This is a genomic window from Actinoplanes aureus (genome assembly GCF_015704865.1).
In the GTDB taxonomy this organism is placed as follows: Bacteria; Actinomycetota; Actinomycetes; order Mycobacteriales; family Micromonosporaceae; genus Actinoplanes; species Actinoplanes aureus.
In genome coordinates this window covers 1-56,546 of sequence record NZ_JADQTO010000014.1, presented here as the reverse complement: position 1 = coordinate 56,546, position 56,546 = coordinate 1, and the positions used below count along the sequence as shown (strand labels likewise).

The 56,546-nt window shown below is 70.2% G+C and carries 57 protein-coding genes and 2 riboswitches (1 of these 59 running past the window's edge); of the genes, 37 read left to right on the top strand and 20 right to left on the bottom strand.

The genetic code is table 11. The features are described from left to right. On the top strand, positions 1-645 hold the end of the coding sequence (locus I4J89_RS27400) for an MFS transporter (RefSeq protein WP_196416967.1). It extends 732 nt beyond the left edge of the window; 645 of the gene's 1,377 nt are visible here — the last part of the coding sequence; the start codon falls outside the window, past its left edge; its stop codon occupies positions 643-645. Positions 646-738: 93 nt separating this feature from the next. Next, positions 739-1,206 carry a hypothetical protein gene (locus I4J89_RS27395; RefSeq protein ID WP_196416966.1) on the top strand — a complete coding sequence of 156 codons (468 nt, stop codon included), beginning with the start codon at positions 739-741 and terminating at the stop codon, positions 1,204-1,206. Here the strand turns inward: I4J89_RS27395 and I4J89_RS27390 are convergent. After that, positions 1,158-1,520, bottom strand: a complete 363-nt coding sequence (locus I4J89_RS27390; RefSeq protein WP_196416965.1) for a hypothetical protein — start codon at positions 1,518-1,520, stop codon at positions 1,158-1,160. The genes I4J89_RS27395 and I4J89_RS27390 overlap by 49 nt on opposite strands. Positions 1,521-1,572: 52 nt before the next feature. Between I4J89_RS27390 and I4J89_RS27385 the strand changes: the two genes are divergently transcribed. Next, a complete protein-coding gene (locus I4J89_RS27385) occupies positions 1,573-2,175 on the top strand; it encodes a TetR/AcrR family transcriptional regulator (protein WP_196416964.1) in 603 nt (200 codons plus the stop codon). Here I4J89_RS27385 and thpR read toward each other — a convergent pair. The 4 genes from thpR to I4J89_RS27365 form a co-directional block, all read right to left on the bottom strand. Beyond that, on the bottom strand, positions 2,172-2,663 hold the full coding sequence (gene thpR, locus I4J89_RS27380) for an RNA 2',3'-cyclic phosphodiesterase (protein WP_196416963.1): 492 nt from the start codon (positions 2,661-2,663) through the stop codon (positions 2,172-2,174). The two genes, I4J89_RS27385 and thpR, sit on opposite strands and share 4 nt — an antisense overlap. 8 nt (positions 2,664-2,671) lie before the next feature. Then, entirely contained in the window at positions 2,672-3,730 is a 1,059-nt protein-coding gene (gene sepH, locus I4J89_RS27375) for a septation protein SepH (protein ID WP_196416962.1), read from the bottom strand. 385 nt (positions 3,731-4,115) lie between these two features. Then, positions 4,116-5,234, bottom strand: a complete 1,119-nt coding sequence (gene serC / locus I4J89_RS27370; protein WP_196416961.1) for a phosphoserine transaminase — start codon at positions 5,232-5,234, stop codon at positions 4,116-4,118. A 2-nt stretch (positions 5,235-5,236) separates the two neighbouring features. Further along, on the bottom strand, positions 5,237-6,343 hold the full coding sequence (locus tag I4J89_RS27365) for a citrate synthase 2 (RefSeq protein WP_196416960.1): 1,107 nt from the start codon (positions 6,341-6,343) through the stop codon (positions 5,237-5,239). Between the two features lie 232 nt (positions 6,344-6,575). Between I4J89_RS27365 and pdxH the strand changes: the two genes are divergently transcribed. From pdxH to I4J89_RS27330, 7 genes are all read left to right on the top strand, one after another. Beyond that, positions 6,576-7,202 carry a pyridoxamine 5'-phosphate oxidase gene (pdxH, locus tag I4J89_RS27360; RefSeq protein WP_196417148.1) on the top strand — a complete coding sequence of 209 codons (627 nt, stop codon included), beginning with the start codon at positions 6,576-6,578 and terminating at the stop codon, positions 7,200-7,202. Positions 7,203-7,234: 32 nt separating this feature from the next. After that, positions 7,235-8,485: an MFS transporter gene (locus I4J89_RS27355; protein ID WP_196417147.1), complete on the top strand. Its 1,251-nt coding sequence runs from the start codon at positions 7,235-7,237 to the stop codon at positions 8,483-8,485. A gap of 10 nt (positions 8,486-8,495) precedes the next feature. Beyond that, positions 8,496-9,416, top strand: a complete 921-nt coding sequence (locus I4J89_RS27350; RefSeq protein ID WP_196416959.1) for an aldose 1-epimerase family protein — start codon at positions 8,496-8,498, stop codon at positions 9,414-9,416. Then, the gene (locus I4J89_RS27345) at positions 9,416-10,033 is read left to right on the top strand and encodes a nitroreductase family protein (RefSeq protein WP_196416958.1); all 618 of its coding nucleotides are present in this window, start codon (positions 9,416-9,418) and stop codon (positions 10,031-10,033) included. The genes I4J89_RS27350 and I4J89_RS27345 overlap by 1 nt, the downstream gene beginning before the upstream one ends. 57 nt (positions 10,034-10,090) lie before the next feature. Next, on the top strand, positions 10,091-10,387 hold the full coding sequence (locus I4J89_RS27340) for a type II toxin-antitoxin system VapB family antitoxin (RefSeq protein WP_014687530.1): 297 nt from the start codon (positions 10,091-10,093) through the stop codon (positions 10,385-10,387). 35 nt (positions 10,388-10,422) lie between these two features. Next, positions 10,423-11,598 carry an acyl-CoA dehydrogenase family protein gene (locus I4J89_RS27335; RefSeq protein ID WP_196416957.1) on the top strand — a complete coding sequence of 392 codons (1,176 nt, stop codon included), beginning with the start codon at positions 10,423-10,425 and terminating at the stop codon, positions 11,596-11,598. A gap of 177 nt (positions 11,599-11,775) precedes the next feature. After that, a complete protein-coding gene (locus tag I4J89_RS27330; protein WP_196416956.1) occupies positions 11,776-12,492 on the top strand; it encodes a DUF4230 domain-containing protein in 717 nt (238 codons plus the stop codon). Here the strand turns inward: I4J89_RS27330 and I4J89_RS27325 are convergent, their stop codons facing one another. Then, positions 12,493-12,699: a PspC domain-containing protein gene (locus tag I4J89_RS27325; protein WP_196416955.1), complete on the bottom strand. Its 207-nt coding sequence runs from the start codon at positions 12,697-12,699 to the stop codon at positions 12,493-12,495. Positions 12,700-12,965: 266 nt separating this feature from the next. Between I4J89_RS27325 and I4J89_RS27320 the strand changes: the two genes are divergently transcribed. The 5 genes from I4J89_RS27320 (at position 12,966) to I4J89_RS27300 (ending at position 20,120) form a co-directional block, all read left to right on the top strand. Then, positions 12,966-14,819, top strand: coding sequence for a DUF5941 domain-containing protein (locus I4J89_RS27320; RefSeq protein ID WP_309238501.1), 1,854 nt, complete (start codon positions 12,966-12,968; stop codon positions 14,817-14,819). A 205-nt stretch (positions 14,820-15,024) separates the two neighbouring features. After that, positions 15,025-16,326: an ABC transporter ATP-binding protein gene (locus tag I4J89_RS27315; RefSeq protein ID WP_196416954.1), complete on the top strand. Its 1,302-nt coding sequence runs from the start codon at positions 15,025-15,027 to the stop codon at positions 16,324-16,326. A gap of 81 nt (positions 16,327-16,407) precedes the next feature. Further along, the gene (locus I4J89_RS27310; RefSeq protein WP_196416953.1) at positions 16,408-16,890 is read left to right on the top strand and encodes an ATP-binding protein; all 483 of its coding nucleotides are present in this window, start codon (positions 16,408-16,410) and stop codon (positions 16,888-16,890) included. A 91-nt stretch (positions 16,891-16,981) separates the two neighbouring features. Further along, complete coding sequence (locus I4J89_RS27305) at positions 16,982-17,722, top strand: HAD family hydrolase (protein WP_196416952.1); 741 nt, start codon at positions 16,982-16,984, stop codon at positions 17,720-17,722. Positions 17,723-17,756: 34 nt separating this feature from the next. Then, the gene (locus I4J89_RS27300; protein WP_196416951.1) at positions 17,757-20,120 is read left to right on the top strand and encodes a glycoside hydrolase family 65 protein; all 2,364 of its coding nucleotides are present in this window, start codon (positions 17,757-17,759) and stop codon (positions 20,118-20,120) included. A 62-nt stretch (positions 20,121-20,182) separates the two neighbouring features. On the opposite strand, the gene I4J89_RS27295 is transcribed toward I4J89_RS27300, so the two are convergent. Further along, positions 20,183-21,211: a coiled-coil domain-containing protein gene (locus I4J89_RS27295; RefSeq protein ID WP_196416950.1), complete on the bottom strand. Its 1,029-nt coding sequence runs from the start codon at positions 21,209-21,211 to the stop codon at positions 20,183-20,185. Positions 21,212-21,220: 9 nt separating this feature from the next. Then, positions 21,221-21,352, bottom strand: a riboswitch (cyclic di-AMP (ydaO/yuaA leader). Between the two features lie 208 nt (positions 21,353-21,560). Continuing rightward, a riboswitch (cyclic di-AMP (ydaO/yuaA leader) is annotated at positions 21,561-21,696 on the top strand. 40 nt (positions 21,697-21,736) lie between these two features. Between I4J89_RS27295 and I4J89_RS27290 the strand changes: the two genes are divergently transcribed. Further along, complete coding sequence (locus tag I4J89_RS27290) at positions 21,737-22,747, top strand: coiled-coil domain-containing protein (protein ID WP_230859682.1); 1,011 nt, start codon at positions 21,737-21,739, stop codon at positions 22,745-22,747. Between the two features lie 24 nt (positions 22,748-22,771). Here the strand turns inward: I4J89_RS27290 and I4J89_RS27285 are convergent, their stop codons facing one another. Both I4J89_RS27285 and I4J89_RS27280 read right to left on the bottom strand, forming a co-directional pair. Next, positions 22,772-23,545, bottom strand: a complete 774-nt coding sequence (locus tag I4J89_RS27285; protein ID WP_196416948.1) for an ABC transporter ATP-binding protein — start codon at positions 23,543-23,545, stop codon at positions 22,772-22,774. After that, positions 23,538-24,434, bottom strand: a complete 897-nt coding sequence (locus I4J89_RS27280) for an ABC transporter permease (RefSeq protein ID WP_196416947.1) — start codon at positions 24,432-24,434, stop codon at positions 23,538-23,540. The genes I4J89_RS27285 and I4J89_RS27280 overlap by 8 nt, the downstream gene beginning before the upstream one ends. Before the next feature lie 188 nt (positions 24,435-24,622). On the opposite strand from I4J89_RS27280, the gene I4J89_RS27275 reads away from it, so the two are divergent. The 3 genes from I4J89_RS27275 to I4J89_RS27265 all read left to right on the top strand — a co-directional run bounded on the left by I4J89_RS27275 (position 24,623) and on the right by I4J89_RS27265 (position 26,318). Continuing rightward, entirely contained in the window at positions 24,623-25,225 is a 603-nt protein-coding gene (locus tag I4J89_RS27275) for a TetR/AcrR family transcriptional regulator (RefSeq protein ID WP_373688162.1), read from the top strand. A 117-nt stretch (positions 25,226-25,342) separates the two neighbouring features. Further along, positions 25,343-25,723 carry an Atu4866 domain-containing protein gene (locus tag I4J89_RS27270; protein ID WP_196416946.1) on the top strand — a complete coding sequence of 127 codons (381 nt, stop codon included), beginning with the start codon at positions 25,343-25,345 and terminating at the stop codon, positions 25,721-25,723. Between the two features lie 31 nt (positions 25,724-25,754). Next, positions 25,755-26,318 (top strand): hypothetical protein, encoded by a 564-nt coding sequence (locus I4J89_RS27265; protein ID WP_196416945.1) that lies wholly within the window; start codon positions 25,755-25,757, stop codon positions 26,316-26,318. Here I4J89_RS27265 and I4J89_RS27260 read toward each other — a convergent pair. Next, entirely contained in the window at positions 26,315-26,722 is a 408-nt protein-coding gene (locus I4J89_RS27260) for a rhodanese-like domain-containing protein (protein WP_196416944.1), read from the bottom strand. The genes I4J89_RS27265 and I4J89_RS27260 overlap by 4 nt on opposite strands. Beyond that, positions 26,719-27,192 (bottom strand): cysteine dioxygenase, encoded by a 474-nt coding sequence (locus I4J89_RS27255; protein ID WP_196416943.1) that lies wholly within the window; start codon positions 27,190-27,192, stop codon positions 26,719-26,721. The genes I4J89_RS27260 and I4J89_RS27255 overlap by 4 nt, the downstream gene beginning before the upstream one ends. A 371-nt stretch (positions 27,193-27,563) precedes the next feature. Here I4J89_RS27255 and I4J89_RS27250 point away from each other — a divergent pair, with 371 nt between their 5' ends. The 4 genes from I4J89_RS27250 (at position 27,564) to I4J89_RS27235 (ending at position 31,052) form a co-directional block, all read left to right on the top strand. Next, positions 27,564-28,631 carry a neprosin family prolyl endopeptidase gene (locus I4J89_RS27250; RefSeq protein ID WP_309238500.1) on the top strand — a complete coding sequence of 356 codons (1,068 nt, stop codon included), beginning with the start codon at positions 27,564-27,566 and terminating at the stop codon, positions 28,629-28,631. A gap of 143 nt (positions 28,632-28,774) precedes the next feature. Beyond that, positions 28,775-29,296 (top strand): sigma-70 family RNA polymerase sigma factor, encoded by a 522-nt coding sequence (locus I4J89_RS27245; RefSeq protein ID WP_196416942.1) that lies wholly within the window; start codon positions 28,775-28,777, stop codon positions 29,294-29,296. Further along, on the top strand, positions 29,293-30,015 hold the full coding sequence (locus I4J89_RS27240; RefSeq protein ID WP_196416941.1) for a zf-HC2 domain-containing protein: 723 nt from the start codon (positions 29,293-29,295) through the stop codon (positions 30,013-30,015). The genes I4J89_RS27245 and I4J89_RS27240 overlap by 4 nt, the downstream gene beginning before the upstream one ends. Then, positions 30,012-31,052: a S66 family peptidase gene (locus I4J89_RS27235; protein WP_196416940.1), complete on the top strand. Its 1,041-nt coding sequence runs from the start codon at positions 30,012-30,014 to the stop codon at positions 31,050-31,052. The genes I4J89_RS27240 and I4J89_RS27235 overlap by 4 nt, the downstream gene beginning before the upstream one ends. 4 nt (positions 31,053-31,056) lie before the next feature. Here I4J89_RS27235 and I4J89_RS27230 read toward each other — a convergent pair whose 3' ends face one another. Continuing rightward, positions 31,057-31,548, bottom strand: a complete 492-nt coding sequence (locus tag I4J89_RS27230; RefSeq protein ID WP_196416939.1) for a response regulator transcription factor — start codon at positions 31,546-31,548, stop codon at positions 31,057-31,059. Positions 31,549-31,663: 115 nt separating this feature from the next. On the opposite strand from I4J89_RS27230, the gene I4J89_RS27225 reads away from it, so the two are divergent. The 5 genes from I4J89_RS27225 to I4J89_RS27205 all read left to right on the top strand — a co-directional run bounded on the left by I4J89_RS27225 (position 31,664) and on the right by I4J89_RS27205 (position 37,508). Then, positions 31,664-32,179 (top strand): GNAT family N-acetyltransferase, encoded by a 516-nt coding sequence (locus I4J89_RS27225; RefSeq protein ID WP_196416938.1) that lies wholly within the window; start codon positions 31,664-31,666, stop codon positions 32,177-32,179. 9 nt (positions 32,180-32,188) lie between these two features. Further along, positions 32,189-33,199, top strand: coding sequence for an NADPH:quinone reductase (locus I4J89_RS27220; protein ID WP_196416937.1), 1,011 nt, complete (start codon positions 32,189-32,191; stop codon positions 33,197-33,199). 77 nt (positions 33,200-33,276) lie between these two features. After that, entirely contained in the window at positions 33,277-34,581 is a 1,305-nt protein-coding gene (locus I4J89_RS27215; protein ID WP_196416936.1) for a sensor histidine kinase, read from the top strand. A gap of 12 nt (positions 34,582-34,593) precedes the next feature. Beyond that, positions 34,594-35,238 carry a response regulator gene (locus I4J89_RS27210; RefSeq protein WP_196416935.1) on the top strand — a complete coding sequence of 215 codons (645 nt, stop codon included), beginning with the start codon at positions 34,594-34,596 and terminating at the stop codon, positions 35,236-35,238. Positions 35,239-35,309: 71 nt separating this feature from the next. Further along, positions 35,310-37,508: an MMPL family transporter gene (locus tag I4J89_RS27205; RefSeq protein WP_196416934.1), complete on the top strand. Its 2,199-nt coding sequence runs from the start codon at positions 35,310-35,312 to the stop codon at positions 37,506-37,508. Here I4J89_RS27205 and I4J89_RS27200 read toward each other — a convergent pair. From I4J89_RS27200 to I4J89_RS27185, 4 genes are all read right to left on the bottom strand, one after another. Continuing rightward, a complete protein-coding gene (locus I4J89_RS27200) occupies positions 37,501-37,860 on the bottom strand; it encodes a fluoride efflux transporter FluC (protein WP_196416933.1) in 360 nt (119 codons plus the stop codon). The two genes, I4J89_RS27205 and I4J89_RS27200, sit on opposite strands and share 8 nt — an antisense overlap. After that, a complete protein-coding gene (locus I4J89_RS27195) occupies positions 37,857-38,201 on the bottom strand; it encodes a fluoride efflux transporter FluC (RefSeq protein WP_196416932.1) in 345 nt (114 codons plus the stop codon). The genes I4J89_RS27200 and I4J89_RS27195 overlap by 4 nt, the downstream gene beginning before the upstream one ends. A 201-nt stretch (positions 38,202-38,402) precedes the next feature. Continuing rightward, complete coding sequence (locus I4J89_RS27190) at positions 38,403-39,467, bottom strand: glycosyltransferase family 2 protein (protein WP_196416931.1); 1,065 nt, start codon at positions 39,465-39,467, stop codon at positions 38,403-38,405. Between the two features lie 47 nt (positions 39,468-39,514). Continuing rightward, positions 39,515-41,767: a putative bifunctional diguanylate cyclase/phosphodiesterase gene (locus I4J89_RS27185; RefSeq protein ID WP_309238499.1), complete on the bottom strand. Its 2,253-nt coding sequence runs from the start codon at positions 41,765-41,767 to the stop codon at positions 39,515-39,517. A gap of 121 nt (positions 41,768-41,888) precedes the next feature. Here I4J89_RS27185 and I4J89_RS27180 point away from each other — a divergent pair, with 121 nt between their 5' ends. Then, positions 41,889-43,472 (top strand): APC family permease, encoded by a 1,584-nt coding sequence (locus I4J89_RS27180; protein WP_196416930.1) that lies wholly within the window; start codon positions 41,889-41,891, stop codon positions 43,470-43,472. Here the strand turns inward: I4J89_RS27180 and I4J89_RS27175 are convergent. Continuing rightward, the gene (locus tag I4J89_RS27175) at positions 43,444-43,947 is read right to left on the bottom strand and encodes a hypothetical protein (protein WP_230859681.1); all 504 of its coding nucleotides are present in this window, start codon (positions 43,945-43,947) and stop codon (positions 43,444-43,446) included. The two genes, I4J89_RS27180 and I4J89_RS27175, sit on opposite strands and share 29 nt — an antisense overlap. A gap of 153 nt (positions 43,948-44,100) precedes the next feature. On the opposite strand from I4J89_RS27175, the gene I4J89_RS27170 reads away from it, so the two are divergent. The 5 genes from I4J89_RS27170 (at position 44,101) to I4J89_RS27150 (ending at position 49,440) form a co-directional block, all read left to right on the top strand. Next, positions 44,101-45,708, top strand: coding sequence for an alpha/beta hydrolase (locus I4J89_RS27170; RefSeq protein ID WP_196416928.1), 1,608 nt, complete (start codon positions 44,101-44,103; stop codon positions 45,706-45,708). A gap of 214 nt (positions 45,709-45,922) precedes the next feature. Beyond that, entirely contained in the window at positions 45,923-46,510 is a 588-nt protein-coding gene (locus I4J89_RS27165) for a TMEM165/GDT1 family protein (RefSeq protein ID WP_196416927.1), read from the top strand. Positions 46,511-46,520: 10 nt separating this feature from the next. Further along, the gene (locus tag I4J89_RS27160; RefSeq protein WP_309238498.1) at positions 46,521-47,735 is read left to right on the top strand and encodes a tetratricopeptide repeat protein; all 1,215 of its coding nucleotides are present in this window, start codon (positions 46,521-46,523) and stop codon (positions 47,733-47,735) included. Positions 47,736-47,847: 112 nt separating this feature from the next. Beyond that, positions 47,848-48,582 (top strand): tetratricopeptide repeat protein, encoded by a 735-nt coding sequence (locus I4J89_RS27155; RefSeq protein WP_196416926.1) that lies wholly within the window; start codon positions 47,848-47,850, stop codon positions 48,580-48,582. Between the two features lie 162 nt (positions 48,583-48,744). Continuing rightward, complete coding sequence (locus tag I4J89_RS27150; RefSeq protein WP_309238497.1) at positions 48,745-49,440, top strand: LamG-like jellyroll fold domain-containing protein; 696 nt, start codon at positions 48,745-48,747, stop codon at positions 49,438-49,440. Here the strand turns inward: I4J89_RS27150 and I4J89_RS27145 are convergent. Next, positions 49,437-50,636 carry a glycoside hydrolase family 18 protein gene (locus I4J89_RS27145; protein ID WP_196416924.1) on the bottom strand — a complete coding sequence of 400 codons (1,200 nt, stop codon included), beginning with the start codon at positions 50,634-50,636 and terminating at the stop codon, positions 49,437-49,439. The two genes, I4J89_RS27150 and I4J89_RS27145, sit on opposite strands and share 4 nt — an antisense overlap. A gap of 104 nt (positions 50,637-50,740) precedes the next feature. Between I4J89_RS27145 and I4J89_RS27140 the strand changes: the two genes are divergently transcribed. Next, entirely contained in the window at positions 50,741-52,774 is a 2,034-nt protein-coding gene (locus I4J89_RS27140) for an alkaline phosphatase family protein (RefSeq protein ID WP_196416923.1), read from the top strand. Between the two features lie 6 nt (positions 52,775-52,780). Further along, entirely contained in the window at positions 52,781-53,911 is a 1,131-nt protein-coding gene (locus I4J89_RS27135; RefSeq protein WP_309238496.1) for an outer membrane protein assembly factor BamB family protein, read from the top strand. Positions 53,912-54,274: 363 nt separating this feature from the next. Here I4J89_RS27135 and I4J89_RS27130 read toward each other — a convergent pair whose 3' ends face one another. Both I4J89_RS27130 and I4J89_RS27125 read right to left on the bottom strand, forming a co-directional pair. Beyond that, the gene (locus I4J89_RS27130; protein WP_196416922.1) at positions 54,275-55,111 is read right to left on the bottom strand and encodes an SDR family NAD(P)-dependent oxidoreductase; all 837 of its coding nucleotides are present in this window, start codon (positions 55,109-55,111) and stop codon (positions 54,275-54,277) included. Positions 55,112-55,131: 20 nt separating this feature from the next. After that, a complete protein-coding gene (locus I4J89_RS27125) occupies positions 55,132-55,794 on the bottom strand; it encodes a DedA family protein (RefSeq protein WP_196416921.1) in 663 nt (220 codons plus the stop codon). Between the two features lie 376 nt (positions 55,795-56,170). On the opposite strand from I4J89_RS27125, the gene I4J89_RS27120 reads away from it, so the two are divergent. Beyond that, positions 56,171-56,546, top strand: a 376-nt coding sequence (locus I4J89_RS27120; RefSeq protein WP_196416920.1) for a sigma-70 family RNA polymerase sigma factor, incomplete at its 3' end; no start/stop codon positions are given.

The window sequence follows — 56,546 nt, the reverse complement described above, 5'->3', positions numbered from 1 at the left end:
GTCACCCTCGCCGCCCTCGCGAAGATCAACTTTGAGGCCGGCCCGTCGACGTTCGGCCTGCTCACCACCGCGCTCGCGATCGGCTCGCTGGGTGGTGCGCTGGCCGGCACGCGGCGCCGCAGCCGGCCCGGCGTCCACCGGGTGATCGGCGCCGCCCTGATCTTCGGAGTCTTCGAGTTCGCCGTCGGGTTCGCGCCGAACTTCGTCGTGGCCGCGCTGCTCCTGGTGCCCACCGGCTTCTTCTCCATCTACCTGGCCCAGGGCGCCAACCACCGGGTGCAGATGGGCGTGGACCCGGCGTTCCGGGGTCGCGTGATGGCCCTCTACGTGCTGGTCTTCCTCGGCACCACCCCGATCGGCGCGACGCTCGCCGGTTGGTGGGGCGAGCACTTCGGGGTGCCGTCGAGCATCTGGGCGGCCGGCCTGGTCAGCTTCGCCGCCGCGGTGGGCGCGCTGATCTGGCAGCTGCGGGTGAGCAAGGAGCGGATTGAGGTACGGATACGGCCGCGGCCGAGCGTGCGCCTGGTCTCGGCGGCGGAACCTCCCGCGGCGGCCGGGGCCGGCAAGATTCCGGATGCCCGCTCCGGCGCGGTCCGTGGCCACGCCGAGCCGCTCGCCCGGTCCGGACCGGTGGCCCGGGTCTGAATCCAAGATTTGTATCCGCGCTGCGGAACCTGGCAGAGCACCTCCACCAAACGGGTATTCCGGCCCGCCCGGGCAGCGTTTAGCGTCGAATCCGTGGCTATCGCGCACATTGCTGTGCTCTCGGCGGCGCTGTCAGCGTTGCTGATACTTCCGTGCGCAGCGGCAGCCCTGCTCAGCCCGGAAACGCGCCACGTGCGCCGGCTGTTCACCCGCCGCGGGCGGCAGGAATTACGGGCGCTGCGCACCCTCGACCGGACTCTGCGGGTCCTGGACCCGGGTCCGCGTCTGGCCGCGCTGGACGACCCGGCGATCGAGCAGATCGCGTTCGATCTGCAGCGCCTCGACCACCAGCGGCGGAGTGGGCCGACGCGATGCTCGGCGGTGTGGCTCGCCGCCGTGCTCCGGGCGTATGACGCTCGGCTGCAGCTGGCCTGCCGCCGCCTCGGCGTGACCGAGCACCTGCAGCCGCTGGACGGTCTGGACCGGGAGATCGAGCGGGTCCGGGTCGAGGGTCAGCTGGAGGCGGCCGGGTTGACGCTGCGCCGTCCGGACGACCGCTGACCGCGGGCCAGCGCCACGGCCAGTACCGCTGCGGCGAGTGCGCCGATCAGGCTGGGCAGGCCTAGTTCGTCGCGTACCGCGTACGAGAGGACCGAGGTCGTCAGCACGCCTGCCGTGTAGCCGAAGCCCACGGTGAGGGTGGCGACCGCCGCCCGTGCCGGCAACAGGGCGCCGGCCAGCAGGATCGCGCACAGGATCAGGTCGGGGACCAGGAACATGTTGTCCCGGTGCCAGGAATCGTGCAGGAAGAGAAAGACGAAGGTGCTCAGGCTCAGGACGGCCGCGGCGACGCGACCCACGAGAAGGAGTCGCATGTCTACACCGTAGACATGCGATGCGCGTATGTCTACGGCGTAGACTCCAGCAGTGCCGAAACGATCGCTGACCGCCGCTTTCATCGCCGAGGCAGCGCTCCGGCTCGGTGACCGGGACGGCCAGGCGGCGATGTCCATGCGCCGCATCGCCGCCGAGCTCGGCTGCGATCCGATGGCGATCTACCGGCACTTCCCGAACCGGGAGGCGTTGCTCGACGCGGTCGCCGACCTGGCCCTGGCCGGCGTGACCGTCCCGCCGCCTTCGGTGAGCTGGGACGATCGGGTACGGGAGATCCTGACCTCGGTGCGGGCTGAAGCACTGCGGCATCCGGGCATCGCGGCGCACGTCTCGGCGCGGCCGCCCCTCGGACCGCACGGGCTCCGGCTGGCCGCAGAACTCAACCGGGCCCTCGCCGAATCGGGGCTGTCGCCCACCGGTGTCGTCCATGCCGGGCAGGCGCTGATCGCGTACGTGGCGGCGGCGCTGGCGATGGCGGTCAACGCCGGGGTACGCGACGAACGCTGGCACCGGGTGAGCCGGGCGCTGACCGGGCTGCCCGGCGAAGAACTGCCGGTGGTCGGCTCACCGGAACAGTTCCGGTACGGCCTCCGCCTCATGATCAACGGGATCAGGGCCGAACCGGACCGTGACTAGCGGCCCTCCGCTGATCCGGCCGGCCAGGCGCGCAGCCGGTGATACTCCCCGGCCGTGCTCTGCACCAGCGCGAACTCGGTCACCGGCCAGGACGGCCCGGCATATCCGGCCAGCGCCTGCTGGACGCCGCGGTCGAACCGGTAGGAGACCGTCAAGTGCGGCCGGAACGGTCGCCCGTCAACCGCGAAACCCGCTCCCACCAACGCCGATCGGACATCCTCCCGGAACGCCTCCAGCGGTTCGACGTCTCCGGCCAGACCGGCCCAGAGCACTGTGCCGAACCGGCCGCCACCGGCCAGCCGCAGCGTGATCGGGCCGGGCGGAGGCACGTCGTCCAGGACGCCGGCGGCATGGTCCGTGCCCTCGTCCGGCACCTCACCGAGGAAGGCGAGGGTGATGTGCCACTTCTCCGGCCGGGTGAGCCCGCCGACAGCGGGCAGGTGGCGTTTCAGGTGGAGCCGAGCGTCCTCCGCGGGGAAGACGGCCACGAACAGGCTCAGGAGGACTCCCGGGCTGCCGGGCCGCCCCCGAACAGCACATCGTCCCAACTCGGCAGCCGCTTGCGGGGCTTGCTGCCTTCCTCGGACTCCGAGTTGGCCGGGGCGGGCTGGCCCACCGTGCGGCGCGGCCGCAGGACCGCCAGCGACGGCACGGCCGGCACCTCTTTCGGCAGGTCGGCGTCATCGTCGAAGGCGGAGCCGGAACCACCACCGAGCAGCGCGGCAGCGCCACCGGCGACCGGACGGCGCGGCGCCGGCTCGAGGCTGCGGCCGGAGCTGCCCTCGAGCGGCCGGTCCAGGGAGGCGAGCAGGGCGTCCCGCCCGGCTCGGATCGGGTCGCGAGTCGGCCGCGCGGGAGCCGGGTCGGCGCTAGGCAGGCCGTGGCCGCCCCGGGTGGGCTCGGAGCTGCGGGCCGGACCGGGCAGGCCGTGCCCGCCGCGCTCCGGAGCCGGCTCCTGCCCGAGGATCTGGGTGGGGCGTTCAGCACACAGGTACTGAGCCATGTCGTCGTGCGGGGAGACCACCTGACGGCCCTTGTCCAGGTCCCAGATGGCCTGCGCGGTGGCCTTGCCGGACGGCCAGGTGGCGACGATGCGCCAGGTGCCGTCGTCCTTGCGGAACGCGTCCCAGGAGATCTTCTCGGTGTCGATGCCGTGCTGTGCGAGCCGGCTGTCCACCACCTCGGCGAGCGGCTGCCCGGAATCCGACGTCTTCAGCCGGGTGCGGCGGGCGTGCTGCGCCAGCATGGCGCGCTCCTGCAGCACCGGACCGGCGTAACGCAGCACCCGGTCGACCGGCACGCCGGCGATCCGGGCGACGTCCTCGGCGGACTCGCCCTGGCGGATGCGCGCCTGGATGTCCCGAGGGGACAGCGACGGCGGTGCCGCCGCCTCCGGAGCCATGACCGCGACTGCCGAACCGGGCGTCGCAGGACCTTCGTGGAGCGCTCCGGAGATCCGGTCGTCAATGGGAAGGGCCAGGAGCCGGCCGACCTCGTCGGCGAGCACCAGAGCCTGACCGTCCTCGGAGAGGGCGACGAAGCGTACCGGCCGCATGCGTTGCCTCCGTCCCGTCGCGTTGGCCTGTGCTCCCGAGAGTCAGCCACCCGGGCGCGTTTCGGAACACGGTACGCGCCTTGGTCACCCTATGGGGGTAAGCCACGCCGTCAAACTAGCTGGCCAGCGATGATGATCTTCAGTTCCGATTTCGAGATCCATTCAAACCCAACAGACCCTTTTAGAGGTACGGGTATCCGGTAGTCAACTCGAATGAACCCTGTCACGCCCTCTCCGGGGCGACCGTCTGCCAGGCCGGGCCGCAGCGCCGCCGCCGGGCTCAAGCAGTCTGCCGCAGCCTCTCGGCCCAACGGTGGTGCTGCCTCAACCGGCGTGAGGCAGCAGTGGGGTTGGGCCGGGGTGGCCGGAGAGGCGCCGAATGGGGTCAGAGGCGTTCGGCGACGTAGTCGATGCAGGCGGTGACGGCTGCCACGTCGGCCGGGTCGACCGTGGGGTAGAGGGCGATGCGGAGCTGGTTGCGGCCCAGCTTCCGGTACGGCTCGGTGTCCACGATGTCGTTGGCGCGCAGGACCTTCGCGATGGCCGCCGCGTCGATGCCGTCGGCGAAGTCGATCGTGGCCACGGCGGCGGAGCGGAGTGCGGGGTCGGTGACGAACGGCTCGGCGAACGAGGAGCGGTCGGCCCAGCCGTAGATCGCGGCGGCGCTCTCCGCGCTGCGCTTGACCGCCCAGGAGAGGCCGCCCTGCGCGTTCATCCAGTCCACCTGCTCGGCCGCGAGGAAGACCGTGGCCAGGGCCGGCGTGTTGTAGGTCTGCTCGAGCCGGGACTGCTCGATGGCGGTGACCAGGTCGAGGAACTGCGGGATGTACCGCCCGGTCGCCTTGATCTGGAAGGCCCGTTCGATCGCGGCCGGCGACATCATGGCCAGCCAGATACCGCCGTCGGAGCCGAGCGCCTTCTGCGGCGCCAGGTAGTAGACGTCGGTCTCGCGCAGGTCGACGTCGAGGCTGCCGCCGCCCGAGGTGGCGTCGGTGAGCACCAGCGCGCCCGGGTCGGCGCCCTCGACGCGGCGAACCGGTACGGCCACGCCGGTGGAGGTCTCGTTGTGCACGCTGGCGTAGACGTCCACGCCGGCCTCGGCGGTCAGGAACGCGGCCTGCCCGGCGGGCGCCTTGTGCACGGTCGGCTGGTCCAGGAACGGCGCGCTGGCGACGGCCTGTACGAACTTGGCGCCGAACTCGCCGAACTCGGCGAACTGCGCCTTGTTCCGGACCAGGCCGAACGTGGCGGTCTCCCAGAACGCGCTGGTACCGCCGTTGGACAGGATCACCTCGTAGCCGTCCGGCGCGGAGAAGAAGTCGGCGAGGCCGCGGCGCAGCCGGGCCACCTGGTCCTTCACCGTCTTCTGCCGGTGGGAGGTGCCCATGAAGGTGCGGGAGACCGCGGAGAGCGCCTCGACACCCTCGGGCCGGACCTTGCTCGGCCCGGAGCCGAACCGTCCGTCTACCGGTTTGATCGCGTCAGGAATCCGGATATCAGCCACGGTCACACATTATGCGTGAGCTGATTCCAGCCCTCGACCTCCTGCGGCTTGCGCGGCTCCGGTCCCACATAGTGGAGGCTGGGTCGCAGGATGCGGCCGAGCCGTTTCTGCTCCAGGATGTGCGCGCTCCACCCGGCCACCCGGGCGCAGGTGAACATCGAGGTGAACATGTGCGCCGGCACCTCGGCGAAGTCGAGCACCACGGCGGCCCAGAAGTCGACGTTCGTCCACAGATCCTGGTCCGGGCGGCGCTCGCGGAGCTCGGTCATCGCGGCCGACTCGAGTGCGGCGGCCACCTCGTAGCGGGGGGCGCCGAGGTCCTTCGCGATCCGGCGGAGCACCCGGGCCCGCGGGTCCTCGGCCCGGTACACCCGGTGGCCGAAGCCCATCAGCCGGTCGCCGCGGTCGAGGACGTCCCGCACGTACGTCGTGGCGTCGCCGCTGCGCTCCACCGCCTCGATCATGTGCAGCACCCGGGTGGGCGCGCCGCCGTGCAGCGGGCCGGAGAGCGCACCGATCCCGGAGGACACGCAGGCGGCCGTGTCCGCGCCGGTGGAGGCCACGATCCGGGTGGTGAACGTGGAGGCGTTCAGCCCGTGCTCGGCGGCCGAGATGAAGTACGCATCGACGGCCTTGACGTGCCGCGGGTCCGGCTCGCCGCGCCACCGGCGCATGAACCGCTCCACGATGGTCTCGGCCTTGTCGATGTCCTTCTGCGGTACGGCCGGCAGACCCAGCCCGCGGGCCGCCTGGGCGACGAAGGAGAGCGCGGTCACCGACACCCGGGCCAGGTCCGACCGGGCCTGCTCGTCGCTGATGTCGAGCATCTGGGACAGCCCCCAGTACGGCGCCAGCATCGCGACCGCCGACTGCACGTCCACCCGGATGTCACCGGAGTGCACCGGCACCGGGAACGGCTCGGCCGGCGGCAGCCCGGGCCCGAACTTGCCGTCGACCAGCAGGCCCCAGACATTGCCGAAGGAGACCTGGCCGATCAGATCCTCGATGTCGACGCCGCGGTACCGCAGCGCGCCACCGTCCCGGTCGGGCTCGGCGATCTGGGTCTCGAAGGCGATCACGCCATCGAGTCCCGGCTTGAAGTCGGACACGGCACTCCCTGTGAAGCGAACGGGAAGCGAACAAGAAGCAAACGGTGTAGCCGGTGTGCGGTGGGTGATTCATCTTGCCCGCCGGGTAACCGCACGGTCGACCCGTCCCGATTGTGCTCTCGATGACACCCATGGTGGTTGACCTGACGAATGAGGGTCGCCGACTTAAGTTCGTTGCACCAGAAAGAGACAGGGAGAGCCCGTGGCCGTCGAACCGCCGTCGCCTGCCGGGATGCGCCGGGACTACACCGAGCGGGCGCCGCTGCTGGAGGGCGTGCTGGCCGCGGAGTGGACCGGGCAGTTCGCCGAGTGGTTCGCCGAGGCGACCGGGTACGGGCTGCCCGAACCGAACGCGATGGTGCTGGCCACGGCCGATGCGCAGGGCCGGCCGTCGGCGCGGACCGTGCTGCTCAAAGGGTATGACTCTGACGGTTTCGTGTTTTTCACGAACTACGAGTCCCGGAAGGGTACGGACCTCGCCGCGAACCCGTACGCGAGCCTCGTCTTCCCCTGGTTCCCGATGCAGCGTCAGGTGATCGTGGCCGGGCCGGTGGAGCGGGTCTCCAGGGCGGAGACCGAGGAGTACTTCGCGTCCCGGCCGCACGGTTCCCAGCTCGGTGCCTGGGCCAGCCCGCAGTCCCGGGTGCTGCCCGGGCGGGAGGCGGTGGAGGCCGGGCTGGCCGAGGCGGTCGAGCGCTTCGGTGACGGCCCGGTCCCGGCGCCGCCGCACTGGGGTGGCCTACGGGTCCGGCCGGAGACCGTGGAGTTCTGGCAGGGCCGGAGCAACCGGCTGCACGACCGGCTCCGGTTCCGGCGGACCGGGCCCGACGACTGGGTGGTGGAGAGGCTCGCCCCGTGAGCGGGGCCACCGAGCGGAAGACGAAGTCGTGGATGATCGACACCCGCCCGCTGAGCGTTCCGACGTTCCGGCGGACGTGGATCGGCAACGGGGCGTCGTACTTCGGATTTCAGTTCACCGCGGTGGCCGTACCGGTGCAGATGTTCGCCATCACGGACTCGCCGACCTGGGTGGGCCTGCTGGGCGTGGCCGGTCTCGTACCGTTGCTGATCTTCGGGTTGTGGGGTGGCGCGGTCGCCGACGTGGTGGACCGGCGCCGGCTGCTGCTGGCCAGCTCGGTGCTGACCTGGGTGACCACGCTCGGCCTGCTGGCGCAGGCGCTGCTCGGGGTCCGCAGCGGCCACCTGCTGCTGGCGCTCACCGCCCTGCAATCGGCCGGGTTCGCGATCAGTTCACCGGCCCGGCACGCGATCATCCCGCGGATCGTCCCGGCCGGCCTGGTACCGGCCGCCAACACGCTGAACTACACGACCACGACCGCCGGTGGCGTGCTGGGACCGCTCCTCGCCGGGTTGATCATGGGGATCTGGTCGACCGGTTCGGGTGTCACCGTGGCGTACGCCGTGGACGCCCTGCTCTTCACCGTGACCTTCTGGGCGACCTGGCGGCTCCCGGCGATCCCGCCGGTCCAGCACGCCGACGGTGAGGAGAAGCCGACCGCCGGTCTGCGCGGTATCGCGGTCGGCCTGAAGTACCTGGTCACGCAGCCGGTGCTGCTGCTCTCCTTCGCGATCGACCTGATCGCGATGGTGTTCGCCATGCCGCGGGCCCTGTTTCCGGCGGTGGCCGAGGAGCAGTTCGGCGGCGGCGCGGCGGTGGGCTGGCTGTACAGCGCCATCGCGATCGGCTCGGTGCTCGGTGGTCTCACCTCGGGCTGGATCGGCCGGGTACGCCGGCAAGGCCTGGCCCTGGTGGTCGCGGTGGTCGGCTGGGGGATCGCGATCGGCTTCTCCGGGCTGGCGAACCAGCTCTGGCTCATGGTGGTGCTGCTCGCCGTCGCCGGTGCGGCCGACCTGGTGAGCGCGGTCTACCGGCAGTCGATCATGCAGACTTTCGCGCCGGACCGGCTGCGCGGGCGGCTACAGGGCGTGTTCACGGTCGTGGTGGCCGGCGGCCCCCGGCTGGGTGACCTGCGTGCCGGCGCGACGGCCGACCTGACCAGCGTGACCGCCTCCTGGGCGGGTGGTGGATTCGCCGCCGCGGGCCTGGCCGTGCTACTCGCCGTGGCCTCTCCGGCACTGGTTCGCTACCGGCCCGATCGGGACGGATCCGAGGACCGATAGTGTCGGCGTCATGAGCGCAGAGGCAGCCGCGAAGTCCGGGATCCAGTGGTCCATCGAGGCGGACGGGCATCGTGCCGTCCTGGCGGAGATCGGAGGCACGCTCCGCGCCTACGCCGTCGACGGCGTCGAGCTGCTGGACGGGTTCGGCACCGACGAGATCTCCCCGGGGTCCGCGGGCCAGATCCTCGCGCCCTGGCCGAACCGGATCCGGGACGGGCGGTACGTCTTCGAGGGCGTGGAGTACCAGCTCGGGCTGACCGAGCCGGCTCGGCACAACGCGATCCACGGCCTGGTGAACTGGTCCCGGTGGCGGGCCGTCGAGCAGGCCGCCGACGCCGTGACGCTGGAGTTCGACCTGCCCGCCCAGGTCGGCTACCCGTGGTCGCTGCGGCTGCGTACCCGCTGGTCGGTCTCGGCGGACGGGCTGCGCTGCGTGCAGGAGGTGGTGAACACGTCCGAGGCGAACGCGCCGTGGGGGTACTCGGTTCACCCGTACCTGCGGCTGCCCGGCGTGACGGTGGAGGACACCGTGCTCCAGGTGCCGGCCAAGAGCCGGATCATGGCCGACAACCGGCTGCTGCCGATCGGCGCCGTCAAGGTCGCCGGCACCGAGTACGACTACGCCGAGCCCCGCCGGATCGGCACCGCGGTCCTGGACGTGACGTTCGGCGACATCGACTTCGACGCCGACGGGATCACCGCGGTCACCCTGGCCGACCCGGGTTCGGACCGGCGGATCGTGGTCTGGGCCGACGAGAAGTTCCGCTACTGGCAGGTCTACTCCGGTGACACCCTGCACGGCGAGCGGTTCCGCCGGTCGGTCGCGGTCGAGCCGATGACCTGCCCGCCGGACGCCTTCCGGACCGGCCGCGATCTGGTCGTGCTGACACCTGGCGAGACCTGGACGACCTCCTGGGGCATCCGCGCCTGATGGAGTTCGACGAGGTGGTCCGCCGGCGGCGGATGGTACGCGGCTACGACCCGGATCGCCCGCTGCCGCCGGAACTGGTCGACAAGATCGTGCGGCACGGGCTGCGTGCGCCGTCGGCCGGTTTCTCCCAGGGCTGGAGCTTTCTGGTGCTCACCGCGGCCGAGGACCGGGACCGGTTCTGGGCCAGCACCGCTTCGGCCGGTGGCGCGCCCGACGGCTGGCTGCGGCGGATGTCCACGGCACCCTTGATCATCGTCGCCTTCTCCAACAAATCGGTCTATCTGGACCGTTACGCCGAGTCGGACAAGGGCTGGACGGATCGGGACGAGGCGCGCTGGCCGGTTCCGTACTGGGACATCGACACCGGGTTCGCCGCTCTGCTCATGCATCTGACCGCGGTGAACGAAGGGCTGGGCTCGTGTTTCATCGGCCTGCCGGCCGCCACCGTGGGTGACTTCAAGAACGCGTTCGGTGTGCCGGACGAGTTCACCCCGATCGGTGCGCTCACGGTCGGCTACCCGGGCGCCGACAAGAGGTCCCCGTCACTACGCCGCGGGCGCCGTCCGGTGGCAGATGTGGTGCATCATGGCCGGTGGGCTTCGGCCGGCGAGGTCTGACCGGCGCGCGGCTAGGCTGACAGGCGAGAAACGTTCTGACGGAAAGGGGCAGCCGCCGTGATCTTCAAAGCGGTCCGGGACGGAGCCCCGTACCCCGATCACCACACGACGCTGAAGGCGTGGGCCGAGATCCCGCCGCGGCCGATCCGGCTCGCTGACCTGATCACCACGAAACGGGAGCTGGCACTCGACAAGCTCCTCGCCGAGGATTCCACGTTCTACGGAGACCTCTTCCCGCACGTGGTGGAGTACCAGGGGGCGCTCTACCTGGAGGACGGTCTGCACCGGGCGCTCCGTGCGGCTCTGCAACAGCGCAATCAGATCCACGCCCGTGTACTGGTAGTAGAGGGCTGATTTCGCTGAGTCACGCTTTCCATTAGCGTGCATCCATGGGTGTCAGACCGCTTGACCTGCTGGATCTTGACGAACTGCTCACCGATGACGAGCGCGAGATCCGCGCTCAGGCCCGCCGGGTGGCCGACGATCATGTAAGGCCGCACGTGGCCGGGTGGTACGAGAACGGCAACACCCCGGTTCGCGACCTGGCCGCCGCGTTCGGCGATGCGGGCCTGCTGGGCATGCAGCTGAAGGGGTACGGGTGCCCCGGTTCCTCGGCGGTCAGCCTCGGCCTCGCCTGCATGGAACTGGAAGCCGCCGATTCCGGTGTCCGGTCGCTGGTCTCCGTGCAGGGTTCCCTGGTGATGTACGCCATCTGGAGATACGGCTCGGAGGAGCAGAAGGCGCGCTGGCTGCCCGGGATGGCCGCCGGCCGGCTGCTCGGCTGCTTCGGCCTGGCCGAGCCGGATCACGGCTCGGACCCGACCGGCATGTCGACCCGGGCCCGCCGGGACGGCGACGACTGGGTGCTCGACGGGGTCAAGACGTGGATTCTCAACGCCCCGATCGCCGATGTGGCCGTCATCTGGGCGCGGGCGGAGAAGGGTGTGACCGGGTTCGCCGTACCGGCCGGCACCCCGGGTCTCGCGGTCCGGGAGATCGGCCACAAGATGTCGTTGCGCGCGTCGAGCACCGGCGAGATCGTCCTGGACGGGGTCCGGCTGCCGGAGAGCGCCCGGCTGCCCGGGGTGCGCAGCCTGATGGCGCCGCTGTCCTGCCTGACCGAGGCGCGGCTGAGCATCATCTTCGGGGTGCTCGGCGCGGCGCGGGACTGCCTGGACACGGCGCTCGACTACGCGGCCCGCCGGGAGCAGTTCGGCCGGCCGATCTCGGGTTTCCAGCTCACCCAGGCGAAACTCGCCGACATGGCTCTGGAACTGCAGAAGGGCTTCCTGCTCGCGCTGCACCTGGGCCGGATGCGGGACGCGGCGGACGGGCCGCTGCGGCCGGAGCAGGTCAGCATCGGCAAGCTGAACAACGTGCGGGAAGCCATCAAGATCGCTCGGGAGTGCCGGACGATCCTCGGCGGGAACGGGATTCTGCACGAGTACCCGGTGATGCGGCATGCCAGCAACCTGGAGAGCGTGCTGACGTACGAGGGGACGTCGGAGATCCACCAACTGTCGATCGGCCAGAAGTTGACCGGGTTGAACGCGTTCGCGCGGTGATGCTGTTTCCCGGTGGTCGCGCTGGGGCGGTGAGGGGAAGCCGGGCTCGCGCCGGGAGAGCGGGGGACGGGGTCGGCTTCGGCGGGACGCCAGTTACGCGTACCCCGAAGAAGCGTTACCGGCAGGAGACCGGGTCCAGGGGATGCGGATGTCGTACCCCCTCCTTACCGTTGAGTCATGGCAACCTCACCGGAGGTCGATGACCCGACCAGGGAGTACCCGACTGTTCCCGACGAGGAGCGGCACAGGCCGAACGGCTTCGCCCGGCTCCTGATCTTCGTGGGGTTCGTCTTCGCCCTGATCGTCCTCGCCTGCTTCGGGCTGCGCGCGATAAACGTGCTGCCCTCCTTCGACAACCCCTTCGAGGATCGGACCATCGACCGCAGCCAGCCTGTGCTGCTCCAGTCGATGCGCGACCTGCACCGCTATGTGGCCGCCGACGGCACCTTCCAAGTCATCGTCGACCTCCAGCAGGAGAAGGAGAACATCCCCGACTTCCTGGTGAACCGGAGGACCCTGTTCGTCGGCTCCGGCACTGTTGAGGCTTATGTCGACTTCAGCGCGCTCGCCGGCGACGCTCTCAAGATCGATGAGGGGAAGAAGTCGATCGAGCTGACGCTGCCGCCGCCGCAGCAGTCCACGGCCGCTCTCGACATGGCCAAGAGCTACGTCGTCGCGGAGGAGCGGGGTCTGCTCAACCGGATCGGTGACGCGTTCGGTGACGAGCCCAACAAGCAGCAGCGGGTCTATCAGCTCGCCCAGGAGCGGATCACTGAGGCCGCCCGGGCCAGTGAGCTGGACCGGCGGGCGAAAGAGAACACCCAGCGCATGCTGGAGAGCCTTTTCGCCCGCCTCGGCTACACCACTGTCACAGTGACGTTCGCCAGCCCCTGATCACTTCTCGTTCGGCAGCAGGGCCCAGAGGACGAGGTAGGCGATGAACTGGGGGCCCGGCAGCAGGCAGGAGACCAGGAAGAGCAGCCGCACCGTGCCGGGCCGCATGCCGAAACGGCGGGCCAGGCCGGCACAGACGCCAGCGATCATGCGGTTGTGACGGGGGCGGGTGAGAGTACGGGTCTTGAGGTTGTAGGACACGATCATCCGCTCCTTCAGCAGTGAGAATTATTCACGACTTAGCTCGAACCCTTGGTGCGCTTGCGGCGCAGGTGGTCACCGCGGTCGTGAATAATTCTCATTTGGTCGTGGCGTTCTGCCACGGCCACTTCGACGGTAAGTACGGGAGCACGGGCGGCCCTCGGCCCACAGGTGGATACCGCTGGCCAACTTCCCGTACGGGTGACCCGTACCCGGAGTACGCCCGCTGTTAACCTGGGTGCCGATTTCGGGCGCTTATGAGGAGTTGAACGGTGACCCTGGCCCTCCTCTGCGCCGTCCCTGCTCAGACGACGATTCCCGATGCCGAAGCCGGCCGGCTCGCCGATGATCTGACCGCGGCGATGCGTGCCGCCGGCGTCTCGGTCGTCGAGCGGTCCGGCGGGCCGGGCGAGGTGGCCACCCATCTGCGCGAGCTGGCCCGGCAGGCCCGGGACGCGAACGAACCGCTGCTGATCTGCTCGGACAACCTGGTCGCCCACGCGAGCCTGCTGTGGATGCTGGCCACCGAACCGGCGAGGCGCAGCACCGTACTGGTCGCCCCCGAGCCGGGCGGCGACCTGACGGAGGACCGCGGCCGGGTGGTGCCCGCCCCGGCGGGCACCGGAACCGTGCGTTTCCTCGGCGCGATGTGTATCGCCCCGGCCGACCTGCCGCTGCTGGACAAGGTCGCCGACCGGGCCGAGCTGCTGCCGGCCCTGCTCGAGGCCGGGCTGGTCCCGGTCGCCACCCGGACCCGGCTGCTGCATGCCGAACAGGTGAGCAGCGAGGCGGAGCTGACCGCCGCACGGCACGCGGTCGACGCCGTGGACGAGGACGCGGCGCGCCTGCGGCTCGCCGTCAAGGAACAGGACGACTTCTTCACGACGTACGCGGTGAGCACCTGGTCGCCCCGGGTGACCAAGGCGGCCGCCCGGCTGCGGATGACGCCCACCGGGGTGACCGCCCTGTCGGTGCTCTTCGCGGCCGGAGCCGCCCTGCTGTTCTGGCAGGCCTCCCGGATCGCGATGATCGCCGGTGCGGTGCTGCTCTACCTCGGCTTCGTGCTGGACTGCGTGGACGGGCAGCTGGCCCGGTACACACGCCAGTTCGACGCGTTCGGCGGCTGGCTGGACACCATGGCCGACCGGGCCAAGGAGTACGCGGTGTACGCCGGTCTGGCGGCCGGCGCCGAACGCATCGGCCTGCCCTACGCGTGGCCCCTGGCGATCACCGCGATCGTCCTCCAGACCGCCCGGCACATGACCGACACCTGGTACGGGGCGCTGCACGACGAGGCCGCCGCGCATCCAGGCGCGCAGCCCGCGGGCGGCGTCGGTGCCCGGCTCAGCGCCGCGTCGGTGAAGGCGCAGAGTCAGCGCGGTTCCCTGATCTACTGGGCGAAACGGATCGTGGTCTTCCCGATCGGCGAGCGGTGGGCGCTGATCGCCGTGCTGGCCGCGTTCACGAACGGCCGGACCACGCTTGCGGCCGTCGTCGGGTTCGGTCTGCTGGCGGCGGCGTACACGCTGGTACTGCGGTCGCTGCGCGCGCTCTCCATGCGGGTCGGCGTGCTGAACACCGTCGACACCATGCGTCACCGCGACGACGGTCCGCTGGTGCGGGTGGTGCTGAGCCGGGTCGGTATCGGGTGGCCTCTGCCGTGTGCGGCGCTGTTCACGGCGTACGCGCTGGTCACCGTGGGACTGATGGCGCCGTCTCGCTACCCGTGGCTGCTCGCTCTGGTCGCGGTTTTCGTACTGATCGGCGGTTTTCCGGCGCGTCTGCGGCACGGCGGCGCCCTGGACTGGCTGGTGCCTGCTGCCCTGCGCGCCGGCGAGTACCTGATCGTGGCCGCCGTCGGGCTCTACGGCACGGTGCCGCCGCCGGTGGTGTTCCTGCTGCTGTTCATGCTCGCGATGCGGCACTACGACCTGACCGCCCGGATGGAGAAGGGCGCGCCGGCGACCGGTGCCGGCGGTGCCCCGCTCGGCTGGGACGGCCGGGTGTTGCTGCTGGTCCTGGCTGCCCTGCTCGGGTACGCCACGGCCGGTACAGCGGTGCTTGCCGCGCTGGTCGGCGGGGCGTTCGTGGTGACGGCGGTCGGCGACTGGCGGGCGAGCCGGTAACCCTCGGGGTCGTTGTCGGTTATGTCGGTTCGTGCTGTGCACGTGCACAGCTGATCTTCTGAAGTTCAGATCTCCGTAATCGAATGATCACTATGTGCGAATGGCACTTTCGCCCGATGGCGAACCATCGAAGCCACTCGCAGAGTCAGTACCCGATCGCCGACCGTCGTGGGATCGGGATCACACTCGATCGGGGAGGTTGACGGTGTCCACCGTCGCGCTCAAGGACGTCACCAAGATCTGGCCAGACGGCACGTACGCCGTAGACAACCTGAGCCTGGAGGTGCAGGACGGCGAGTTCATGGTCCTGCTCGGGCCCTCCGGTTGTGGCAAGTCGACCGTCCTTCGCATGATCGCCGGCCTGGAGGATCCCAGCGAGGGCGAGATCCTGCTGAACGGCGAACCCGTCCTCGAACTGCCTCCGCGCGACCGCAGCATCGCCATGGTCTTTCAGGATTTTGCGCTCTATCCGCACATGACCGTCTCGGAGAACATCGGCTTCCCGCTCAAACTCTCCGGGGTCGAGCCGGCACCGCGCCAGGACCGGGTGGGTGCCGTCGCCGGCGCTCTCGGCATCGGCGAGGTGCTCGGCCGCCGCCCGAGCCAGCTCTCCGGCGGTCAACGTCAGCGCGTCGCCATGGGCCGGGCCATCGTCCGCCGCCCCGGGCTCTTCCTGATGGACGAACCGTTGTCCAACCTGGACAGCGGCCTGCGCGCCGAGCTGCGCGCCGAGATCACCAGCATGACCCGGGAGCTCGGCGTGACGACCATGTACGTCACGCACGACCAGGCCGAGGCGCTGACCATGGCGGACCGTGTGGCGATCATGCGGAAGGGCATTCTCCAGGACTGCGGTACGCCCACCGACGTCTACCGGCGCCCCGCCACCCTCTACGTCGCGGCCTTCCTCGGCTCACCGAAGATGAACCTGCTCGAGGCCTCGGTCTACGTGCACCTGGATCAGTACATCGCACTGAACTTCGGCGAGCAGACCCTCTACATGCCGTGGAACGATCCGCGGGCGCGGGCGATCACCCGTTACCACGGCGAACGGATCGTGGTCGGGATCCGGGCCGAGGCGCTCACCCCGGTCACCCCGCAGACGCCGGGTCACATCCTCCAGGGCCGGATCCGCTACCTCGAGCACCACGGGCACGAGTCGCTGGCGTACCTGGACATCGGCGCCACCGCGATCGTGGTGGACGAGATGGGCGGGCCGGTGCAGGACCAGGCGCCGCCGGAGGGTGCGCTCAAGCGCATCGGTGGGGCGTTGCAGCGGCTCACCCGGCCGGCGGCACCCGAGCTGCCCGTACCGCCGCGGTCCCGGGACCGGGTCAGCCTGCTGAACGACCCGGGCCGGCACGCCCGGAAGCCGGCCGAGCTGGCGGTGCGGCTGGCACCGTACCCACAGGTCTCGCCAGGCCACCCACTGGCGATCTCGGTCCGGATGGAAGCGGTGCACTTCTTCGACGAGCGAGGCGATCGGATTGATGTTGGCTGGCGCTGAGTGCGCGACACGCGCCACTTATGAGCGGGATAGCCGATGCCTCCCGCCACCGGACGGCCACAGCGCGTAGGCTGCACGACGGTGGAGGACAGGTTCGGACGCGGCGTTCGCTCGGCTCCAGAGAGGGAGCCGAGGGTCGATGCCGCCCCTCCAACGGGGGATTCCGTCTTGCTCGACTGCTCCTTCGGGCACGACGACATCACCGTTCTCCGGCACGAGGTGGCCGGTCGGCTGGTATTGCTCGGCCTGGGCGGCGATCGCCGGGACGGCTATCTGCTCGCCGTCAACGAAGTGATCACGAATGTGGTGCTGCACGCCGGGGGCAACGGGCGGCTGGTGCTGCGGGTCGAGGACCGTTCGGTGTGGTGCGTGGTGACCGATTCCGGTCCAGGCATCCCCGGCGAGCGCCTGCACGATCTGCGCGCGCCGGAGGCGTTCGAGGTCGGCGGCCGCGGACTGTGGCTGGCACATCAGCTGTGCGACGAGGTGACCACCGCGACCGGTCCGATCGGTACCTCGATCGGATTGCGCATGTCCTTGGATGTCGTGCCGGATTCTCGCTGAAACAGCAGGTTGAACGGCGTGCGAACGATCGTCGAAATGTGAAGCCGCCCTTCCGCTCTCGTCGTCCTTCCCGTCCGGCTACATTGGGCGCGTGCTCGGACTTCCTTCGCAGGTGACCGCTTGCCTTTTCGATCTTGACGGAGTGCTCACGCAAACCGCGTTGGTGCACAATGCCGCATGGAAACAGACGTTCGATTCGTTCTTGGAATCGTGGGCGGCACGCCACGGCACGCCCTTCGTCCCCTTCGATTCCGGTTTCGACTATCACCAGTACGTGGACGGCCGGCAGCGCGCCGACGGTGTCCGGACTTTCCTCGCCTCCCGCGGCATCACCCTGCCCGAGGGGACCCACGACGACGGCCCCGATCGGGAGACCGTCAACGGCGTCGGCAACCGCAAGAACGTGTTGGTGCTGCAGAAGATCAAGGAAGGCGCGGTCCAGGTCTACCCCGGCTCGGTGGAGTACCTGAAGGCGGTCAAGGCCGCCGGCCTGCGCCGCGTCGTCGTGTCGGCGAGCGCCAACTGCCGGGACGTGCTGACGGCGGCGGGGATCGCGGACCTGCTGGAGGCCCGTGTGGACGGCCTGGTCGCACGCGAGCTAGGTCTGCCCGGCAAGCCCGCTCCCGACACGTTCCTGTACGGAGCTAAGCTACTCGATCTCGCCCCGGAGAACTGTGCCGTGTTCGAGGACGCCCTGGCCGGTGTGGCCGCCGGACGGGCGGGCGGATTCGGCATCGTGATCGGGGTGGACCGGGTCGGTCAGGCCGAGGCGCTGCGGGAAAACGGCGCCGACATCGTCGTGACGGACCTGTCCGAGCTACTCCCTCAATAAGACCTCCTCTTCTCTGGTATCGAGAGGCACGACCGTGATCCGTGAACGGGCCTACCCCGTCGACCCTTGGCACATCCGGGAGACCCGGCTGGATCTGGACCTGCTGGCCCAGTCCGAGTCGGTGTTCGCGCTCTCGAACGGCCACATCGGGATACGGGGAAACCTGGACGAGGGCGAGCCGCACGGCCTGCCCGGCAGCTACCTCAACTCGTTCTACGAGCTGCGGCCACTGCCGCACGCCGAGGGCGGGTACGGCTTCCCGGAATCCGGCCAGACCATGGTCAACGTCACCAACGCCAAGCTGATGCGCCTGCTGGTGGACGACGAGCCGTTCGACGTGCGGTACGGCGAGCTGCGCTCCCACGAGCGCTGCCTGGACCTGCGGGCCGGCACGCTGGAGCGGGTCGTCGAGTGGGTGTCCCCGTCGGGTCAGGGTGTGCGCGTTCGTACCGTGCGGCTGGTCTCGTTCACCCAGCGTGCGGTGGTCGCGTTCCTCTACGAGGTGGAGCCGCTGGACGGCGCGGCCCGGCTCATCCTGCAGTCCGAGCTGGTGGCGAACGAGCAGCTCCCGCCGATGAGCAAGGACCCGCGCGTGGCGGCGGTGCTGGACCGGCCGCTGCAGGCCGAGGAGATGATGGAGCAGCCCGCCGGCGGCATCCTCATCCACCGGACCAAGGCGAGCGACCTGCGGATGGCCTCGGCCATGGAACATCTGGTGGAGACGCCGGGCCGGCACGCCATCACCACCGAGGGGCACCCCGACTGGCTGCGGACCACGGTCGCCTGCCGGCTGGAGCCGGGGCAGAAGCTGCGGGTGGTCAAGCTGGCGGCGTACGGGTGGTCCAGCATGCGCTCGCTGCCCGCGCTGCGTGACCAGGTCGGCGCGGCTCTGGCCAGTGCCCGCCTGGACGGCTGGGACGGGCTGGTCCAGCAGCAGAAGGACTACCTGGACGCGTTCTGGGACCACTCCGACGTCCGGGTCGAGGGCGACCCCGAGGTGCAGCAGGCGGTCCGCTTCGGCCTCTTCCACACCCTCCAGGCCGGTGCCCGGGCCGAGAAGCGCCCGATCGGTTCGAAGGGTCTCACCGGGCCGGGGTACGACGGACACACGTTCTGGGACGCCGAGACGTTCGTCCTGCCCGCCCTCACCTACACCCAGCCCTCGGCCGCGGCCGACGTGCTGCGCTGGCGTCACTCGACGCTGGACCTGGCCCGGGAGCGGGCCCAGACGCTCGGCCTGCACGGCGCCGCGTTCCCCTGGCGGACGATCCGTGGCCAGGAGTGCTCGGGGTACTGGCCGGCCGGTACGGCCGGCTTCCACATCGGCGCCGACATCGCCGACGCGGTCCGCCGGTACGTCCAGGCCACCGGCGACTACGACTTCGAGCGTGAGGTCGGCCTGGAGCTGCTGATCGAGACCGCCCGGCTGTGGCGCTCGCTCGGGCACCACGACCGGCACGGGCGCTTCCACATCGACGGCGTCACCGGGCCGGACGAGTACACCGCCGTGGTGAACGACAACATCTACACCAACCTGATGGCCCAGCAGAACCTGATGACCGCGGTGGACGCCTGCAAGCGGCACCCGGACCTGGCCCGCCGGTTCGGGGTGGACGACGAGGAGGCGGCGTCCTGGCGGGACGCGGCGGCCGCCGTGCACATCCCGTACGACCGGGAGCTGGGCGTGCACCAGCAGTGCGAGGGCTTCACCCGGCTGCAGGAGTGGGACTTCGAGAACACTCCGCCGGAGGGGTACCCGCTGCTGCTGAACTACCCGTACTTCGACCTGTACCGCAAGCAGGTGATCAAGCAGGCCGACCTGGTGATGGCGATGTACATCCGGGGTGACGCGTTCACGCCGGAGGAGAAGGCGCGCAACTTCGCCTACTACGACGCGCGGACCGTACGGGACTCGTCGCTGTCCGCCTGCATCCAGGCCGTGCTGGCCGCCGAGACCGGGCACCTGGAGCTGGCGCACGACTACCTGGGCGAGGCCGCCCTGATGGACCTGCACGACCTGCACCGCAACGCCCGTGACGGCGTGCACGTGGCGTCGCTGGCCGGGTCCTGGATCGCGCTGGTCGCCGGCCTCGGTGGCATGCGTGACTTCAACGGTCAGCTCAGCTTCGCCCCGCGCCTGCCCAGCCGGATCAACAACCTGGAGTTCTCGCTGCTCTGGCGCGGCCTGCGACTGCGGGTGAACGTGACCGCAGAGGAGGTCACCTACTCGCTGCGCAACGGCGGTGGCCAGGCCCGGCTCACCCTGCTGCACCACGGCAAAGAGGTCGAGGTGACCCAGGTGCGGCCGGTGACCATGGCGATCCCGCCGCCGATCCCGGTGGGCCCGGCGCCGGCCCAGCCGGCCGGCCGGGCACCGGTGCGCCGCGCCGTGCACTGAGCCCGCGACACGGAACGGCCCCCGACCTTCAAGGTCGGGGGCCGTTCTCGTTCGTCTGACGGCTAGAGCATCGAGACGTGGACGTGGTCGGTGTGGTCACTGACCCCGCTGTACGAATCCCAGCCGGTCGCCGGGAACCAGATCTGCTTGTACCAGATGACGTAGTAGATGCCGAGACGGTCGGCGTTGCGCACCAGGAACGCGGTCAGGTTGTTGCCGTACTTCATCTCGTCGGTGCTGTCCGCCGAGGAGAAGCCGCTCTTCTGCAGGGACCAGTCGCAGGCCCGGCCCTTGGGATGCTCGAACGGTCCGCCGTTGCGGTGACAGCCGACGAAGCGTTTGAAGCCGGCCTTGCGCACTTCCTTGTACATGTGCAGAGTGCGTTTGGTCACACAGCCGCTGGTGGTCTCGTCCCGCTCGGTGCACCCCTCGGCGGAGAACCCGCCGTTGGCGTTGCGCGGAGCCGGGGCGGCTTCCTTCGACTTGGCGTCGACCAGGCCTTCGTTGATGGTCCGGTTGATGCCGGTCGAGCCGCCCAGCAGGTCGATCTGTTTCTCGGCGGCGGACTTCTGCTTGGCCAGCGCGGTCAGCTGCTGCTGCTCGTTCTTGACCTCGGCGTCGAGCGCGGTCTTCTTCTCGGTGACCGTGGCGATCGCCTGGTTGAGCTCGCGCAGCTTTCCGTCGTGCAACCGGTTGATCTCCTCCAGGGAGATCGCCTTGCTCATGAAATCGTCCGACGTGCTGGCGTTGAGCAGGAAGCCGACGGCGCTGAGGTCGCCGGTCTGGTACTGCTGCCGGGCGATCGAGTTGACCTCGGGAATGAGGACGTCGCGCCGGGCCTCGGCGGCCGCCATGTCGGCGGCCAGCTTCTTCTGGTTCTTCCGGGACACGGTGACGGCAGCCTTCGCGTTGACGAAGCGACGGTTCGTCGACTCCATCAGGTCCGACATCAGGGCGTCTTCCTCGTCCTCGGCAGTCGGTGTACTGCCACCGGGAGCCGCGGACGCCATTGTGACGGGTGCCACGAACAGCGCAACGGCCACGAGCGGTGCCAGGGCAAACGTCAGCCACCGGCGGGGACTTGCGGTCATCAACAGTTGTTCCTTCCTTGTCACCGCCGACCGAGTTAGCTGACGGGTTCGGGACGGAAGCAATCCCTACCGCGTAAAGCGGATTCACCCCAGTGACCTGGTTCCCCGGCTCGCCTTTCGACGATTGGGCGGCGGCCTGCCGGCAACTCGGGGGCGGTGCCGTCCTGGCAGGACCGGCGGCCAGTTTACCCGAGATATCGCCGTGCATCAGGACCCACGGAACTACAAAAAGAGTTACCGGACAACGACTTTCTGTAATCGAATCACGTGCCGTGTTCAGGTAATAGCCGAGCGTACGAGAACTGTCGATCTGTCGATGTAGTCGGTATGGTCGGATCCGGTTCCCACCCGGGGACCGCCGCCTAATCGCCCGTTGCGGCGAGCCGGGGAACCACATTTCTCCGGGGTGAATCCGCGAATGCGGTAGGGATTTCCTTCGTCCCGAACCCGTCAGCTAACCCGGTCGGCGGCCGACGGAAGGAAATGCCTGTGCAGGATTCGACTGCGCGGCGATTAGCAGCGTTGATGGCGCTGCTCGTCGCCGTGTGCGGGCTGGCCGTCGCGGCGACGCCGGCCACCGCTGCCCCCCATCCCCTCGCTGCGCCGGGCGACACCGGCGACGACGGTGAGGGCGGTTCCAAGTCCCTCATCGAACAACTCGAAGCGGCCTCCAGCGGTTTCGTCGACGCCAAGGCCAAGCTGAAGAAGTCCAAGCAGCGGCAGGCCGATCTGGCCGCGGAGCTGAAGCGGCTCGACGCCTCCCTCGGTCCGCAGCAGAAGGCCCTGGACGAGATCGCGCAGCAGGCGTACACCTCGGGCCGGCTCGGCCCGATGTCCGCCCTGATCACCGCGAACTCCACCGACACCTTCCTGGACCGGGCCGAAACGCTCGCCACGGTGGCAGCGCAGCAGAACGCGGCGATCGCCGACCTGAAGAACACCCGCGAGGCTCAGCAGCGCGCCAAGATCGCCATCGACGCGGCGGTCCGTGACGAGCAGAAGCAGGTCAACGTGATGGCCAAGCGGAAGGCTCAGGCGGAGACCGCGCTCAAGGCGGCGAACCAGGGCGAGGACGCCTCCGAGCCCGGCGACGGCGGCGGCAGCAGCAGCGGCGGAGGCAGCGCCTCGGCCGACCCGGCGCCGAGCGGCGGCGGCGGTTGCACCGAGGGCGACCCGACCACCAGCGGCTGTCTCACGCCGCGCATGCTGCACGCGCTCAAGCAGGCAAGGCAGGACGGGTTCACCCGGTTCACGCGGTGCTTCCGCGAGCAGAACAGCGGTGAGCATCCGAAGGGCCGGGCCTGTGACTTCTCCGCCGAGAAGAACACCTTCGGCGGCGATGCCACGGGTGGCGACAAGACCTACGGCAACAACCTGGCGAACTACTTCATCAACAACGCCGACGAGTTGCAGGTGCTCTACGTGATCTGGTTCCGCCGGATCTGGCTGCCGAGCAGTGGCTGGAAGTCGTACAGCGGGGCGGGTGGTGACCCGTCCAGCGACCACACCAACCACGTGCATCTCTCGGTCAACTGAGTGCGCGGCGGGAGGTACGAGGCCTTACTTGCGAGCGAAGGCCTCGTACTCCCGCAGCACGTCCTCGGTCGGGCCGTCGGCCCGGATCAGACCCGACTCGAGCCAGATGCAGCGGTCGCAGGTGTCCCGGATCGACTGCTCGCTGTGGCTCACCAGGAACACCGTGCCGGCCTGAGCGCGTAGCTCACGCACCCGCTGCTCACTGCGGCGGCGGAACTTCGCGTCGCCGGTGGCCAGCGCCTCGTCGATGAGCAGGACGTCGTGCTGCTTCGCGGCGGCGATGGAGAACTTGAGGCGCGCGGCCATGCCGGAGGAGTAGGTCCGCATCGGCAGCGAGGAGAAGTCGCCCCGCTCGTTGATGCCGGAGAACGCGATGATGTCGTCCTTCTTCGCCTTCACCTCGGCCGGGGACATGCCCATCGCCAGGCAGCCCAGCTCGACGTTGCGCTCGCCGGGCAGATCGTTCATCAGCGCCGCGTTCACGCCCAGCAGCGAGGGCTGGCCGGCCGCGTAGATCTTGCCCTTGGCGACCGGGAGCAGGCCGGCGACCGCGCGCAGCAGGGTCGACTTGCCCGAACCGTTGCTGCCGATCAGACCGATCGCCTCACCCCGGTACGCCACGAAGCTGACGCCCTTGACGGCGTGCACCTCGCGTACGTTCGCCGCCTTGGTGTTGGTCACCAGCCGCTTGAGGCTGGCCAGCGGGCTGTTGTTGCCCGGTCCCGACGAGCCGTGCACCTGGTAGATCACATGGGCGTTGTCCGAGATGACGGTGGGAACGCGTTCGGTCTCAGCCACGGCCGTAGCCCTTCTCTCCGCGCCAGAAGTAGATGTAGCCGCCGATGCTCACCACGACGGTCCAGACGACCGCCTGGATCCAGAGCAGGGTCGGGTTACCGGCCAGCGGGACGTCCTCCATCAGCGAGTGCCGCGTCAGCTCGATGAAGATGAGCAGCGGATTCGCCTCGACCAGGGCGAGCGCCCAGCCGTCGAGGTGCTGCTCGAACAGGGTCACCGGGTAGAGCACTGCCGACCCGTACAGCCAGAACCGCATGATGAACGGGATCAGCTGCTTGATGTCGCGGACCTTGGAGCCGAAGCGGGCCATGAACATCGTCAGGCCGGTGTTGAAGATCGAGTGCAGGAACACCACCGGGATGAGCAGCAGCCACTGCGGGGTGATCGGCTCACCGGTGAGCAGCACGATCCCCATCAGCACCAACAGCGCCACGACGTAGTTGCGGACCTCCACCAGGACCACCGACAGCGGCAGGCTGCCCCGCGGGAAGTGCAGAGCCCGGATCAGGCCGAGGTTGCCGGTGATCGCGTTGCTGCCCTGCCCCACCACGGCCTGGGTGAAGCCGAAGACGAAGACGCCGGCGCAGAGGTACGCGATGAAGTTGTCGACACCGTTCCGGCCGCCCAGGATCACGCCGAAGATCACGTAGTAGACCGCGGCGTTGATCATCGGAGTGAGGACCTGCCACAGCATGCCGAGCCTGGTGTGGCCCAGTGCCGAGCTCGTCCGGGCGCTCGAGTGCGCGCGGATGAAGTGCCGGTAGGACCACAGATACCGGGTGTACTCCGGGAGGCTGGGCAGCCGTCCCGATGCACTCAGGCCGTGTCGCCGGGCCAGCTCCTTGAGAGAGAGCCCGGCGCCGGTGTCGGCGACCGCCGTCTCTGGCATGGGGTGGTGCTCCGATCTTGTCGGCCCGTAGGAGGCAGCGGGTTCCGGTGACTTGCGCGAGAACACAGCTAGCAGCATGACAGGCACCCACCGACACCGATGGAACGGGTTCGTATCGACGTGTATGTAGACGGTAGCTGACCAAACGGCGGAACGCAACCGTTACGTCGTACCGTTATAGTGACCGTGTGGCGACAGTAAAGCGCGCACCTGCCGGAGCGGCGGTGCTCCGAGGCGACATCACCGTGGCGATCCGCACCGCGGTCATGAACGAGTTGGCGGAAGTCGGTTACGGCCGATTGTCCATCGAGGCGGTGGCCCGCCGCGCGGGGGTCGGCAAGACCGCGATCTACCGGCGGTGGAGCAACAAGCTCGAGATGGTTCTGGAGATCATCTCGGACGTGGCGGAGCGGAAGGTTCCGCTCCCCGACACTGGCAGCTTCGCCGGCGATCTCGAGCTCCTCATGATGATCGTGAGCCGGGCGTTGCAACATCGCATCGCCTCGCAGATCATCCCGGACCTGATGGCCGAGGCGGCCCGCAATCCGCAGATCGCCGAGACCCTGCAACGGGCGCTCCGCACCCATCAGCAGGCGGTCGGCGAGAAACTGGTGGGCCAGGCCGTCGCTCGCGGCGAGCTGCCCGAGGACACCGACGCGGACCTCGCAGTGGACCTGATCCTCGGCCCGCTCTACTGGCGTCTGGCCGTCGCGCGGCAGCCGCTGGGCGACGACGACCTGGAGAAGCTGGCAGCGGCCGTCACGGCGGCGCTGAGGGCGAGCAGCGACTGAGGGCGCATCCGGGTGCTTCCCGAATCGCACCCGTTCGCAACTCAGGAACCTCTGCGCTCCGAGCTCTGGAGACCGAAGGAAGGGGCTGACCCCGACCGACCCCCGGAGCCGGAGAAGATGACCTCTCTCAGCCAAGCCTGCGCCGACGCGACTGTGCTCGACACCACTGTGCTCGACTCCACAGCGTTGCTCGCCATCGCCATGGGCGGGGCGGCCGACTCCGGAACGTCGCTGCCGGCGAGCCGCCCGAAGGTGGTGACCGGAGCGGCCGTGGCCGGAGCCTGGCGCAGCACCGACGGCGTGGTCCGGCTCCAGCTCCGCTCCGACGGCACCTATGCCGGTGCGGTCGCCGGCCGCCGCCGGCCGGCCCGGGGCACCTACCAGATCGACGGCGTGTCCATGCTGCTCCGCGACGACTCCGGGCTGAACACCCCGGTGACCGTGTACGACGGCGAACTCGAGATGGCCGGCCATCGCCTGCTCCCGGCCGGCTCCTAAGGCCGGCGGAGCGCCGGTCGATCCAGGAAGCATGCGCCATACCAGGACCGCGATCGCTCTGGCCGTACTCTCGCTGGGGCTCGGCGGCTGCGCCGCTCTCGGTGTCGGTGACACGCCGGGCTCCTCGCCGGGAGTCGAGGGCGCCGGTGAGCCCTGGATGCTGGTCGAGGTGGGTGAGGCGACGCCCAGCCCGGTCCCGTCGCGGGGCCGGTCGGCCGCTCCGTCGCCGGACGTCACGGCCGCGGCGCCCAGCCCGGATCCGAACTGCACCAGGATCTGGCCACGCACCGAGAAGGTGATGATCCCGGTCGAGGTGACTCCGGGCGCCGGCTCGCTCAAGGTCGAATGGCCGACCCAGTACGACTCCGGCTACCGGGTGACCGCCGTACCGCAGGCCCTGGTCTCCGGTGCCCAGCCGGAGCCGGTCTGGAAGACCGTCGCGGCCGGCACCGGTTGCAGCATGACCACCACGATCACCGGCCTGGAGTCGGGCGCGGCCTACATCGTCTGGCTGGACGCGCCGGACACCGGCCACGAGCGCGACGGCACCCGGCACCTTTACAGCGGCCGCTCCGGCATCGTCTACCCGCTCTAGCGGCCGCCGCCGGTGGTGGGCAGGCCGGCGTCCCGCCAGGCGGCGAAGCCACCGGCCAGGTCGGTGGCCCGGTGCAGTCCCAGGTCCTGCAGCGCGGAGGCGGCCAGGCTGCTGGTGTAGCCCTCCTGGCAGGTGACGATCACGGCCAGCCCGTAGTCGTTCGCGAACGGAAGCCGGGCGTCGGACCGCGGGTCCAGGCGCCACTCCAGGACGTTGCGCTCGATCACCACCGCACCGGGGATCTCACCGAACTCGGCACGCTGGGCGGCCGGGCGGATGTCCACCAGGATCGCGCCGTCGCGCATCGCGGCGTCCGTCTCGGCCGGGCCCAGGCGTCGCAGCCGGGTACGCGCGTCGGCCAGGATCTCGGCGATGCCCCGGGAGCCGGCAGGTGCCGCGGTCACCACTGCGCACCGGCTCGCTCGACGGTGAGCACTTCCAGACCCGCCGGGCCGATCCGGTACTTGGTCATGGTGGTCAGGGCCGGCCCGTAGACGTGGATGCTGATCGCCGGCCGGTCCGAGCGGTTGACGATCCGGTGGATGTGGTGGCTGCCAAACCGCCGCCCGGCGCCCTCACCCAGCTCGCGGGAGACGATCCGGGGAGCACCGGAGCCACCGGTGGTCACGGTGTCCTCGGTCAGTGTGCCGCCGTACACGTGGAACGCGCCTGCCGAACCGCCGTGGTCGTGGATCTCGGTCGTCTGCCCGGGTAGCCAGGTGAGCAGCCAGACCTCGTGGTCCTCGGCGCTGGCCAGACGGTGGTACCACCGCTCGACGGGATCGAAGCGGGGCGCCACCGGCCACCGGTCGGCTGCGTCGCCGAACTGCCGGGCGATGGCGAGGTGATCGAGGCGGACCTCGGCGAGGGGCATGACGACTCCAACTGACATACATAACCTATGGGCTTGATAGGTTTTACCACACGATCGCGTCGGATGGTTCCGGTTTCGCGAATTCGATATCGGGCGGCGGCCGTACCCGAAAGAGGCTTCACGAGCTATGCCTCTTTCCGTCTGTGGTGCGAAAAACTTCGATACGCGACGGTATCAATACGCTGCGTACACCAAAGTGGCCCGTCAGTCACCAGTTCGGCCTACCCAGGTCCGCCGTAACGGAGGAATTGCTGGTCAGCCGGTGCCTGGTCAATCGAGAAAGCTATATCGTGAGCGGCGCCGCCGAGAACCGGTTGCCGGAGGGCGCCCCGCCTACCACCTCCGATGCCCCGAGCTACGAGGACGGACCCGTGCAGAAGTCACGCCGCGGACTGCTTGCCGCCGGCCTGAGCGCCGCTGTGATCGGCGCCATCGGAGTCGTGTCGACTCTCAACGCGGGCGCGGAGCAGATCCCGGACGCACCGGCACCCGTGGCGGTGCCGGCCGACGAGACGGACGTGGCGGCTCCCCCCTCCCCGCCGGCGGCCAAACCGCCGACCAACCTGCCGTGGGGCGAGCGGCCGCGCAGCGTCCGCACCGGCCGGCACAACGCCACCAGCAAGTCGCTCAAGGTGGCCGGCCTCAGCGCGGCGCACTCCGACGACGAGGGACGGGACCGGGCACCCAAGGGGCGGACGTCGCGGACCACCTTCCTGCAGTCGGAGAAGACCAACGTCGTCCCGCCGGAGCCGGCGCCGGAGCCGACCGACGGCGTGGCGCCGGCCCGGCCGACGGTGCACTTCCTCTACAACGTGGGATCGCAGAAGGCCGAGGCCGACGCGGCGTACGCGAACCTCACCATCAGCAAGCCGAAGCTGGCCCGCAGTGACTACCACACGCTCGCCGAGCTGGCCGTGCAGTCCGCCGACGGCAAGCAGATCGTCGAGGTCGGCTGGAACGTCGACCGGGTGGTGAACGGCGACGACGACCCGCACCTGTTCGTCTACCACTGGGTCGACCGGCAGACGAGCTGCTACAACGGCTGCGGCTTCGTGCAGTACAGCAAGAACATCCAGCCCGGGGACACGCTGGTCCAGGACAGCCAGAAGCGCTTCGGCATCCAGAACTTCAACGGCGACTGGTGGATCGCGTACGACACCGAGTGGGTCGGTTACTTCCCCGGTGACCTGTGGGGCGGCACCTTCACCAGGAGCGGCCTGGTGCAGGTCTTCGGCGAGGTGGCCGCGGCGACCGAGAAGCCGTGCACGGAGATGGGCAACGGCAAGGGCGGCGACGACACCACCTCGGCCAAGGTCGGCAGCGTCGCGTACCTCAACGGTCCCACCGTAGACCTCAAGGTCCGCAGCACCAGCGACCTCTACAGCGTCTCGAAGCTGAGTTCCCGTACGTTCCGCTACGGCGGCGCCGGAGCCTGCTGACCAGGAGATCAACTCGATGCCCGGCCCCCGGATGGGGACCGGGCATCGATGTTTTCTCCTTTTCCGGGACGGTCCCTGAACCGATCCGCGTGCCACGATGTACATCCGGGTGGCCGGGCGGAACCCGATGGGAGCTGGCGCCGATGAAGCGACGGGTGAGCCCCGACGAGCAGCTGATGACCGCGCTCTATACCGAGCACTACTCAGTCCTGATCAACTTCGTGTCGCGATACGTATCGGATCGGCACAAGGCTGAGGACCTCGTACAGGAGACACTCTTACGGGCTTGGAAACACATCGACCATCTGGACCCGGAACCGGGCCGGACCAGGTCGTACTTGCTGACCATCGCCCGTAACGTGGTGACCAACGCCTGGCGCGCGGAACAGCGCCGTCCCCGGCTGGTCGCCGATGAGAACGCGGTCAACTCAGTGCCGTCGGCGGACAATGTGGATCAGATGGTGGAAGGGTGGCTGGTGGCCGAGGCGCTGGAGCGTCTCTCCCCGGAACACCGGGCCGTCATCCAGGCGATGTATTACGAGGGGCAGAGCGTGGCCGACGCGGCGCGGAAACTGTCGGTGCCGGAGGGCACGGTGAAATCGCGCGCCTACTACGCGGTACGCGCGCTGCGCACCGTCTTCGAGGAGATGGGGATGCTGCGATGAGCGACCTCGAGGAACACGACGCCCTGCACCGGTTGCTGGGCGGCTATCTCCTGGGCGGGCTCGACGAGGCGGACACCGATCGGCTCGACGAGCACCTGCACGACTGCGCGGACTGCCGCGCCGAGCTGGACCGGCTGGCACCCGTACCGGAAATGCTGCAACGTCTGCCAGACGCGCGGCACCTGGGTGGCGGCGCACCGCTCGCGGTCTCGCCGACCGCGCGGCCCACCCAGCAGAACATCGAGGGTCTGCTGAGCCGGATGCGGGCGGAGAAGACCAAGGAGACCCGGGTGAACCGGGTGCGGTGGCTGGCCGCCGCCGCGGTGGTGATGATCGCGGCCGCCGCGATCGGCTACGGCATCTTCACCAACGGCCGGGTTCCGCAGGGTACGACGCCGGAGGCCCTGCCGAGCGTGGAACTGGTGACCACACAGTTCGAGTCGGCGCCCGGCAGCGGGCTGACCGGTTCGGCGGTCCTCACCCCGAAGGAGTGGGGCGTGGCCATCGCGCTGGATGTGAGCCGGATGTCCGGCAACGGGCCGTTCCTCTGCCTGATGCGCAGCAAGGGCGGCGGTACGGAACAGTCCGCGGTCTGGGGCGACACCGGCAACGGCAGCGCCAAGGTGAACGGTGCGAGCTCCTTCAAGATCGGTGATGTGGACGCCGTACTGATCACCGACCGGGACGGAAAAGTGCTCGGCACCGCGTCCGTGACATGAGATTCCGTGTGGCCGCCAAACTGCGCTCCGGTGACCGCGTCGCGGTGGTCTCGCCCGCCTTCGCCGCGCCGGCACTCTTCCCGGCGCTGCACGAGCAGGCGATGCGGCGGATCCGCTCGGAGCTGGGGCTGGAGCCGGTCGAGTTCCCGACCACCCGGCGGCTCGACGCGCCGCCGGCCGACCGGGCCGCCGATCTGATGGCGGCGTACGCGGACCCGGCGATCCGCGCGGTCTTCGCGACGATCGGCGGAGACGACCAGATCACGGTCCTGCCGCACCTGGACCCGGCGCCGTTCCGAGCCGATCCGAAGCCGTTCTTCGGCTACTCGGACAACACCAACCTGCTGAACTGGCTCTGGCACCACGGGGTCGCGGCCTATCACGGTGGATCGACCCAGGTGCACCTGGCGCAGGGCAGGGGGATCTGGCCGGAGCACCTCGAGTCCCTGCGTGCCGCCCTCTTCGAGACCGGCGACCTGGCGATCCGGCCGGTCGGCGAGTTCAGCGAGGAGGAGGTGGACTGGGCGGATCCGCGTTCGCTCACCGAGTCGGCGCCGACGATCCCGAGCCCCGGCTGGGTGTGGCACCAGCCGGACCGGGTGGTCACCGGGCCGGCCTGGGGCGGAAACCTGGAGCTCCTGCACTGCAACCTGGCAGTGGGGCGATGGATCCGGCCGGTGGAGGACTACGCCGGTTGCGTGCTGCTGCTGGAGACGTCCGAGGAGATGCCGACGGCCGAGGCGGTCTTCCGGATGCTGCGTGACGCCGGCGAGCGGGGGTTGCTGCGGCAGTTCCCGGCGGTGCTGGTGGCGACGGCGAAGGCCACCTACATCGAGGCGCCGCGGCCGCCGGGGGAGAGGCAGCGGTACCGCGAGGATCAGCGGGCGGCGGTGCTTCGGGCGCTGGAGGCGTACAACCCGGGGGCGATGGTGGTGTTCGGCGTGGATTTCGGGCATACCAGCCCGCAGTGGGTGCTGCCGTACGGCGGAGGGATCACGATCGACGGCCCGGCTCGCCGGATCGTCGCCCACTTCTGAAAGGTCAGGCCGTGTGCCGGTAGGAGACCTGCTTCTCCTCGCGCTGGATCGAGGCCACGGGAGGCACGGCCTGCCGGGCGGCCAGCAGTGCGGCCCGCGCCGCGGCCGCCGACCGGACGGCGGCGTTGTTACGCGGCCGCAGCAGCGCCTCCAGGCGACTGGTCAGCTCGGCCCGGGTGAACGGCTTGGCCAGGAAGTCGTCGGCTCCGGCGTGCAGTGCCGTCATGATCTGATGCTGGTGCACGTCGGCGCTGACCACCATGATCGGGAGATCCGCGGTGTCCGGGTCATTGCGGATGCGGCGGCACAGGTCGATCCCGGAGTCACCGGGCATCCGTACGTCGATCAGGGCGGCGTCGATGCCACCGTGGGACAGGGCCTGTACCGCGGTGCGCGAGTCGCAGGCGGTCACGACATCGAAACCGAGGCGGTGCAGGGCCAGCTTCAACAATTCCCGATGGTCGATCTCGTCATCGGCGATCAGCACGGTAGGCACGGGAACCTCCAGGACACTGCGCTTGTGCACTCCAATTCGGCAACCAGGCTGCTCCGCTGAGCGCAACGCGGGTATTTCGCTGGCTGCCAGGGCCGGCGAGCTGTTCGATGGACGGATGATCAGGGTGGCCCATGCCGGCGAGATCGACCGGATGCGCGAGATCGAGGTGGCGGCCGGGCGGATGTTCGCTGAGATCGGCATGACCCAGATCGCCCGCGACGAGCCGTTGCCCGCGGCTGAGCTGCTGGATTACCAGCGGGACGGGCGGGCCTGGGTGGCCGTGGATCGGGCGGATCGGCCGGTGGCGTACCTGATCGCGAAGTGGGTGGACGACGTGGTGCACGTCGAGCAGGTCTCCGTCGATCCGGCGTGTGCCGGCCGCGGTCTCGGCAAGAGCCTGATCGAGCACGTGGCCGGGTGGGCGCGGGAGCACGGCTCAGCCGCGCTGACGCTCACCACGTTCGCCGACGTGGCCTGGAACGCGCCCTACTACGAGCGGCTGGGATTCCGCCGGCTGGCCGGCGACGAGCTGACCCCCGGGCTCCGCCGGATCCGGGCCGAGGAGGCCGCGCACGGCCTGGACCGCTGGCCCCGTCTGGCCATGCGCTGCGATCTTCCGGACGGCTCATAGGGTTGGGGCATGCGCGCTGCCGTCTTCCACGAGTCAGGCCCAGCTCCGTCCGTTCTCCGGATCGTCGATCGGGACCTGCCGCTGGCCGGCGCCGGGGAGGTACGCGTCCGCATCGTGCTCTCCGCCGTCAACCCGACCGACACCGGTACGCGAGCCGGCCGGGGCGTGCCGGACGGGGTCTCCCCGCCCCGGATCCCGAACCAGGACGGCACCGGCGTGGTCGACGCGCTCGGGGAGGGCGTACGGGACCTGGAGCCGGGGGACCGGGTCTGGGTGTGGGACGCGGGTTACGGCCGGGCCGACGGGACCGCTCAGGAATACGTGGTGCTGCCCCGCCACCAAGTGGTCCGGATGAACGACGACATCCCGTTCGAAGTCGGCGCCGCGCTGGGTATTCCGGCGCTCACCGCGCACCGCTGCCTGACCGTGGCCGCCGACGGTCCGGCCCGGCTCGGCCCGGGCGCTCTGGCCGGCCGGACGGTGCTGGTCGCCGGTGGCGCGGGTGCGGTCGGAAACGCGGCGATCCAGCTGGCGAAGTGGGCCGGCGCGACGGTGCTGACCACGGTCAGCTCGAAGGAGAAGGCCGAGCTGGCGGCCGCCGCCGGCGCCGACGCGGTGATCAATTACCGGGACGAGGACGTGGCCGCGCGGGTCCGCGAGCTGAGCGGAACCGGTCCGCACGTCATCGTCGAGGTCAGCACCGACAACCTGGACCTGGACCTGGACGTCGTCGCGCCGGGTGGCAACATCGCGATCTACGTGGCCGGCCGGTTCAGCGTGCCCAGCTTCAAGGCGATGCTGAAGAACGCCAGCCTCGATTTCGTGCTGACCTACACCACGACGCCGCAGGAGAAGGCGGACGCGGTCGCCGCGGTCGCCGAGGCGGTGAACGCGAAAGCATTCCGGGTCGGCGCGGACGCCGGCCTGCCGATCATCCGCTTCCCGCTGGACCGGATCGCCGAGGCGCACGAGGCGGTCGAGAACCACGCGGTCGGCAAGGTGGTCATCGAGTTGAGCTGACGGTCGGGTTAACCCTACTGTCGATCGGGCGGCTCGCGGGATCGGAGGGGAGGACCCGTTTGCCTAGCGTAAGTGGCATGACGACGACCTACGCCGGTACGGCGGACCACACGAGTCCGGCCGGGCGCTACCTGCGCCAGCTGGGCATCGATACCCAGTACGTGCTGCTCGGGTTCCCGATCGGCCTGATCACGATCGTGCTGTGCATGACCGGCTTCGCGCTCGGCATCGGCACCGCGATCATCTGGATCGGCCTGCCGATCATGGTCGCCACGCTCGGGATGTCCCGCGGATTCGCCACCGTGGAACGGGCCCGGGTCGGTCCGGTGCTGCGCCGGAAGGTGCCGCACCCGGTCTACCGCACCGCCCGTAACGGCGGCTGGGTGCAGCGCACCTTCGTCCCGCTCGCCGACGTGCAGTACTGGCTCGACCTGCTGCACGGGATGTTCCGCTTCATCCCGAGCACCCTGGCGTTCTGCTTCGTCATCACCTGGTGGTCGGTCACGCTGGCCGGCCTGCTGTACCCGCTGTACGACTGGGCGCTGCCGCACCCGGAAGGCAACTACGAGCTCGTCGAACTCCTCGGCTTCCAGGACAGCGCCGGTAACCGGATCTTCCTGAACCTGGCCATCGGCGTGATCTTCGCGGCCACGCTCTACCCGGTCGTCCGCGCCTCCGCGATGTTCGAAGCGCTCTTCGCCCGTGGCCTGCTCAGTGGCGTCTTCGAGCTGCGCCAGCAGGTCATCCAGGCACACGCCGAACGGGACGTCGCGCAGCAGCAGAAGGCGGCCGCGGTCTCCGCCGAGGCGGTCGCGCTGCGCCGGCTGGAGCGGGACATCCACGACGGCCCGCAGCAGCGGCTGGTCCGGCTCGCCATGGACCTGGGACGCGCCGAGCAGCAGTTCGCCACCGACCCGGACGCCGCCCGGGCCACCGTCGCCGAGGCGCTCTCCCAGACCCGGGAGACCCTGGACGAGCTGCGGGCGCTCTCCCGCGGCATCGCCCCGCCGATCCTGGTCGACCGCGGCCTCCAGGCGGCGCTGACCGCCCTCGCCGGCCGGTGCACGGTGCCGGTGGACCTCGACGCCCCGCCGATCGAGCGGCTCGACCCGGCCGTCGAGTCGACCGCGTACTTCGTGGTGGCCGAGGCGCTGACCAACGTCGCCAAGCACAGCCACGCGACCGAGGTGCAGGTGACCGTGCAGCGGATCGCCACCGGCCTGCTGGTCACCGTCGCCGACGACGGGGTGGGCGGTGCGAGCCTGGCCAAGGGGCACGGCCTGGCCGGCCTCGACGACCGGGTACGCGCGGCCGGCGGCGTGCTCGCCGTGGAAAGCGCCGAGGGCGAGGGGACGCGGCTCACGGCGGCACTGCCGATCTGACAGCATGGCCGCATGCGTGTGGTTATTGCCGACGATGCGGTGCTGTTGCGAGAAGGCCTGGTACGGCTCGTCGAGGAGAACGGCCACACTGTGGTGGCGGCCGTCGGCGACGGGCCGTCCCTGGTCGAGGCGATCAAGGAACACCGTCCGGACGTCTCCATCGTGGACGTCCGGATGCCGCCGTCCCACACCGATGAGGGACTCCGCGCCGCCGTCGAGGCGCGCAGCGCGGTTCCGGGCACTCCGATCCTGGTGCTCTCCCAATACGTCGAGGTCTCGTACGCCGACGATCTGCTGGCCGACCGCCGTGGGGCGGTCGGCTATCTGCTCAAGGACCGGGTGTCGCTGGTCGCCGATTTCCTGGACGGCCTGCAGCGGGTCGCCGAGGGTGGCACCGTGCTCGACCCCGAGGTGGTCGGCCAGTTGCTCGTGCGCCGCCGCCGCGACGACCCGCTGCGCAGCCTGACGCCGCGCGAGCGCGAGGTGCTGGGCCTGATGGCCGAGGGCATGTCGAACACCGCGGTCGCCCGCAAGATGGTGGTGACCGAGGGCGCGGTGGAGAAGCACGTCCGCAACATCTTCACCAAGCTGGGCCTGCACCAGGACGAGGAGCAGCACCGCCGGGTGCTGGCAGTGCTGGCCTACCTGCAGACGTAGGGCTAGCACTACCCCGGACTCGGGTGCTTGCTGGATCGTTCCGCCACTTCGGACTTCATAGCGTTCTCACCATGGACAACAGGGGGAACGTCAAGGGGATCGCGGCTCGTGTCGCGATCTGGAGCGCCCGCCACCGGGCGCTCGCGATCATCGGCTGGATCGCCTTCGTCGCGGCCACGGTGCTGCTCAGCATGCAGGTCGCCACCAAGGACGCGAACTACGCGCTGGCCGGGCACGGCGACTCGGGCAAGGCGGACCGGATCGTCGAGGAGGCCGGCTTCCCGGAGCAGCCGGCCGGCGAGATGGTGCTGATCCAGAACCGGGCCGGTAGTGACCGGGTGACCGCTGCGGGGGAGGCCACGCGGGCGCTCAAGGCGACGAGCGGCGTCACGGACGTTCAGGCGCCGATCGAGTCGCCGGACGGCCGGTCCACGCTGATCACCTTCAGCATCAGCGGCGACCCGGAGACGGCGAGCGAGCGGGTCGGTCCCGCGCTGGACGCGGTGGCCAAGGTGCAGACCGCCCACCCGGACCTGTTCATCGCCGAGGCCGGTGACGCGAGCGGGGACAAGCTCATCGGCGACGAGCTGGAGGAGGGGCTGACCCGGCTGTCGCTGCTCTCCATCCCGGTGACCCTCGGCATCCTCCTGATCGCCTTCGGCGCCGTGGTGGCTGCCCTGCTGCCGGTGGCGCTGGCGGTCATGTCGGTGGTCGCCGCGATCGGTTTGATGGCCGCGGCCAGCCGGCTGGCGCCCGCGGTGGACGAGACCACCCACGTCATGCTGCTGATCGGCCTGGCGGTCGGGGTGGACTACTGCCTCTTCTACATCCGGCGCGAACGCGACGAGCGGCGCAAGGGCGCCGATCCGCACCGGGCCCTGATGATCGCGGCGCAGACCTCGGGCCGGTCGATCTGGATCTCCGGTCTCACCGTCATCGTGGCCATGGCCGGCATGTTCTTCACCCGGGACGTCACGTTCGTCAGCTTCGCCACCGGCACGATCCTGGTCGTCGCCACCGCGGTTCTCGGCTCGCTGACGGTGTTGCCCGCTCTGCTCTCGGCGCTCGGTGACCGGGTCGACGCGATCAAGATCCCCGGTCTCTACCGCCGGAACAGCGAGGGCCGGGTGTGGAACGCGCTGCTGCGCGTCGTGCTCGCCAAGCCGCTGGTCTCCGCGGTGATCGCGGTCGCCGCCCTCGGTGCGCTCGCCGCTCCGGCCATGGACCTGAAGACCAAGGGGCAGGGCATCCAGGACGTCTCGGCGGACGCACCGGTGGTGCTGGCCATGGTGGCGATCGGCGAGGCCTTCCCGAGCAAGACCACGCCGGCCCGGGTCGTGGTGCACGGTGACGACGTCAAGGGCGAGGAGTTCGACCAGGCGCTGGCCGGTTTCCGGTCCGCTGTCGCGGCCAGTGACGGCAAGCTCGTCGAGCCGATCGACGTGGAGGTCAACCCGCGCGGTGACGTCGCGGTGGTCTCGGTGGGTCTGAGCGGCAAGGAGACCGACAGCACCGCGATCGCCGCTCTCGAGATGCTGCGCGGCGAGGTCGTGCCGGACACGTTCGGGCGACTTTCCGGGACGACCGCGAACGTCACCGGCGCGACCGCGAGCAGCGTCGACTACAACGAGCGGCTGGAGCAGAGCCTGCCCTGGGTCTTCACCTTCGTGCTGGGCCTGGCCTTCATCCTGCTGCTGGTGTCGTTCCGCTCGGTGGTCATCGCGATCACCGGTGTGGTGCTGAACCTGTTCTCGGTCGCGGCCGCGTACGGCATGCTGGTCTTCGTCTTCCAGTACGGCCACTTCGAGGAGCAGCTCAACTTCGTCTCCGGCGGGGGGATCACCAACTGGATGCCGCTGTTCCTGTTCGTCATCCTGTTCGGCCTGTCGATGGACTACCACGTCTTCGTGGTCAGCCGGATACGCGAGGGGCACGACCGGGGCCTGCCGATCCGCGAGGCGGTCCGGGAGGGCATCGGCAGCACGGCCGGCGTGATCACCAGCGCGGCGTTGGTCATGGTCGCGGTCTTCGCGCTCTTCGCCACGCTGCCGCTGACCGCCACCAAGGAGCTGGGCGTGGGCCTGGCCGCCGCGGTCCTGCTGGACGCCACGATCATCCGCGCGGTCCTGCTGCCGGCCGTGATGGCGCTGCTCGGTAAGGCGAACTGGTGGCTGCCGCGCGGCTTGCGCTGGCTGCCGGAGATCGCTCACGAGCCGCCCGCGGCGGTCACCCCGCCGCCGGTCGAGCGGGAGCTCACCCGGGTCAGCTGACCAGTGGAGCGAGGGCGCCGCCCAGCAGGGCGGCGCCCATTCCCGCGGTGATGCTGAGCAGGGGATAGCCCAGGGCGGCGCCGATCTCACCACGCCGGGCCAGGGTGAGTGTCTCCCAGCTGAACGTCGAGTACGTGGTAAGCGTTCCGCAGAACCCGGTGCCGAGCAGCGCGACCAGGCCCGGGTCGAGGGGCAGGCCGAGCAGGAGCCCGAGCAGCAGCGAGCCGGTCACGTTCACCACGAGCGTGCCCCAGGGGAAGCCGGGACCGTAGCGTGCCTGGAAGTACCGGTCGGTCAGGTAGCGCAGCGGAGCTCCGACGGCCGCGCCCAGGGCGACCAGCAGGACGGTCACCGGCGGACAGCCGAGGCCAGAGCGCTGCCGGCCCAGGCCGCCAGCAGCGTGCCGATCAGGGTTGCGGCCAGATAGCCCAGGCCGGCCTCGGCGACCTGGACGGTGGCCGTGGAGAAGGTGGTGTAGCCGCCCAGCACACCGGTGCCGAGGAACAGGCGTGGCAGTCTGCGGTCGACGGCGGTGTAGAGCACGCCGATCAGGAAGCAACCGGAGATGTTGACCACCCAGGTGGCCCAGGGGGTACCCGGCCAGGCCACGGAGATGCCGTAGCGGGCGACCGCGCCGAGTACGCCACCGGCCGCGACGGCCACCAGGGCGCGCCGGTCCACGTCGAGATTCATCACCTGGGACGTTAGCCCACCGAGGTCCGGCGGCCGGAGAGACGTGGCGGCGTCCCCCCGACCGGTTCCGGGCGCTCACGACCAGGCCGCCGGAGCGTTCTGACCGTCCACTGTAGGGGAAGATCTTGAAAGGGCGCCCGGGGTGGTCGGTCGAATCTCACCACCGATCGGAGATTCGTGATCGATCGGGCGGAATCAGCCTCAGCCGGGATGTGCCGCACTCACCGGTTGCGGCGTCGCGGCCGACTGCGCGGAGGCCGCCGGGACCGGTTCCGGTGAGCGCCGCCGCGCCGCCCCGGCGAGCCGGTAGCCGGCTCGCAGGGCGGCGTACGCGGTGTAGCTGTTGAGCGCGACCAGGCGATGCCGCATGCCGGGAAGGCCGCTCGGCGGCAGGTAGCCGTCCGGCCGATGCTGCCGGTACAACTCGGCGATTCTGCGGAAGAACGCACGCCGCCGGCTCGGGTGGACCCGGCCCTCGTTGCCGGCCACGACCAGCAGGTGGCTGATCATCAAAGAGAAGATCCGGGTACGCACGACAGGCCCCGCACCAAGCCGGTCCAGCGACTCGTGCAGACGTTCGTACTGCTCGAAGACCTCGAAGTGCCGTGCGCTCGGGGTCGCGGTGATCGCGCCGGTGCGTCCGATCCGATAGTGGTAGCAGACCCGGTTCAGCGCGTCGATGCGGTCGGCGGCGATCAGGACCGGGTTGCTGAACGCGACGTCCTCGTACCAGCCGGGCGGGAACCGCAGATCGTGGCCGGCCAGGAACTCCCGGCGCATGATCCGGTTCCAGGCGGTGTGCTGTACGCCGAGCAGCCGGTCCAGCGTCGGCGCTCCGCGCAGCAGGGGCGAGCTGTCGTCCGGCCTGCTGCTGCCGTCCTGGTAGACCCGCAGGTGGTCGACGACGAGCACGTCGGGCTCGGTGGCGCGCAGCCGCTCGAGTACCGCACGAACCGACCCCTCGGGCAGCCAGTCGTCACTGTCGACGAACCAGACGTAGCGTCCCCGGGTCTCGGCCAGGCCGGCGTTCCGGGCCTGACCCAGCCCCACGTTCGCGGCGAGGTGGAGCACACGCGGACCACCGTGCCGTGCCGCGTAGTCGTCCAGCAGAGCGCCGCACGAGTCGGGCGACGCGTCATCGACGGCGATCACCTCGACCTGGTCGTTCTCCTCCTCGGTCAGTCCGGCCCGGATCGAGTCCAGACACTGGTGGAGGTAGCGCTCGACCGCGTAGACCGGCACCACGACGGTCAGCAGAAGATCCATGGGCCCACGGTCGGCTGTCTTGGTGAAGCCGAGGGGAACCCCAGTTGTCAGGTAGCTACGTCTCCGGGGAACAGCAGGGCGTGCATGGCGTCGGAGGTCAGCGGCTCGGCGAAGTAGTAACCCTGGCCCAGCTCGCAGTTTCCGTCCGCCAGCTCGCTGAGTTGTCCGGCGTCCTCGATGCCCTCCGCGACGGTGGAGAGCTGGAGTGCCTGGCCGAGCTGGATGATGCCGTGGGTCAGAGCCGCCGCGGCCGGCACGTCACCGACGTCGTCCACGAACGACTTGTCAATCTTGATGATGTCGACCGGGAAACGGCGCAGGTACGCCAGCGAGGAATACCCGGTGCCGAAGTCGTCGATCGCCAGGCGTACCCCGAGCGCCTTGATCGCCTGGAGCCGGCGCAGCGTCTCCGGGCGATGATCGACGATCAGCGACTCGGTCAGCTCGATGACCAGGCAGTGCGGCGGCAGACCACTCTCGGTGAGCGCTGAACGCACCACGTCGGGCAGGTCGGCACGGTCGAGCTGGACGGCGGAGAGGTTCACGCTCACCGACAGCGGCTGCTCGTCGCCGCGCTGGGCGTTCCACGAGGCCGCCTGCCGGCACGCCTCGCGCAGCACCCACTCGCCGATCGGCACGATCATGCCGGTCTCCTCGGCGAGCGGGATGAAGTCGAGCGGCGGGATCATCCCGCGTTCCGGATGCTGCCAGCGGACCAGCGCCTCCAGTCCGGAGATCTCCCCGGTGCGCAGCCGCACGATCGGCTGGAACCGCAGCTGGAACTCGTGCCGCAGCACGGCGCGCCGCAGGTCGGCCTCCATCTCCAGGTGCCGCTGGAAGGACTCGCGCATCACCGGCTCGAAGACGGCGTGCTGGTCCTTGCCCTGCTTCTTCGCCTCGAACATCGCCAGGTCGGCGCGGACCAGCAGTTCCTGGGCGTCCACGGCGTCCGCCTCGCCGTACGCGATCCCGACGCTGCAGGTCACGAAGGTCTCCCGGCCGTCCAGGTCGAACGGCTCCCGCAGGGCCGTCACGATCCGCCGGGCCACCGGGATCGCCGCCTCCACGCCGGTCAGCTCCGGCAGCAACACCGCGAACTCGTCGCCGCCCAGCCGAGCGGCGGTGTCGTCGGTGCGCAGGCACTCCCGCAGCCGGTCGGCGACCGCGACCAGCAACCGGTCGCCGGCGAGGTGCCCGAGCGCGTCGTTGATCACCTTGAACCGGTCGAGGTCGATCAGCAGAGCGGCCGCCCCGCCGGTACGCGCGGTGGCGAGCGCGGTCTCCATCCGGGTCACGAACAGCGATCGGCTGGCAAGCCCGGTCAGCGTGTCGTGGAACGCCTGGTTCATCTCGTGCAACGTCCGGGCGTCGGTGATGGCCAGGCTCACGTGCTCGGCGAAGGCTTGCAGGATCTCCTGGGACGGCTTGTCCCATTCCCGCAGGTCGGTGTACGAGCCGACGAACATCGCCCCGATCACCACGCCGTTCTCGTGCACCGGGAGAGCCATGACGCTCTTCAGCCGGGCGCGGACCACCTCGGGAACGGCGATCGGCGAGTTGGCGTAGTCGTCGACGGCGACCAGCTCGTTCCCCATGATCGCCAGGCCGGCGGCGCCGAGCGCGGCGACCGGGACCCGCTGCATCCGGGACACGCCCTCCTCCGGGATGCCCTGCGAGGCGATCAGGCTGGTCCGGCTCTGGTCGTCGGCGTCCAGCAGGGTCAGCCCGGCCATCTCGACGTCCATCAGCTCGGCGGCGGATTTCGTGATCATGTCGACGATCCGCTGGAGCGGCTCCCGCCGGGCGATCGCCCGCTGCACCGTGCTCAGCTCGTCGAAGAGGCGCTGCCGCCGCTGTAGCGAGTCGATCAGCCGGGTGTTCTCCTCGGCCTGCCGGCGCTCGGCCTCCACCAGGTGGAGTGCCTGGAGGCTCAGTTCGAGCACCCGGGCCATGCCGCGCAGCAGGCACACCTCTTCGACGGTGAACGTGCCCTCGCGACGGCCCAGGGCGAGCAGACCGGTCGACGGGCTGCCGAGTGGTGCGACGGCGACGGCGTACCTGGACTCGCCGGCCTCGAGCACGGTTCGGCGGCCGGCGGCGATCTCGGTGAGCGGGTGGGCCGGAATCTGGTCGACGGGCAGCCCGACGGCCGCGACCACGCCACCGTCGACCATCAGCACCGCGAGGTCGGCCTCGAGCGCGCGGACCGCGCACTCGACGGCGGCGTGCTGCGCGGCGGCCTCGTCGGGCCGGTCGGCGACGACGGACAGGAACTCCGTCAGTTGCTGAGAGGCGAGCACATGGTTGCTGTCGGCGAACTCGGCGGCCAGTTGAGGAAATCTCGCGGCCGCGTGCCAATCTGGTCACGAACGGTCATTGGCTCAATACGTAAGGTTGTCATCGAGGGTCCGGTGCGACTGAATGGAGTCCGTGGGTACGCCCGAGGATGATCCGTCGAACGCCCTCGCCCCCGGCCGCATCGGTGCGGCCTTCGTCGCCGTTCTGGGCCTGGCTGCGGCCGCCCCGATCGTCACCGCCGTCACGGTTCTCCCGTCCGCGCTGGCAGGCGGCGCGGGATCGCTTCTGCCGCTGGCCTTCGCCGCGGTGGCGGTGGTCCTTCTCCTCTTCTGCACCGGGTACGCGGCGATGACCCGGCGTGCCCCGAGTGCCGGCGCGGCGTACGCGTATGTCGCTCGCGGCCTCGGCCGCCCGGCCGGCCTGACCGCCGCCTGGCTCGCCGTGGCCGGCTACCAAGCGATCCAGTTCGGTCTATACGTCATCACCGGTGTCGCCGCGGCGCCGCTGTTGCGGAGCTGGTCCGGCGTGGCCGTCCCGTGGTGGGCCGTCGCCGCGGCTTGCTGGGCGTTCGTCGTGCTCTGCGGCACCATGCGGGTGGAGATCGCGGCCGGCGTTCTGGCTCTGCTGGCCGGCGCGGAAGCGGCCGTGCTGGCCGTGCTGACCGCCGTCAACGTCGTGAAGCCGTACGCCGGACGGGTGACCACCGAGTCGATCACAATCGGTGACCCCGCCGCGGTCGACCGGCCGATGCTCGGGCTGTTGCTCGCCGTCGGCGTGCTGGCCTTCGCCGGTTTCGAGACCACGGGCACGTACGCCGAGGAGGCCCTGCGCCCGCGCCGCTCCACCGGCCTGGCCGGGTTCGGCGCGGTGGTGCTGATCGTCCTGCTGCTCGGCGGGCTCTCCTGGTCGATGATCGTCGCCGCCGGGCCGGGATCGATCGCCGGGCGGGCCGGCGGCCACGGCACTGAGCTGGTCTTCGCCCTGGCGGCCGAGCGGACGGACCCGTGGGCGGTGACCCTGGCTCGGGCGGTGTTCTTCGTCGGCGTACTGGCCGGTCTGCTGGCGCTGCATCACGCGATCGCCCGCTACCTCTACGCCATGGGCCGTGAGCAGGTACTTCCCGGCGTACTGGGACGCACCGGCAGGCGGACCGGCGCGCCGCGCACCGCCTCCCTGACCCAGTCGCTGGTCGCGGGGGCGGCCCTGGCCGGCGCCTGGGCCGCCGGCGCCGATCCGGGTCCGGGCACCGCCCGCTGGCTGATCGTCGGTGGCGCGCTCAGCATCCTGGTGTTGTACGTGCTCACGTCGCTTGCCGCTCTGCTGCACCTCAACCGGAACCCGGGGGTCGAAGGCGCCTGGACCCGCTTTCTTGCGCCCGTTCTGTCCACTGTGTCCTTGACCAGCATCGCCTACCTGGCGTTCCGCGACCTGCCCGGCCTGCTCGATCTGCCCGCCGGATATGCGCTGGTCCGGGCGGTGCCCGGGGCGCTGGCCGGCTGCCTGCTGCTCGGCCTGTGCCACGCGGCCGTGCTGCGCGCCCGGAACCCGGTGGTCTACGCCGGCATCGGGCTGGGTGGCGCGGCCGTGGTGATCACGCCGCAGCCGCCTGCGGAGCCCGAGCCGCCGCGGATCCCGCGGCAACGGACGCCGGGCGCCCACCGGCCGGAGCGGGTCGAGCTCAGCCGAAGAAGTCCTGGACCTGAGTGAGCGTCAGGTAGCCCTGCTGTTCCAGCTCGCGCGGGATGGAGGGCAGCCCCTTCGCGGTCACCGGTACGTCGTCGTCGGCGTCGGCAGGCGGCGTGGACGGCTCCGGCGTCGGCGGCAGGTCGGGCAGCGCCATCGCCTCGCGGATCACCTCGAACATGGTCCGTACCTCGGTGGTCGCCCGTCGCGCCAGCTCCTCCCGGTCGCTGCCGGGTGGCGGGAGCTCACAGGTGAAATTGGCGCGCAGCTGGTCGTCGACACGGCGGATGTCGGCACTGGGGCGCAGATGGTCGTACTGCCCCTCGGTGACGATGCCGAGTTCGCAGCCGGCGAAGCCTGAGCCGCGCCACCACTGCTGCCAGCGCGGGTCGGCGTCCAGTGTCTGTACGGCGTGCTGGAGGGCCACCAGGTAGTGCCGCGGTGCCCGGCCGTCCCGAGTTGCCGTCCCCAGCCGTGGGTGGAGCCAGAACTCGTCCATGGTTCGCATGGTGACAGGCGATTCCCCCGTCTGTGGGCATTCCGGGCACGCGCGTCGGGGTGGAGGAAATTGCGAGCGCTTCCGGCGTGGACGGGTGCCTGTGTCCGGTTCACCCCACAACATAAGGGGTGAATCTGGATACAAGGGGCGAAAATGAGAAGATTCTGGGCGACTGCCACCGCGGTCGCACTCTGCGCGGTGGGGGTCGCGGTCACGGCGGCACAGGCCGGGCCGCAGGGTGGCGGGCGTAAGCACGGACCGGCGGCAATCGCCTGGGGCCCCTGCACCGACGCGACGCTGAAGGCTCGGAGCGCCGAGTGCGGCTTCGTGAGCGTGCCGATGGACTACCGCAAGCCGAGCGGCACCAAGATCCAGCTGGCCGTCTCGCGGATCAAGCACACCGTGCCCGCCGCCGACTACCAGGGCGTCATCCTGGTCAACCCGGGCGGTCCGGGCGGACCCGGGCTGAGCATGGCGACGCTCGGTTCGCACGTGCCGAAGGACGCCGGAGCGGCGTACGACTGGATCGGCTTCGACCCGCGCGGGGTGGGCACCAGCAAGCCGAAGCTCACCTGCGACAGCGACTACCAGGGGTACAACCGGCCGGCGTACGTGCCGTCCTCCGCCTCGATCGAGAAGGCCTGGCACGCCCGGACCCGCGGGTACGCGGCCGCCTGCGCCCGGGCCGGCAAGGACCTGCTGAACCACCTGCGTACCGAGGACTCGGTGCGGGACGTGGACAGCATCCGGCAGGCGCTCGGAGTCGAGAAGGTCAGCTTCTACGGCTTCTCGTACGGCACGTACCTCGCCCAGGTCTTCGCCACCCGCTACCCCACCCGGGTGCACCGGATGGTCCTGGACGGCGTGGTGGACCCCACCCGGGTCTGGTATCGCTCGAACCTCGACCAGGACGTCGCCTTCGACCGCAGCATCAAGGTCTACTTCGCCTGGCTGGCCAAGCACGACTCGGTCTACCACCTGGGCAAGACCGCCCGGGCCGTGGAGAAGCTCTACTACAAGCAGCTCGACCTGCTGGCCGCCAAGCCGGCCGGCGGGCTGATCGGCCCGGCCGAGTGGACCGACATCTTCCTGCAGCCGGGCTACTACATCTTCGGCTGGGAGGCGACCGCGCAGGCGTTCGCCGCCTGGGTCGGTAAGCAGGACGCGCAGCCGCTCAAGAAGCTCTACGACGAGCAGCACCCGCAGACCGCCGGCTCGGACAACGGCTACGCCATCTATCTCGGCGTGCAGTGCACCGACGCGCCGTGGCCGCGCAGCTGGGGCACCTGGACCCGGGACAACTGGCGGGTGCACCGCAAGGCGCCGTTCGAGACCTGGGGCAACGCCTGGTACAACGCGCCGTGCCGGCACTGGGCGGGCCGTGCCGGCAAGCCGGTCGTGGTGAGCGGCGCCAAGGTGCCGCCGGTCCTGCTGATCAGCGAGACGCTGGACGCGGCCACGCCGTACTCCGGCAGCCTCGAGGTACGCCGCCGGTTCCCGCGCTCCGCCCTGATCGAGGGAGTGGGCGGCACCACCCACGCCGGCTCGCTCTTCGGCAACACCTGCGTCGACGACGCGATCGCCGACTATCTGGGCTCCGGCAAGCTGCCGAAGCGGGTGAAGGCCAACCGCTCCGACAAACAGTGCGAACCGATCGCGCAGCCGACGCCGGCCGCCACCACCGTTCCGGCTCCGGCCGGCAAGCGGGCCGGTACGCCGAACGACCGGCTCCGCCTCCAGCGGTTGATCACCGGTCGCTGACCTGGGAGCTGCTCCCCTTCGCGGTGAGCTATGCTCGTCCCCGCGAAGGGGAGTAGCTCTCAATGTCGCGGTCGACATACTGATCACGGTTTACCGGGGTCCGGCCGCGCGGCCTTTTCCAAGGCGAGCGAGACCTTCGACCAGGCTGTATTCATTACGGCCGGGTCGAGGTCGCCCTGCGCCCCCTCCCGGTCGTGCTTACCGGGAGAAGTTTGTGGAAGGTTTCCTGGCCGCTCTGGCCATCAGCTTCGCGGTCATCTTCGTGGCCGAGCTGGGCGACAAATCGCAGCTCATGGCGATGACTTTCGCCACTCGATTCAAGACCATGCCGGTGCTGATCGGCATCACCGTGGCCACCGCGGTGGTTCACCTGGTCTCGGTCGGCATCGGTTACGGCCTCGGCGCGACCCTTCCGACCGGCTGGATCTCGCTGATCGCCGGCATCGCCTTCCTGGGTTTCGGTGCCTGGACGCTACGCGGCGACAGCCTCACCGACGAGGAGAAGGGCAAGGCCGAACGCTCCACCGGCTCGGCCATCCTGGCCGTGGGCGGCGCGTTCTTCCTGGCCGAGCTCGGCGACAAGACCATGCTCGCCACCATCACCCTGGCCACCCAGCACGGCTGGTTCGGCGTCTGGATCGGCTCGACGATCGGCATGGTGGCCGCCGACGCGCTGGCCATCGTGGTCGGCCGTTACCTCGGCCGGCACCTGCCGGAGAAGGTCATCAAGTACGGCGCCGCCGCGCTCTTCGCTATCTTCGGCATCTGGCTGATCACCGAAGGCGTGATCGAACTTCGGTAGGGGAGTCGCTGTGCCGCAAGACCGGTCCGTCGAGATGGCCCGGGCCCAGTTGCTCCGCGGCGATCCGGGCGCCGCCGCGGAGCTCCTCGGTCCGGTGCTCGCGACCGAGCCGGACGACGTCACGGCCCTGGTTCTGATGACCCACGCCCAGCTGGCGCTGAAGCGGCCGGTGCTCGCCGAGGAGACAGCCCGGCGGGCGGTCCGGCACGCCCCCGAGTGGCCGGACGCGCTCTCCGCGCTGAGCCGGGCGCTCACCGCGCTGGAACGGCACGACGAGGCGATCGCCACGGCCCGGGAGGCGGTGCGGCGCCAGCCGGAGAACCCGTACCGGCACAACCGGCTGGCGTGGGCGTACCTGGAGGAGGGCCGGCATCCGGTCGAGGCGGAGCACGCGGCGCGCGAGGCCGTGCGGCACGGCCCGGACGAGGCCGACTTCCGGCTCACCTACGCCATGGTGATGAAGCAGCTCAACCTGCTCGACCGGGCTCGGCAGGCGCTGCGCGACGCATTGAGCCTGGAACCGGACAACGCGGTCGCCCAGCACGAACTGGCCGCGCTCGATGTGGTGCACCATCACCCGTTCGCGCTCAGCCGGCTGGCCCGGGGCGCGTCCGGGCTGGTCGGCGCGCTGCGAGCGGACCCGCGGCAGGAGGCCAGCCGGTTCCTGCTGGACGTCGCGCTGCGCCAGTTCCTGGTCTACACCTCGATCATTCTGGTGCTGCTCGCGTACGTCGGCTGGCGTCTGGCCGAGGGGTCGGCCGGCGGGGCCCGGATCGTGGCGGCCCTGGCGGTGCTCACCCCGGCCGCGTACGCCGGCTTCTTCCTCGCCCGGCTGGATCCCGCCCTGCGCCGCTACCTGCGCGATCTGCTCACCCACGGCCGCCAGCGGGTGGCCGTCCTCGCCGCTGGTCTCGCCCTCTGCCTGCTGCTGCTCGCGGTCGTGGCCCCGTCCGGCTGGCTCACCGCGCTGCTCGGCACGGCCACCGCGGCCGGCTTCGCGGTGCGCCTGCTCACCGCGCCGGCCGACGAGCCGGGCGACAAGGGACGCGGCCTCTCCACGTACTCCCTCTGGCTGGTCGCCGGCGTCTGCATCGCGGTGGCCACCGGCCTGGCGGCCACCGACGTGGCCGACGCCGGGTGGCGCCCGGCCGCCGTGGCGGCCGCGCTCGCGGCCGCTGCGGGCTGTCTCTTCGTAGTCTTCCGCCGCCGGCGCGCAGGACGCTGAAAACCCTGCGCGGTACGCCTGCGACTCCCACCAGAAGCCGGACCCTCCCCGGCTTCGCCGCTACCGCCGGCATTCGTCTCAGTTTCCGCCGGGAACGGCCGAAGAGGTCCGCGTGACCTCTACCCCCGCCTCCACCGCTGTCCCGGCAGTCCCGCTCGGTGACCCGGACGGTGCCTCGGCGCGTGCCTTCGCCGACCCCACCGACCTCGCCGTCGCCCGGGCCGCCGCGCTCTTCGAGCACCTCCAGCCGGAGAAGGCGGCCGAGATGCTGGCGCCGGTGCTGGCCGCGCGTCCGGACTCGGCGCCCGGCTGGATCCTGATGGCCCGGGTACGGCTCGCGCTGGATCAGGTGGAGCCGGCCCTGGACGCGGCGACCCGCGCGGTCGATCTGGTGCCGGACGACCCGCGCCCGCTGGCGATCGCGAGCCGCGCGCTGACCCTGCTGGGCCGGCACGACGAGGCGATGGGCATGGCGTACCGGGCGGTCATCGTGGAGCCGAAGAACCCGCTCTGGCACGACCGGGTGGCCTGGGCGCTGCTCGCCGCCGACCGGCAACTCGCCGACGCCGAGCAGGCCGCGCGTACCGCCATCGGGCTGGACCCGACCGAGGCGCACTACTACTTCACGCACGGCGTCGCACTGGCGGCTCTCGGCCACGTCGACCAGGCCCGGCAGGCACTGCTCACCTCGCTGCGCCTCGAGCCGGGGAACCCGGTGGCCAAGCATCGGCTGGACGTGTTGAACGGCGAGGCCGTACCGGTGGTGGAGAAGAAGAAGCGGGGCTGGAAGCTCTTCGGCCGCAAGGAGGACAGCAAGCCGGTACGGCCGGAGGAGCACCGTCCCTGACATACCTCGTTAGGGTGTACAGGTTTAACCCGTTTTGGAGTGGTTAATCCGTTCAGTTGGCAGCTTCAGTCTTTAGGCGAGGCCATTCCGGACCGGACAGAACACCCTAGAAGTAATAATTCGGGCATGCGATCATGTTTGCCCGCTGCGCTTTTGGCCATCGTGACCGTTGCCGCCCCGGCGCAGGCAAACGACCCTACGCCGGGCCAGCAGGCTGCCCCGACGCCGGCGTTCATCGTCCGGTACGGGTTCAACGGGCAGCCGAGTTCACTCATCGACGAGTCCGGTAACGGGCACACGCTGCGCGTCCTGTCCATCCAGGGCGGCCGGGTACGCCCGGTCGCGCACGGCCCGGGCAGCGCCATCGCGTTCCCCGGGAAGTGCACCCAGCGGATCTGCCCGCACGTGGTCCTGCAGAGCGGCAACTCCGCCGACCTGAACCCGGGCACCCGCGACATCGCCTTCGGCGCCGACGTACTGCTACCGCCCGGCCAGACCAGCCAGGGCCAGAACGTCCTCCAGAAGGGCTACTCCACCACCAGTAGCCAGTACAAACTCCAGATCGACGGCTTCGCGGGCCGGCCCAGTTGCGTGCTGGTCGACGTGCGGCGGCCCACCATCCGGATCGCCCGCAGCGCCGTCACCACCGCGGACGGCCGCTGGCATCGGATCCGCTGCCAGCGCACCCGCACCATCCTGGACATCTACGTCGACGGCGTGCTGCGTGGCCGGACCCTGGTGCCGGCCGGCCTGTCGGTGCGCAACAACCAGCCGCTCAGTATCGGGTCGAAGGGCGCCTACCGCGACAACGACCAGTTCAACGGCATCCTCGACAACGTCTGGGTGCGTATCGGCTAACTGCTCAGGGCGGTCAGCAGACGAGCGTCGGGGGTGTCGCCGGCGAGCTCCCAGGCGAAGAGGCCGCCCAGGGAACGGCTTCGGGCGTACGCCACCTTCGCGCCGATCGTCTCCGGTGTGTCGTAGGACCACCACTGGCCGCCGCACCGGGCGTACGCCGTACCACCGACCGTCCCGGTCGGCGGGCACCGGTCGGCGAGTACGCGGTAGTCCTCCATCCCCTTGGCGTGCCGGCCCGGTGCCGGGCCGGTGGCGGCGGCACCCGGCTCGGCACCGGTCACCCCGGTCCAGCCACGGCCGTAGAACCCGATCCCGATCAGCACCTTCTCCGCCGGGACCCCGAGTTTGATCAGCTCGGTGACCGTCGCCTCGGTCGTCGCGGCCGGCCGCGGAATCCCCGGGTACGCGCTCAGCGCCGAGTGCGGAGCCGTCCGGAACTCCTTCCCGCCGGGGGCAGCACCGAAGTAGTCGTACGTCATGGCACCCAGCCAGTTCGCGTACCGGGCCGCGCCGGCGTAGTCGGCGGCGCGCAGCTTGCCGACGTCCCCGGGCACCGCCGTGCTGATCAGCGCGTCCGGACCGAGCGCGGCACGCAACGCGGCCAGCAACCGGGGCAGGGCGTCCGGCCCGCTGGTGTCGCAGGCCAGCCCGCACGCGTTCGGGTACTCCCAGTCGATGTCGATGCCGTCGAAGAGGCCGGCCCAGCGGCCGTCGGACAGCAGCGCCCGGCACGACTCGGCGAAGCCGGCCGGGTCCCGTGCCGCCTCGGCGAAGCCGGCCGAGCCGTTCCAGCCGCCGAACGACCAGAGCACCTTGAGCTGCGGATACTTGGCCTTCAGCTTGCGGAGCTGGCCGAAACTGCCGCGCAGCGGATCGGCCGGCCGGTCGGCGGCACCGTCGACACTGTCCGCCGCCGCGGTCGGCTTCCGATAGGCCACCCAGCCGTCGCCGACCGCACACCGGCCCCCGCCGACCTTGCCGAACGCGTACTTCAGATGGGTGAGGCGGCGTGCGGCGCCGCTGGTGTCCACATCCTTGACCCGGTAGTCGCGGCCGTAGACGCCCCACTCGGTGAAGTAGCCGGCGATCACCCGGGCCGCCGGCTCCGGCCCGGGCGGATCCGGGAGTGGTTCCGAACCGCAGGCGGCGAGGGCTGTCAGGAGCAGGAGAAGCAGAGACACCGACCGGGGACGCATCGGCACGAAGGTAACCGCAGAACCGGGTGAGCGGGCCGTCGTTCCCCCGTACGAGTGTGACCTTGAACGTGGTCTGCTGTGCACGGCTGTGCAAACCTCGATTCGTGGCCGTAAGCCCGCGCGACGAGGTGCGCGCCCTGTTCGCCTGGCGCCGCGTCCTCAACCGGATGCGGGCCGTGCTGCGCAGCGCCCTCACCACCTTCGTGGTGCTGACCCTCACTCTGTGGCTGATGCCGGGTGTGGCCAGCACCGACATCATCGACGTTCTCGGTCTCGTGGTGCTGGTCGCGGTGGTCGGCGCGGTGCTGCGTCCGCTGCTGCTGGTCGGGATCACCGCGCTCGGCGGCTGGGGCGCGATGCTCCTCGGTGTGGTCGCGCAGGTCGTCGTGATGACCGTCGCCCTCGAACTGGACCCGGCGGAGCAGATCAGCGGCCTGCCCACGCTGGTGACCGCCGCCGTCCTCGCCGTCGTGGTCGCCGCCCTGCTGGATTGGATGGCGGACAGCGGCAGCGACGACACCTTCGTCCGGGAGGCGCGCCGGCTGATGCGGGCGGTACGCCGCCGGGCCGCCCGCCGGGACGGTGGGCCGCTGCTGACCTTCCGCCGGCCCGCCCCGGGCACCGAACCCGGGCTGCTCATGGTCCAGCTGGACGGGGTGGCGGAGCCGGTGCTGCGGTGGGCCGTCCGGGCCGGCAACCTGCCCGTCCTCGGGCACTGGCTGCGTACCGGCAGCCACGTCGTGCACCCCTGGCACACCGGACTGCCGTCCACCACGCCCGCCTCTCAGGCCGGGATCCTGCACGGCGCGACCCGGCAGGTTCCAGGTTTCCGCTGGTACGAGAAGGAGACCGGCAAACTGATGGTCTCCAGCCGCCCCCGGGACGCGGCGATCATCGAAGGCCGGATCAGCGACGGCAAAGGGCTGCTCCGGGACGGGGGCGTGAGCATCAGCAACGCGTTCAGCGGGGACGCGGTGACCAACCTGCTCACGGTCAGCCACGCGGCCCTGCCCGGCCGGTCCGCCCGCGGCTGGGCGGCGTTCATGGCCTCGCCGTACGGGTTCACCCGCGCCCTCGTACTCGGTGTCGCCGAGGTGTTCACCGAGTTGCACCAGGCCCGCCTCCAGCGCCGGCGCAACCTGCAACCCCGGGTCAGCCGCTCCGGCGCGTTCCTGGCGCTGCGCCCGGCGTCGATGCTGCTGCGAGACGTGAACGTCTCGCTGGTCGCCGAGCAGATGGCCCGCGGCGTCCCGGCGATCTACTGCGACCTGGTCGACTACGACGAGGTCGCGCACCACGCCGGACCGGCCCGCCCGGAGTCGATGCGCCAGCTGGAGAACCTGGACCGGATGCTCGGCGTCCTGGAACGGCTCGCTCCGGAGGCGGCCCGCCGCTACCACCTGGTGGTCCTCTCCGATCACGGGCAGAGCCAGGGCGCCACCTTCCGGCAGCGGTACGGCGAGACCCTGGACGAGGTGGTCGACCGGCTCGCCGCCCCGGACTACGCGGCCGCGGTGGAGGAGGAACCCGCGCCCGCCCCGGTGCTCGTGGTCTCCTCGGGCAACCTGTCGATGATCTATCTGACCCGCTTTCCGCACCGGCTGAAGCGGGCCGCGGTCGAGCATGCGTACCCGCGGCTGATCAGCGGGCTGGCCGCGCACCCGGGAGTCGGACTGGTCGTGGTGCAGGACGACGACGGGCCGGTCGTGTACGGCTCGGGCGGCTCCCAGCGACTGCGGGACGGCGCGGTCACCGGCACCGACCCGCTCCTGCCGTACGGCCCGCGGGCCCGCCGCGACCTGCTGCGCCACCAGAGCTCCGCGCACATCGGCGACCTCGTGGTGATCAGTTCGATGGGCCCGGCGACGCAGGAGGTCGCCGCCTTCGAGGAACTGGTCGGCTCACACGGCGGACTGGGCGGCTGGCAGACCGAAGCGGTCCTGGTCCACCCGGCCGGCTGGCCGGTCGACGACGACCTGGACGGGCCGGACGCGGTGCACCGGCAGCTCCTCCGATGGCTCACCATGCTCGGCCTGCGCGAGCCCGAACCGGCTCCGCTGGAGGCCGGCGAGCCGTTGCGTGCCGAAGATCTCGATCCGGACATATCGGCGCGACTTTCCCCAAGTCGGGATGGTTAACCGAATGTGCGCTCTCTCCGCCTGGCCCTCGTCGCCGTCCTGACCCTGATGTTCGTCGCGGCACCGGCACAGGCGGTCAACGGCACCGCCCGCTCCGCGCCCACGTTCAACGGCACCGTCTACGCGATCGCCTACCGGGGAAGCACGGTCTATGTCGGGGGGTCGTTCACCAAGGCGAGCTGGGGCGGGCGTACCTATCCGCGCCTGCGGCTCGCCGCCTTCGACGCGCGCACCGGCGAGCTGCTCGGCTGGTCACCGGCCGCCGACAGCACGGTACGCGCACTCGCCGCCACGGCCGGCGGTGTCTATGCGGCCGGCTACTTCCACTCCGTCGCCGGCCAGAAACGCGACTCGATCGCCCAGCTCGACCCGGTCACCGGCGCCGTCGGCCGGTTCAACCACGCGGTCGACGGCACCCCGTACGCCCTCGCCGCCGGCAACGGCCGCCTCTACCTGGGCGGCAGCTTCACCGCGGTGAACGGCAGCAAGCGCCGCAACCTGGCCGCCTTCTCGCTGGCCACCGGGCGACTCGACCGCGCCTGGCGGGCACACGCCGACGACCGCGTGCACACCCTCGCGGTGACCGGCGCCCAACTCTTCCTCGGCGGCGCGTTCCACAAGGTGAACGGGGTCAGCAGCACACTGCGCCTGGCCGCGGTGAGCGGACGCACCGGCGTTCTCGACCCATACTTCCGGCCGAAGGTGACGGCCGAGGTCAACGCGATCGCGGTCGACGGCTCCAGGGTGTACGCGGCAACGGGTGGGCAGGGTGGACGGGCGGTGGCGTACAACGCGCTCGACGGGTCGATGCGCTGGCAACGGGTCTTCGACGGCGACGCGGTCGCGATCACCACGCTGAACGGCGTCACCTACGTCGGCGGCCACTTCGACCGGGCCTGCCTCACCCCGCGCAACGGCCCGCAGGGCACCTGCCTGGACGGATCCATGCCGAGGGTGAAGCTCGCCGCGATGACCGGCGCCGGCCGCCTCACAGCCTGGGCGCCGCAGGCCAACGGCGTCATCGGCGTCCGCGTCCTCTCCGCGAACCCCGCCGGCACGATCAGCGCAGGCGGAGACTTCACCACAATCGGCGGCGCCGAACACCCCAGATTCGCTGTGCTAACCGGCAGTGCTTGATGGCTTCGCCTCCGGCTCGCGGGCATTGCGCCCTTTGACGCCGGCGTCGAGGGCACCGAAAACGACCACGCTTCGCTAGCCGTTTTCGGCACCCTCGACGCCGGCGGGCGCAATGCGATGTGGTTGCGGTTACCCCCGCCCGCGGCATTGGGGGCATCTTGGTGACGCCGCAATGCGGTGTGGTTGTGCGCATCTCGGCTCGCGGGCATTGCGCGTCTCGAAGCCGGCGGGCGTCGTGCGGTGTGGTGTGGCAGTTGGGGTGAGCTTGCGTTTTGCTTGGCCCGGCGGGCGCGGTGAGGGCTGGTGTGGTTGCTGGGTCGCGGGCAGGGCGGGACTTTGCGGGCGCGTACCTCTGAATTGGTTTCAGGTTAGGTTTCGGCGGCGGGCGAAGCGTTCGCTGATGGCCCAGTAGCGGGTGGGGGTCAGGCGGGCCAACCAGTCGCCGGCCTTGGCGGCCGGTGTGATCACCAGGCGGGGGCGGCGGGCCTGGATCGCGGCGACGATCTGGCGGGCCGCCTCCTCAGGCGGCATGGTCAGCGCGGCCTCGGCGAACCGGCGGGCCTGCGCCGCCTGCTCGCCGTCCGGGTCGAGGCCGCTGACCCGGGCGTTGGCGGCGATGTTCGTGCGGATGCCGCCGGGATGCACGACGGTGACACCGACGCCGCGCGGCGCCAGCTCGTGCCGGAGGGCCTCGGTGAAACCGCGCACGGCGTACTTGCTCGTCGCGTACGCCACCTGGCCCGGCGGCGCGATCAGCCCGAACAGGCTGGACATGTTGATCACGTGCGAGCCGGGCCGGGCCAGCAGCTGGGGCAGGAACGCCTTCGTCAGCCGCACCACCGCATGCAGGTTGATCTCCAGCAGCCAGTCGATGTCGGCGCTGCTGTTCTGCTCGAACGTGCCGGTCAGCGTCACCCCGGCGTTGTTGATCAAAAGATCGGCACCACCATGGCGGGACGCGATCTCGGCGGCCAGGTCGCGGCGATCGCCGCCATCGCTCAAATCGACGGGGTACGCGCAGACGTCGCCCGCCCCGAGCTCCCGGGCCATCCCGGCCACCCGGTCCAGTCCGGCACCGTCCTTGTCGACCAGATCCAGCACCGCCCGGCGTTTCGCGAGGTTCAGAGCAAGCGCCGCCCCGATGCCACTAGCCGCCCCGGTGATCACGCAGGTACGCCCCGCGAAGGTGAACCGCTGCACAGCTCCGCGCCTCGTACGTCTCAGGTCTGGGCTTCTTCGACGGCGGCCGCGGAACGTGCCCGCCGGCGCCGGACGTGCCGGACATGCAGCGTCACGTAGGTCGCGACCGCGACCAGGACGACGCCGATCGCGATCCACTTGTACTTGTGAGCGTGCCCCATGATCTCCACGAGGTGGACGCCGAGCAGGTACGCCACCGTGCACCACCAGCCCACCCACAGCAGCGCGCCGATCGCGTTGTAGATCAGAAACGTCTTCCAGGGCATCCTGGTGATGCCCGCGATCACGCCGTTGAGCTGCCGCAACCCGTCGATGAACCGGGCCACCACGATGATCCGGGCGCCGCGCTTGGCGAAGAACTTCTCGGCCTTCTCCAGCCGCTCCGGGGTGACGAAGATGTACTTCCCCCACCGGTGCACGATCTTGCGACCGCCGCGCAGGCCGATCCAGTAGCCGATGTTGTCGCCGATCACCGCCGTCACGAACGAGACGATCGCGACGATGTAGATGTTCATCCGTCCGGCGCCGGCGTAGATGGAGGCGGCCACCATGATCGTCTGGCCGGGAGCCGGAACGCCGAAGCTCTCCACGACGATCACTCCCCCGATCGCCAGGTAACCCCACCGGTCCAGGATCGGGGCGACATTGTCCAGGAGTCCTGGAAGGGAGGCTGTAGGAGGCATCCGCTACACGTTAGCTCCAGCCGGGAGTGTCACCGCACCGACCTGTTCGGTAAGCCGGGTCAGACCTTTCGGATCGCCGTCCGGTCGCTGTCGATCTTCACGTGGCGTACACCACAGGGGTCGTTTCCGATCCCCTTTTTGAGCGCTTCCCCTCTCGGAGCATCGCTCTGGACGTCCGTTTAATGCCATTCTCGCCCTATAAAAGACTCATACTTTCGGCTAGTCTTCTCTCGACCTGTCGGATAGAGTCTCCGTAACCGAACGGCTAAAGCGTGCCTGGGCGGCGGATTCTCGCTGCCCCACAGATATGGACACCCGACCGACCGGGTCCCAAAAGGGGCCGGCTCTCCGGAAGGTTCCAGGGAGGACCAACGACATGACCGTCACCGAGACTTCGACGGCACTGCCGTCGTCGACCGCCGCCAGCGCCCAGGCGCCGGTAGACAGCGCGGCCGAGCTTCTCAACGCGATGGCCGCCATGCCGGCAGGCCACCCGTCCCGTGCCGCACTTCGCGACCGCGCTATCGAGGCGTGGTTGCCTCTCGCCCGTCACCTGGCTCACCGGTATTCCGGCCGGGGCGAGCCGACCGATGATCTGATCCAGACCGCGACGGTTGGGTTGATCAAGGCGGTGGACAAGTTCGATCCGGAGCGTGGTGTCGATTTCGCGGGTTATGCGATTCCGACGGTCATCGGTGAGATCAAGCGGCATTTCCGGGACCGGACGTGGTCGGTGCGGGTGCCGCGGCGGC

Coding starts and splice junctions, on each gene's coding strand:
- I4J89_RS27390 (WP_196416965.1), bottom strand. CDS start 1,520: ATGCGACTCCTTCTCGTGGGTCGCGTCGCCGCGGCCGTCCTGAGCCTG.
- sepH (WP_196416962.1), bottom strand. CDS start 3,730: ATGCGGCCGGTACGCTTCGTCGCCCTCTCCGAGGACGGTCAGGCTCTG.
- pdxH (WP_196417148.1), top strand. CDS start 6,576: ATGCGCCGGGACTACACCGAGCGGGCGCCGCTGCTGGAGGGCGTGCTG.
- I4J89_RS27355 (WP_196417147.1), top strand. CDS start 7,235: ATGATCGACACCCGCCCGCTGAGCGTTCCGACGTTCCGGCGGACGTGG.
- I4J89_RS27350 (WP_196416959.1), top strand. CDS start 8,496: ATGAGCGCAGAGGCAGCCGCGAAGTCCGGGATCCAGTGGTCCATCGAG.
- I4J89_RS27345 (WP_196416958.1), top strand. CDS start 9,416: ATGGAGTTCGACGAGGTGGTCCGCCGGCGGCGGATGGTACGCGGCTAC.
- I4J89_RS27335 (WP_196416957.1), top strand. CDS start 10,423: ATGGGTGTCAGACCGCTTGACCTGCTGGATCTTGACGAACTGCTCACC.
- I4J89_RS27330 (WP_196416956.1), top strand. CDS start 11,776: ATGGCAACCTCACCGGAGGTCGATGACCCGACCAGGGAGTACCCGACT.
- I4J89_RS27325 (WP_196416955.1), bottom strand. CDS start 12,699: ATGATCGTGTCCTACAACCTCAAGACCCGTACTCTCACCCGCCCCCGT.
- I4J89_RS27295 (WP_196416950.1), bottom strand. CDS start 21,211: ATGACCGCAAGTCCCCGCCGGTGGCTGACGTTTGCCCTGGCACCGCTC.
- I4J89_RS27290 (WP_230859682.1), top strand. CDS start 21,737: ATGGCGCTGCTCGTCGCCGTGTGCGGGCTGGCCGTCGCGGCGACGCCG.
- I4J89_RS27280 (WP_196416947.1), bottom strand. CDS start 24,434: ATGCCAGAGACGGCGGTCGCCGACACCGGCGCCGGGCTCTCTCTCAAG.
- I4J89_RS27270 (WP_196416946.1), top strand. CDS start 25,343: ATGACCTCTCTCAGCCAAGCCTGCGCCGACGCGACTGTGCTCGACACC.
- I4J89_RS27265 (WP_196416945.1), top strand. CDS start 25,755: ATGCGCCATACCAGGACCGCGATCGCTCTGGCCGTACTCTCGCTGGGG.
- I4J89_RS27255 (WP_196416943.1), bottom strand. CDS start 27,192: ATGCCCCTCGCCGAGGTCCGCCTCGATCACCTCGCCATCGCCCGGCAG.
- I4J89_RS27245 (WP_196416942.1), top strand. CDS start 28,775: ATGAAGCGACGGGTGAGCCCCGACGAGCAGCTGATGACCGCGCTCTAT.
- I4J89_RS27240 (WP_196416941.1), top strand. CDS start 29,293: ATGAGCGACCTCGAGGAACACGACGCCCTGCACCGGTTGCTGGGCGGC.
- I4J89_RS27235 (WP_196416940.1), top strand. CDS start 30,012: ATGAGATTCCGTGTGGCCGCCAAACTGCGCTCCGGTGACCGCGTCGCG.
- I4J89_RS27225 (WP_196416938.1), top strand. CDS start 31,664: ATGATCAGGGTGGCCCATGCCGGCGAGATCGACCGGATGCGCGAGATC.
- I4J89_RS27220 (WP_196416937.1), top strand. CDS start 32,189: ATGCGCGCTGCCGTCTTCCACGAGTCAGGCCCAGCTCCGTCCGTTCTC.
- I4J89_RS27215 (WP_196416936.1), top strand. CDS start 33,277: ATGACGACGACCTACGCCGGTACGGCGGACCACACGAGTCCGGCCGGG.
- I4J89_RS27210 (WP_196416935.1), top strand. CDS start 34,594: ATGCGTGTGGTTATTGCCGACGATGCGGTGCTGTTGCGAGAAGGCCTG.
- I4J89_RS27205 (WP_196416934.1), top strand. CDS start 35,310: ATGGACAACAGGGGGAACGTCAAGGGGATCGCGGCTCGTGTCGCGATC.
- I4J89_RS27195 (WP_196416932.1), bottom strand. CDS start 38,201: ATGAATCTCGACGTGGACCGGCGCGCCCTGGTGGCCGTCGCGGCCGGT.
- I4J89_RS27190 (WP_196416931.1), bottom strand. CDS start 39,467: ATGGATCTTCTGCTGACCGTCGTGGTGCCGGTCTACGCGGTCGAGCGC.
- I4J89_RS27180 (WP_196416930.1), top strand. CDS start 41,889: ATGGAGTCCGTGGGTACGCCCGAGGATGATCCGTCGAACGCCCTCGCC.
- I4J89_RS27175 (WP_230859681.1), bottom strand. CDS start 43,947: ATGGACGAGTTCTGGCTCCACCCACGGCTGGGGACGGCAACTCGGGAC.
- I4J89_RS27170 (WP_196416928.1), top strand. CDS start 44,101: ATGAGAAGATTCTGGGCGACTGCCACCGCGGTCGCACTCTGCGCGGTG.
- I4J89_RS27145 (WP_196416924.1), bottom strand. CDS start 50,636: ATGCGTCCCCGGTCGGTGTCTCTGCTTCTCCTGCTCCTGACAGCCCTC.
- I4J89_RS27125 (WP_196416921.1), bottom strand. CDS start 55,794: ATGCCTCCTACAGCCTCCCTTCCAGGACTCCTGGACAATGTCGCCCCG.